At 73.2% G+C, this 57350-nt stretch carries 51 protein-coding genes and 2 tRNA genes (1 of these 53 only partly in view); 26 read left to right on the top strand and 27 right to left on the bottom strand.

Features of this window, described 5'->3' with window-relative positions:
* The 5 genes from ACFXGA_RS01825 to ACFXGA_RS01805 form a co-directional block, all read left to right on the top strand.
* Window positions 1-3833, top strand: partial view of a hypothetical protein gene (locus ACFXGA_RS01825; protein ID WP_378083377.1) — the 3' end only. It extends 8212 nt beyond the left edge of the window; the window shows 3833 of its 12045 coding nt (coding positions 8213-12045); its start codon lies off the left edge, out of view; it ends in the stop codon at window positions 3831-3833.
* Window positions 3834-4066: 233 nt separating this feature from the next.
* Window positions 4067-4492: a succinate dehydrogenase, cytochrome b556 subunit gene (gene sdhC / locus ACFXGA_RS01820; protein WP_378083374.1), complete on the top strand. Its 426-nt coding sequence runs from the start codon at window positions 4067-4069 to the stop codon at window positions 4490-4492.
* 2 nt (window positions 4493-4494) lie between these two features.
* A complete protein-coding gene (locus ACFXGA_RS01815; protein WP_378083371.1) occupies window positions 4495-4908 on the top strand; it encodes a succinate dehydrogenase hydrophobic membrane anchor subunit in 414 nt (137 codons plus the stop codon).
* A 25-nt stretch (window positions 4909-4933) separates the two neighbouring features.
* Entirely contained in the window at window positions 4934-6685 is a 1752-nt protein-coding gene (sdhA, locus tag ACFXGA_RS01810) for a succinate dehydrogenase flavoprotein subunit (protein ID WP_378083370.1), read from the top strand.
* Window positions 6685-7467 (top strand): succinate dehydrogenase iron-sulfur subunit, encoded by a 783-nt coding sequence (locus tag ACFXGA_RS01805; RefSeq protein ID WP_378083368.1) that lies wholly within the window; start codon window positions 6685-6687, stop codon window positions 7465-7467. Before sdhA ends, ACFXGA_RS01805 begins: the two co-directional genes overlap by 1 nt.
* Window positions 7468-7619: 152 nt before the next feature.
* Here ACFXGA_RS01805 and ACFXGA_RS01800 read toward each other — a convergent pair whose 3' ends face one another.
* Complete coding sequence (locus ACFXGA_RS01800) at window positions 7620-8912, bottom strand: D-alanyl-D-alanine carboxypeptidase family protein (RefSeq protein ID WP_378083367.1); 1293 nt, start codon at window positions 8910-8912, stop codon at window positions 7620-7622.
* 60 nt (window positions 8913-8972) lie between these two features.
* Here ACFXGA_RS01800 and ACFXGA_RS01795 point away from each other — a divergent pair, with 60 nt between their 5' ends.
* Together ACFXGA_RS01795 and ACFXGA_RS01790 are read left to right on the top strand one after the other, a co-directional pair.
* The gene (locus ACFXGA_RS01795; protein WP_378083365.1) at window positions 8973-9224 is read left to right on the top strand and encodes an SCO4848 family membrane protein; all 252 of its coding nucleotides are present in this window, start codon (window positions 8973-8975) and stop codon (window positions 9222-9224) included.
* A 24-nt stretch (window positions 9225-9248) separates the two neighbouring features.
* Complete coding sequence (locus ACFXGA_RS01790) at window positions 9249-9593, top strand: hypothetical protein (protein WP_378083363.1); 345 nt, start codon at window positions 9249-9251, stop codon at window positions 9591-9593.
* Between the two features lie 4 nt (window positions 9594-9597).
* Here ACFXGA_RS01790 and yhjD read toward each other — a convergent pair whose 3' ends face one another.
* From yhjD to ACFXGA_RS01740, 10 genes are all read right to left on the bottom strand, one after another.
* On the bottom strand, window positions 9598-10569 hold the full coding sequence (gene yhjD / locus ACFXGA_RS01785) for an inner membrane protein YhjD (protein WP_378083385.1): 972 nt from the start codon (window positions 10567-10569) through the stop codon (window positions 9598-9600).
* Window positions 10570-10633: 64 nt separating this feature from the next.
* Window positions 10634-11632 (bottom strand): tryptophan--tRNA ligase, encoded by a 999-nt coding sequence (gene trpS, locus ACFXGA_RS01780; RefSeq protein ID WP_378083384.1) that lies wholly within the window; start codon window positions 11630-11632, stop codon window positions 10634-10636.
* 93 nt (window positions 11633-11725) lie between these two features.
* Window positions 11726-12013, bottom strand: coding sequence for a hypothetical protein (locus ACFXGA_RS01775; RefSeq protein WP_378083362.1), 288 nt, complete (start codon window positions 12011-12013; stop codon window positions 11726-11728).
* Between the two features lie 162 nt (window positions 12014-12175).
* Window positions 12176-14731 carry a bifunctional FO biosynthesis protein CofGH gene (locus ACFXGA_RS01770; protein WP_378083360.1) on the bottom strand — a complete coding sequence of 852 codons (2556 nt, stop codon included), beginning with the start codon at window positions 14729-14731 and terminating at the stop codon, window positions 12176-12178.
* 49 nt (window positions 14732-14780) lie between these two features.
* Window positions 14781-16466, bottom strand: coding sequence for a TIGR03767 family metallophosphoesterase (locus ACFXGA_RS01765; RefSeq protein WP_378083359.1), 1686 nt, complete (start codon window positions 16464-16466; stop codon window positions 14781-14783).
* A 219-nt stretch (window positions 16467-16685) separates the two neighbouring features.
* Window positions 16686-16994: a nucleotidyltransferase family protein gene (locus tag ACFXGA_RS01760; RefSeq protein ID WP_378083357.1), complete on the bottom strand. Its 309-nt coding sequence runs from the start codon at window positions 16992-16994 to the stop codon at window positions 16686-16688.
* 16 nt (window positions 16995-17010) lie between these two features.
* Entirely contained in the window at window positions 17011-17835 is an 825-nt protein-coding gene (locus ACFXGA_RS01755) for an exodeoxyribonuclease III (protein WP_378083355.1), read from the bottom strand.
* Between the two features lie 9 nt (window positions 17836-17844).
* Window positions 17845-18063 (bottom strand): hypothetical protein, encoded by a 219-nt coding sequence (locus tag ACFXGA_RS01750; RefSeq protein ID WP_378083353.1) that lies wholly within the window; start codon window positions 18061-18063, stop codon window positions 17845-17847.
* 21 nt (window positions 18064-18084) lie between these two features.
* Window positions 18085-18399 (bottom strand): SH3 domain-containing protein, encoded by a 315-nt coding sequence (locus ACFXGA_RS01745; protein ID WP_378083350.1) that lies wholly within the window; start codon window positions 18397-18399, stop codon window positions 18085-18087.
* A gap of 174 nt (window positions 18400-18573) precedes the next feature.
* A complete protein-coding gene (locus tag ACFXGA_RS01740) occupies window positions 18574-19794 on the bottom strand; it encodes an NADP-dependent isocitrate dehydrogenase (RefSeq protein ID WP_378083349.1) in 1221 nt (406 codons plus the stop codon).
* A gap of 295 nt (window positions 19795-20089) precedes the next feature.
* Between ACFXGA_RS01740 and ACFXGA_RS01735 the strand changes: the two genes are divergently transcribed.
* Both ACFXGA_RS01735 and ACFXGA_RS01730 read left to right on the top strand, forming a co-directional pair.
* The gene (locus tag ACFXGA_RS01735) at window positions 20090-20896 is read left to right on the top strand and encodes a metal-dependent hydrolase (protein WP_378083347.1); all 807 of its coding nucleotides are present in this window, start codon (window positions 20090-20092) and stop codon (window positions 20894-20896) included.
* 141 nt (window positions 20897-21037) lie between these two features.
* Window positions 21038-21517, top strand: a complete 480-nt coding sequence (locus ACFXGA_RS01730) for a hypothetical protein (protein WP_378083345.1) — start codon at window positions 21038-21040, stop codon at window positions 21515-21517.
* A gap of 4 nt (window positions 21518-21521) precedes the next feature.
* On the opposite strand, the gene ACFXGA_RS01725 is transcribed toward ACFXGA_RS01730, so the two are convergent.
* From ACFXGA_RS01725 to ACFXGA_RS01715, 3 genes are all read right to left on the bottom strand, one after another.
* A complete protein-coding gene (locus ACFXGA_RS01725; protein ID WP_378083343.1) occupies window positions 21522-21779 on the bottom strand; it encodes a Prokaryotic metallothionein in 258 nt (85 codons plus the stop codon).
* Between the two features lie 63 nt (window positions 21780-21842).
* Window positions 21843-21915, bottom strand: a tRNA-OTHER gene (locus ACFXGA_RS01720).
* Window positions 21916-21989, bottom strand: a tRNA-Ser gene (locus ACFXGA_RS01715).
* Window positions 21990-22045: 56 nt separating this feature from the next.
* Between ACFXGA_RS01715 and ACFXGA_RS01710 the strand changes: the two genes are divergently transcribed.
* The 3 genes from ACFXGA_RS01710 (at window position 22046) to ACFXGA_RS01700 (ending at window position 25116) form a co-directional block, all read left to right on the top strand.
* Complete coding sequence (locus ACFXGA_RS01710; protein ID WP_378083342.1) at window positions 22046-23170, top strand: DnaJ domain-containing protein; 1125 nt, start codon at window positions 22046-22048, stop codon at window positions 23168-23170.
* A 79-nt stretch (window positions 23171-23249) separates the two neighbouring features.
* On the top strand, window positions 23250-24437 hold the full coding sequence (locus ACFXGA_RS01705; RefSeq protein WP_378083341.1) for an LLM class flavin-dependent oxidoreductase: 1188 nt from the start codon (window positions 23250-23252) through the stop codon (window positions 24435-24437).
* 103 nt (window positions 24438-24540) lie between these two features.
* Window positions 24541-25116 (top strand): HhH-GPD-type base excision DNA repair protein, encoded by a 576-nt coding sequence (locus tag ACFXGA_RS01700; RefSeq protein WP_378083338.1) that lies wholly within the window; start codon window positions 24541-24543, stop codon window positions 25114-25116.
* A 36-nt stretch (window positions 25117-25152) separates the two neighbouring features.
* Here the strand turns inward: ACFXGA_RS01700 and ACFXGA_RS01695 are convergent, their stop codons facing one another.
* Complete coding sequence (locus ACFXGA_RS01695; RefSeq protein ID WP_378083336.1) at window positions 25153-26343, bottom strand: MFS transporter; 1191 nt, start codon at window positions 26341-26343, stop codon at window positions 25153-25155.
* 85 nt (window positions 26344-26428) lie between these two features.
* On the opposite strand from ACFXGA_RS01695, the gene ACFXGA_RS01690 reads away from it, so the two are divergent.
* From ACFXGA_RS01690 to ACFXGA_RS01660, 7 genes are all read left to right on the top strand, one after another.
* Window positions 26429-26737 carry an ArsR/SmtB family transcription factor gene (locus ACFXGA_RS01690; RefSeq protein WP_378083334.1) on the top strand — a complete coding sequence of 103 codons (309 nt, stop codon included), beginning with the start codon at window positions 26429-26431 and terminating at the stop codon, window positions 26735-26737.
* A complete protein-coding gene (locus tag ACFXGA_RS01685; RefSeq protein WP_378083332.1) occupies window positions 26734-27111 on the top strand; it encodes a hypothetical protein in 378 nt (125 codons plus the stop codon). The genes ACFXGA_RS01690 and ACFXGA_RS01685 overlap by 4 nt, the downstream gene beginning before the upstream one ends.
* A gap of 121 nt (window positions 27112-27232) precedes the next feature.
* Window positions 27233-27934 carry an ABC transporter permease gene (locus ACFXGA_RS01680; RefSeq protein ID WP_378083331.1) on the top strand — a complete coding sequence of 234 codons (702 nt, stop codon included), beginning with the start codon at window positions 27233-27235 and terminating at the stop codon, window positions 27932-27934.
* The gene (locus tag ACFXGA_RS01675) at window positions 27927-28724 is read left to right on the top strand and encodes an ABC transporter permease (RefSeq protein WP_378083330.1); all 798 of its coding nucleotides are present in this window, start codon (window positions 27927-27929) and stop codon (window positions 28722-28724) included. The genes ACFXGA_RS01680 and ACFXGA_RS01675 overlap by 8 nt, the downstream gene beginning before the upstream one ends.
* Entirely contained in the window at window positions 28721-29674 is a 954-nt protein-coding gene (locus ACFXGA_RS01670) for an ATP-binding cassette domain-containing protein (RefSeq protein WP_378083328.1), read from the top strand. Before ACFXGA_RS01675 ends, ACFXGA_RS01670 begins: the two co-directional genes overlap by 4 nt.
* A 39-nt stretch (window positions 29675-29713) precedes the next feature.
* Window positions 29714-30109, top strand: coding sequence for a bacteriophage spanin2 family protein (locus ACFXGA_RS01665; protein WP_378083325.1), 396 nt, complete (start codon window positions 29714-29716; stop codon window positions 30107-30109).
* Window positions 30110-30176: 67 nt separating this feature from the next.
* The gene (locus ACFXGA_RS01660) at window positions 30177-30401 is read left to right on the top strand and encodes a DUF1918 domain-containing protein (RefSeq protein ID WP_378083323.1); all 225 of its coding nucleotides are present in this window, start codon (window positions 30177-30179) and stop codon (window positions 30399-30401) included.
* Between the two features lie 193 nt (window positions 30402-30594).
* Here ACFXGA_RS01660 and ACFXGA_RS01655 read toward each other — a convergent pair whose 3' ends face one another.
* Together ACFXGA_RS01655 and ACFXGA_RS01650 are read right to left on the bottom strand one after the other, a co-directional pair.
* Window positions 30595-31404, bottom strand: coding sequence for an inositol monophosphatase family protein (locus ACFXGA_RS01655; protein WP_378083321.1), 810 nt, complete (start codon window positions 31402-31404; stop codon window positions 30595-30597).
* 55 nt (window positions 31405-31459) lie between these two features.
* On the bottom strand, window positions 31460-32449 hold the full coding sequence (locus tag ACFXGA_RS01650) for a malate dehydrogenase (RefSeq protein WP_378083320.1): 990 nt from the start codon (window positions 32447-32449) through the stop codon (window positions 31460-31462).
* 155 nt (window positions 32450-32604) lie between these two features.
* Here ACFXGA_RS01650 and ACFXGA_RS01645 point away from each other — a divergent pair, with 155 nt between their 5' ends.
* A complete protein-coding gene (locus tag ACFXGA_RS01645; RefSeq protein WP_378083318.1) occupies window positions 32605-33192 on the top strand; it encodes a pentapeptide repeat-containing protein in 588 nt (195 codons plus the stop codon).
* On the opposite strand, the gene ACFXGA_RS01640 is transcribed toward ACFXGA_RS01645, so the two are convergent.
* The 6 genes from ACFXGA_RS01640 to ACFXGA_RS01615 form a co-directional block, all read right to left on the bottom strand.
* Window positions 33189-35780, bottom strand: a complete 2592-nt coding sequence (locus ACFXGA_RS01640; RefSeq protein ID WP_378083315.1) for a glycohydrolase toxin TNT-related protein — start codon at window positions 35778-35780, stop codon at window positions 33189-33191. The genes ACFXGA_RS01645 and ACFXGA_RS01640 overlap by 4 nt on opposite strands.
* A gap of 97 nt (window positions 35781-35877) precedes the next feature.
* Window positions 35878-37350: a TNT domain-containing protein gene (locus ACFXGA_RS01635; protein ID WP_378083312.1), complete on the bottom strand. Its 1473-nt coding sequence runs from the start codon at window positions 37348-37350 to the stop codon at window positions 35878-35880.
* On the bottom strand, window positions 37347-37838 hold the full coding sequence (locus tag ACFXGA_RS01630) for a hypothetical protein (RefSeq protein WP_378083309.1): 492 nt from the start codon (window positions 37836-37838) through the stop codon (window positions 37347-37349). The genes ACFXGA_RS01635 and ACFXGA_RS01630 overlap by 4 nt, the downstream gene beginning before the upstream one ends.
* Window positions 37801-42756, bottom strand: a complete 4956-nt coding sequence (locus tag ACFXGA_RS01625; protein WP_378083307.1) for a glycohydrolase toxin TNT-related protein — start codon at window positions 42754-42756, stop codon at window positions 37801-37803. The genes ACFXGA_RS01630 and ACFXGA_RS01625 overlap by 38 nt, the downstream gene beginning before the upstream one ends.
* Before the next feature lie 11 nt (window positions 42757-42767).
* Complete coding sequence (locus tag ACFXGA_RS01620) at window positions 42768-43079, bottom strand: WXG100 family type VII secretion target (RefSeq protein WP_378083305.1); 312 nt, start codon at window positions 43077-43079, stop codon at window positions 42768-42770.
* A complete protein-coding gene (locus ACFXGA_RS01615) occupies window positions 43076-43573 on the bottom strand; it encodes a YbaB/EbfC family nucleoid-associated protein (protein WP_378083303.1) in 498 nt (165 codons plus the stop codon). Before ACFXGA_RS01615 ends, ACFXGA_RS01620 begins: the two co-directional genes overlap by 4 nt.
* A gap of 109 nt (window positions 43574-43682) precedes the next feature.
* Here ACFXGA_RS01615 and ACFXGA_RS01610 point away from each other — a divergent pair, with 109 nt between their 5' ends.
* Genes ACFXGA_RS01610 through ACFXGA_RS01595 form a run of 4 tightly spaced genes read left to right on the top strand, consistent with a single transcriptional unit; the run spans window position 43683 to window position 47000 of the window.
* Complete coding sequence (locus ACFXGA_RS01610) at window positions 43683-44891, top strand: MFS transporter (protein WP_378083301.1); 1209 nt, start codon at window positions 43683-43685, stop codon at window positions 44889-44891.
* The gene (locus ACFXGA_RS01605) at window positions 44884-45813 is read left to right on the top strand and encodes a DMT family transporter (protein WP_378083299.1); all 930 of its coding nucleotides are present in this window, start codon (window positions 44884-44886) and stop codon (window positions 45811-45813) included. The genes ACFXGA_RS01610 and ACFXGA_RS01605 overlap by 8 nt, the downstream gene beginning before the upstream one ends.
* A gap of 16 nt (window positions 45814-45829) precedes the next feature.
* A complete protein-coding gene (locus ACFXGA_RS01600) occupies window positions 45830-46687 on the top strand; it encodes a bifunctional methylenetetrahydrofolate dehydrogenase/methenyltetrahydrofolate cyclohydrolase (protein ID WP_378083296.1) in 858 nt (285 codons plus the stop codon).
* A 19-nt stretch (window positions 46688-46706) separates the two neighbouring features.
* The gene (locus tag ACFXGA_RS01595; RefSeq protein ID WP_378083383.1) at window positions 46707-47000 is read left to right on the top strand and encodes a DUF3017 domain-containing protein; all 294 of its coding nucleotides are present in this window, start codon (window positions 46707-46709) and stop codon (window positions 46998-47000) included.
* Window positions 47001-47183: 183 nt separating this feature from the next.
* Here the strand turns inward: ACFXGA_RS01595 and ACFXGA_RS01590 are convergent, their stop codons facing one another.
* Entirely contained in the window at window positions 47184-47747 is a 564-nt protein-coding gene (locus ACFXGA_RS01590) for a TetR/AcrR family transcriptional regulator (RefSeq protein WP_378083295.1), read from the bottom strand.
* Window positions 47748-47826: 79 nt separating this feature from the next.
* Between ACFXGA_RS01590 and ACFXGA_RS01585 the strand changes: the two genes are divergently transcribed.
* A complete protein-coding gene (locus tag ACFXGA_RS01585; protein ID WP_378083293.1) occupies window positions 47827-48393 on the top strand; it encodes a dihydrofolate reductase family protein in 567 nt (188 codons plus the stop codon).
* Window positions 48394-49667: 1274 nt separating this feature from the next.
* On the opposite strand, the gene ACFXGA_RS01580 is transcribed toward ACFXGA_RS01585, so the two are convergent.
* From ACFXGA_RS01580 to ACFXGA_RS01570, 3 genes are all read right to left on the bottom strand, one after another.
* A complete protein-coding gene (locus ACFXGA_RS01580) occupies window positions 49668-52964 on the bottom strand; it encodes an error-prone DNA polymerase (RefSeq protein WP_378083291.1) in 3297 nt (1098 codons plus the stop codon).
* Window positions 52965-53415: 451 nt separating this feature from the next.
* Window positions 53416-54981 (bottom strand): DNA polymerase Y family protein, encoded by a 1566-nt coding sequence (locus ACFXGA_RS01575; protein WP_378083381.1) that lies wholly within the window; start codon window positions 54979-54981, stop codon window positions 53416-53418.
* A 36-nt stretch (window positions 54982-55017) separates the two neighbouring features.
* Window positions 55018-56136, bottom strand: a complete 1119-nt coding sequence (locus tag ACFXGA_RS01570; protein ID WP_378083288.1) for a hypothetical protein — start codon at window positions 56134-56136, stop codon at window positions 55018-55020.
* Between the two features lie 203 nt (window positions 56137-56339).
* On the opposite strand from ACFXGA_RS01570, the gene ACFXGA_RS01565 reads away from it, so the two are divergent.
* Window positions 56340-57218 (top strand): hypothetical protein, encoded by an 879-nt coding sequence (locus ACFXGA_RS01565; RefSeq protein ID WP_378083286.1) that lies wholly within the window; start codon window positions 56340-56342, stop codon window positions 57216-57218.
* Window positions 57219-57350: the final 132 nt, after the last annotated feature.

Below are 57350 nucleotides of genomic sequence, written 5' to 3'. Positions count from 1 at the left end.
AGTCCGACCTCGACCTGGAGTCGCTCAAGACCCGCCTCGACACCGCGACGGGAGACCTGGCCCGCACCGAGGCCGCGATCAAGGACCGCGGGAACGCCTTCGACGCCGCCACCGGCCGGGTCGAGCAGGCCCGGCGCGACCTGGACGACCTCAACGCGCGCATCGACACCCTGACCACGCTCGCCGAGGTCGACCCGGTGGCCGCGCAAGGGCTGGCCGAGGCCCGGCAGCAGGTGCCCGCCGCACGGCAGCGGGTCCAGGACGAGCAGACGGCGGCCGACGCCGTCGAGGCCGAGCTGGACGCGGCCGTTCGCGAAGCGGCACAAGCCCGTGCCGACCTGCTGGCCGCGAGCCGGGAGCAGGTCGGGGCCCTGGAGCAGCGGGCGGACCTCGACCAGCGGGTCTTCGACGCGGAGCGGCGGGTCGCCGCCAGTCGCACCGCCGCCTACGAGGCCGAGCTGGCGTGGTGGCAGGCGAAGCGGGTGGTCGAGGCGCAGGTCGACCGCTTCAACGGCAACCCGCCGGCGCCGGGTTCGGTGCCCGTCGTGACGGTCACGGCGCCGAGCGCGCCGCCCCGGCCGGGCACCGCACCGGAGCCCCTGGCCGTGCCCACGCCGCCGACCGGCCCGGAGACCCGCCCGGAGCGCGGCCCCCGGCCGGAGCGGTCCTACGCCGACCTGACGCCGGAGAACCGGGCCGACCTCGACGCGCTGGCCGCCGAGATCGCCGAGCAGAACGCGATCCGCGACCGCAACGGCTATCGGCACCCAGCCGTCACCGTCACCGGCCCGAACGCCCGGCTCGTCGCCGACGCCCTCGCCGCCCACGGCGTCGACACCACCATCGGCGACACCACCATCGGCGTCACCACCACCGCGACCACCGACGTCCACGTCGACTGGGACCTCAAACGCCCCGAAGGGTGGGTCCCACCCGCCGCACCGGTCGGCACCAAGGTCACCGACACCGTCATCACCTCCACGCAACCGGCCGGACCCCACCCCGTCCTCGACGACCCGTCCTGGCGACACAGCACCGCACCCACCGCAGACTGGTTCACCAACCCCGCACCCGCCACCACCACCGACATCACCAACGCCCGCACCACCGCACCGATCACCAGCCGCGTCCGCGGCGAGGACGGCGGTGTGCTCTCCAGCTCCACGATCACCCCCACGAACGTGGACCTGCGGGCCTGGCGCGGGCCGATCGCCTACGACATCCGCCGGTTCGAGGTCGACGGCGCCCCCGTCGTGGACCTCACCGTGAAGCTGCACGTCGCCCCCGGCGACGCCACGCCGGACCAGGTCGCCGACCTCCGGCGACGGGCCCGGGAGGGCGTGCAGGAGCTGTTCAACCAGGGCCACCGGCTGCCGGGCGGCGAGCAGTTCCACGTCACCGTCGAATTCCCCACCGACCCCGCCGACGCCCACGCCACGATCGAGGTCGCCGCGCCCGGCGCCCGGGCCGACCAGCTCTCCTGGCCGGTGGACACCGACCCCCGCCGCCTCGCCCACGAGGTCGGCCACTTCCTCGGCCTGCACGACGAGTACCTGGAGACCGACGCGGTCAAGCCGATCTTCCAGCACCAGGACGGCAAGGGCCGCGTCGTCGGCGACAACGCCCCCATGACGGCGGGCATCGACGCCGCCGACGCGAGCCTCAAGCCGCGCAACCTGTGGCTGGTCGAGAACCGGATGCGCGCGCTGGAGTCGCCGCACACCCCATCCGCCGCGGGCCCGCACGTCCAGGACCCGGACGTGGCCGCGCCGAACGCGCCGAAGCGCAAGCGCAAGGCCGCGGACGAGGGTCCGGCGCTCCCCGCGCCGCCGACCCGGCTGCTCGCCGGGCTCACGCTGGACGACCCGGACGCCGACTCCGACGCCGATTCCGACGCGGGCTCCGACGTGGAGATGGCCGAGGCCGCGCCGCCGGTCACGCTCGCCAACGACGGCGGCGTGCACAACGCGGCGTTCGCGGCGCTGGCCGGCGGCAAGACCCTCACCCCGGTCGACCGCGGCAACTACCTGACCCTGACCGACGACGGCATCCGGCGGGACGAGCCGCCCGCGTTCGTGGTGAACATGATCGTCCGGGCGAGCGACCTGAACGCGCAGAGCCTCCACGACGTGATGACCAGCGTCATGGCGAACACCCCGCCGGACGTGCAGGGCAGGGTCGCTTTCGTCATCGGCGTCAACGCCGCCGACCAGCCCGCGATCGACCAGGCCCTGCACCGCGCCGCGCCGGTGGTCAACGGCCGCCCGGAGCCCGTCGCCCTGGTCGCGCTGCCGCCGCACGGCGGGTCGTTCAAGTTCGGCGCGACCCGCAACCACGTCCTGGACAGCAACGCGCACCAGTTCGCGGTGACCGCGCTGGCCCACAACGGCGCTCACCCGTACGTGGCGGTGATGGACTTCGACGTGGCCGACCGGCGCGTCCCGGACGGGCGGCACGTGTTCCAGCACGTCGCGGACGGCCTCGCGGTCGTGGACCAGGACGGCGTGAGCGCGCCGCTGCGCCCGCTGGTCGTCGGCGGCGGCTACCGGGTCGGCGACGCGGCCCGGCTGCGCGCCGACCTGCACCGGCGGATCGACGAGGACGCCGACACGTCGCCCCAGCTGAAGCAGCAGCTGCGCGACCGCGCGAACGACGACGAGTTCATCGCCGAGTTCGAGCACCAGATCGCGGCGGACATGCACACCCGGCGCAACCAGGCGGCGATCCACCCGCTGCTGCCGTACACGCCGGAGCCGAACCTGTTCTTCGACGGGCTCGTGCCGCTCGCGTACCCGCACGTGCGGTTCGGCGAGGGCAAGGCCGAGTTCGGCATGCTCGGCCGCCGGCTGAACGGCATCAACGAGGTCGAGCTGACCAGCCTGCACACCCTCGGCGACCCCGACCCGGCGCGGGTGGCGGAGGCGCTGCGGGTGGACGCGGAGAACAACCGCCACCCGCTGCGCGGGCAGTCGTTCGCGGTCGACTTCGTGGACGGCGCGACCGACACCGACCTGTCCCGGCTGGCCTACGAGCTGCTCACGACCGGCGTCCTGGGCCAGTCGCACATGGGCTGGGTGACGATCACCGAGCGGTTCGTGGACGGCAAGCCCGGCAAGAAGGGCACGAAGTTCGCCGACCAGCGCGCCGCGCTGCGCACGAACGCCTACGCCGACGCCGAGCCGCTGCGCCTGCCGCCCACCACGGGCCCCCGCCCGCCGTGGCACCCGGACCCGGCCACCCGCCGGCAGATGGCCGGGTCGAACCCGCTCAACCCGGCCATCTCCACCCCGGCCCGCGGCTTCCCCGGCGTGGACGTGGGCGTGTCGCAGCAGCACAAGCTGGTGGCCGCGCACGGCCTGCTCGCGTCCGACCACGTCAGCGAGGCCGCCAGGCACCTGCGGTTCATCGCCAACGACCTGCTGCCCACCGGCGCGCCGCCCGCGCCCGGCGGGCTGTACGCGGCGGTCGCGCAGGCGCGGGGGCTCCAGCCGGTCGCGCTGCGCCGCGACGTGGTGGCGCGGGCCGCCACCCTGCCCGAGGACGTGGCGCGGTTCACGGTGGACCACGCCATGCGCAAGGGCCACCTCTACAACGCGCTGGTGGAGAGCAACAACTGGGCGCTCAAGAACAGCGACGAGGACGTCATGGCGGCCAACGCCCGCGACCTCGCCGGCCGCCTCCTCGCCACCCAGTTGGGTGAGAACGTCGTCATCCACCGCCCGAACGACCCCCAGCCGCTGCGCCGGCTGACCCCGTTCGGGCCCCCGGTGACCGGCGAGGTGCACGTCGACGTGGTCATCGTGGACGGTGTCGCGACCTACCGGCCGCGCTGACGTCCCAGGTGGACGGTGCCGGTCACGCGATCGTGTGACCGGCGCCGCACAGCGCCGCCGCGCCCGGTGTGAGGCGAATCGATCCAGCGCCCACCGGGTGTCTCGTCGCTCACAGACGGGTCGGGCCGTTGGGTCGGGTGATGTTCACGGGACTAGCATCGGCTGGTCAAGGTCCGCGTACTGGAATCGAGTACCGGAGACCAGTCCACCACCGACGCTGGAGGCCGTAGCTCATGGCCGGCACCACCGCACCCGAGCGGGCGGGCACCTCTAAGGGGGGCGGAACGCTCTACCGCGGCGACCTGGGCATGTGGTCCTGGGTAGCCCACCGCATCACCGGCGTGTTGACGTTCTTCTTCCTGTTCGCGCACGTCCTGGACACCGCGCTGGTGCGGGTGTCGCCGGACGCGTACGACAAGGTCATCGAGACCTACAAGAACCCGGTCGTCAACCTGTTCGAGGTCGGCCTGGTCGGCGCGGTCCTCTACCACGCGCTCAACGGCATCCGCGTGATGCTCGTCGACTTCTGGGAGAAGGGCGCCCGCTTCCAGAAGCAGATGCTGTGGGCGGTGCTCGTCGTCTGGGTGCTGGTGATGATCCCCGGCACCTACTACATGATGGTCCGCACGGTTACCGACCTGTTCGGTGGGGGTCACTGATCATGAGCGAGTCCCTGACCCTCGACAAGCCGCGCTCGCCGCGCCGCCCCGCCGCCCGCCGCAGCAACTTCGAGCTGTACAGCTGGCTGTTCATGCGCATCTCGGGCGTCGCGCTGGTGGTGCTGGTGCTCGGGCACCTGTTCATCATGAACATCCTCGACGGCGGCGTGCACCGCATCAACTTCGGCTTCGTCGCCGGCCGGTGGGCGTCGCCGTTCTGGCAGTTCTGGGACCTGGCGATGCTGTGGCTGGCCCAGATCCACGGCGGCAACGGCCTGCGCACCGTGATCAACGACTACGCCCGCAAGGACGCGACCCGGTTCTGGCTCAAGGTGCTGCTCTACTCGTCGATGGTGCTGATCATCGCCCTCGGCACCTACGTGATCTTCACCTTCGACCCGAACATCACCGACTGACCCGCCGCGGGGAGTGCTCAAAGCCATGCAGTTCCACAAGTACGACGTCGTGATCATCGGCGCGGGTGGCGCCGGGATGCGCGCGGCGATCGAGGCCGGCCAGCGGGCGCGCACGGCCGTGCTCACCAAGCTCTACCCCACGCGTTCCCACACGGGCGCGGCGCAGGGCGGCATGTGCGCCGCGCTCGCGAACGTGGAGGAGGACAACTGGGAGTGGCACACCTTCGACACGATCAAGGGCGGTGACTACCTGGTCGACCAGGACGCCGCCGAGATCATGGCGAAGGAGGCCATCGACGCGGTCCTCGACCTGGAGAAGATGGGCCTGCCGTTCAACCGCACGCCCGAGGGCAAGATCGACCAGCGGCGGTTCGGCGGCCACACCCGCAACCACGGCGAGGCGGCCGTGCGCCGGGCCTGCTACGCGGCCGACCGCACCGGCCACATGATCCTCCAGACGCTGTACCAGAACTGCGTCAAGCACGGGATCGAGTTCTTCAACGAGTTCTACGTGCTCGACATCTGCCTGACCGAGACCGACAACGGCCCGGTCTGCACCGGCGCGGTGGCCTACGAGCTGGCGACCGGCGAGATCCACGTGTTCCAGGCCAAGTCCGTGGTGTTCGCCACCGGCGGCTTCGGCAAGGTCTTCAAGACCACGTCCAACGCGCACACGCTGACCGGCGACGGCATGGGCATCGTGTTCCGCAAGGGCCTGCCGCTGGAGGACATGGAGTTCTACCAGTTCCACCCGACCGGCCTGGCGGGCCTGGGCATCCTGCTCACCGAGGGCGCGCGCGGCGAGGGCGCGATCCTGCGCAACGCGTCCGGCGAGCGGTTCATGGAGCGCTACGCCCCCACCATCAAGGACCTCGCGCCGCGCGACATCGTGGCCCGGTCGATGGCGCTGGAGGTGCTGGAGGGCCGCGGCGCGGGCCCCAACAAGGACTACGTGCTGCTGGACTGCACGCACCTGGGCGCGGAGGTGCTGGAGACCAAGCTGCCCGACATCACCGAGTTCGCCCGCACCTACCTCGCGGTCGACCCGGTGAAGGAGCCGGTGCCGGTCTACCCGACCGCGCACTACGCGATGGGCGGCATCCCGACCAACGTGCACGGCGAGGTGCTGCGGGACAACGACAACGTCGTGCCCGGCCTCTACGCCGCGGGCGAGTGCGCGTGCGTGTCCGTGCACGGCGCGAACCGGCTCGGCACGAACTCGTTGCTGGACATCAACGTGTTCGGCCGGCGCGCGGGCATCGCCGCCGCCGAGTACGCGCTGGCGCACGACCACGTGGACCTGCCGGAGAACCCCGCCGCGGCCGTCGAGGCCCAGGTGGCGCTCGTGCTGTCCGAGCACGGCGAGGAGCGCGTGGCGGACATCCGCACCGAGCTGCAGGCCACGATGGACGCCAACGCGTCGGTGTACCGCACCGAGGACACGCTCAAGCAGGCGCTGCACGACGTGCAGGCGTTGAAGGAGCGGTACCAGCGGATCACCGTGCAGGACAAGGGGAAGCGGTTCAACACCGACCTGCTGGAAGCGGTCGAGCTGGGCTTCCTCCTGGAGCTGGCCGAGGTTCTCGTCGTGGGCGCGTTGGCGCGCAAGGAGTCCCGCGGCGGTCACGCGCGCGAGGACTACCCGAACCGCGACGACACGAACTTCATGCGCCACAGCATGTACTACAAGCAGGGCGAAGGCTTGCTGGCCGACATCCGGCTCGACTACAAGCCCGTGACGTTCACCCGGTACCAGCCGATGGAGCGCAAGTACTGATGACCGCTACCGCTGAAGTGTCCACCGGCTCGCGCGGCAACCAGCCCCCGGTGCCGGACGGCGCGATCACCGTCACCCTGAAGATCCGCCGGTTCAACCCGGAGGTGGACGACGAGCCGCGCTGGGACTCGTTCGAGATCCCGGCCCTGCCGTCGGACCGCGTGCTGAACCTGCTGCACTACGTGAAGTGGTACCTGGACGGGACGCTCACGTTCCGCCGGTCGTGCGCCCACGGCATCTGCGGGTCGGACGCCATGCGCATCAACGGCGTGAACCGGCTGGCGTGCAAGGTGCTGCTGAAGGACCTGCTGGCGGGCGGCGGCAAGCCGACCACGATCACCATCGAGCCCATCAAGGGGCTGCCGGTCCACAAGGACCTGCTGGTCGACATGGAGCCGTTCTTCGAGGCGTTCCGGGCGGTCAAGCCGTACCTCATCACGTACGGCAACGAGCCGACGCGCGAGCGGGTGCAGTCCATCGCCGACCGGGAGCGGTTCGACGACACCACCAAGTGCATCCTGTGCGCGGCGTGCACCACGTCGTGCCCGGTGTACTGGACCGAGGGCTCCTACTTCGGCCCGGCGGCGATCGTGAACGCGCACCGGTTCATCTTCGACAGCCGGGACGAGGGCGCCGAGGAACGGCTGGACATCCTGAACGACGTGGACGGCGTGTGGCGCTGCCGGACGACGTTCAACTGCACCGACGCGTGCCCCCGCGGCATCCAGGTGACCAAGGCGATCCAGGAAGTCAAACGCGCCCTCCTCTTCAAGCGCGTCTAACCCTCGCGCGTGTCCTACGTTCGGAACGCGCGTGTCCTACGTTCAGGTACGCCGAGTTGAACGCTCAGAACAAGATCCTGTTTGTTCTGAGCGTTCAACTCGGCTGTTCTGAAGGTAGGACACGCGTGACGTGAACGTAGGACACGCGGGGGTTAAGGGGTTTGTCGGGTGGCGGCGGCGCGGGCGGCGCGGGCCGCCTTGGCGCGGCGGTTGCGCAGGTACATCACGAACGCCAGGACGAGGCCCAGGCCCGCCGCGGCGGTGATCGGCCCGCCCACGTTGCCGAACGCCGTCTCCATCGCGGACGGTCCGGAGGCGTCCGGGGTCGAGTGAGTCTCGCCCACCCCGGCGCTGGTCGGCGTCGGACGCGGCTCGGTGGTCTTCTTCTTCGCCTGCGGCGCGCCCTCCACCAGCCGGCCGACCGGGTTGCCGGACGCGGCCGGCTCCAGCGCGAACCCATAGTCCAGCAGCCGGGCCGCCTGGTCGGTCATCCGGGTCGGCTGCTGCTGGCCGCGCAGCAGCACGACCACGAGCCGCTTGCCGTTGCGCGCCGCCGCGCCGACGTAGGTGTGCTGCGCGTCGTCGGTGAACCCCGACTTGCCGCCCAACGCGCCCTCGTACGTGGTCAGCAGCCGGTTGTCGTTGACGACCGGCACGGTCCCCGCGCCGTTGGCCGCCGGGAAGTCGATCCGCCGCGTCGTCACCGCCTTGACGAAGTCCGGGTGCTTCATCGCCTCGCGGTAGATCAGCGCCACGTCGTACGCCGACGTGGAGGTGCCCGGCGCGTCCAACCCGGACGGTGTGACCGCCCGCGTGTCCAGCGCGCCCAGCTCGGCCGCGAGGGCGTTCATCTTCCGGATCGCCGACGGCACCCCGCCCAGCCGCCGCGCCAGCGCGTGCGCCACGTCGTTGCCCGACGCCATCACCAGCGCCTGGAGCATCTGCTCGACGGTGTACGTCGCACCGGCGCGCAGCCCCACGCACGTGCACTCCTGCGCGAGGTCGTCGGGCGTCGCCACGACCGTCGCGTCGGGGGCCAGCTCCTTGGCCACCACGGTGGCGAGCAGCACCTTGATCACCGACGCGGGCCGCTGCCGGCCGTGCGGGTTGACCGCGGCCAGCACCGCGCCGGAGTCGAGGTCGGCGAGCAACCAGCTCTCGGCGGTGATGCCGTCCGGCGGCACCGGCGCGTTCGGCGGCAGCACGAGCCCGCATTCACCGAGACGTGGTCCCCCGATCGGGCTCTCCGGTACCTCGATCGGAGGCGGTGGCTTCTCACCCGGGGCCACCTGTTCGGACGTGTCCACCGGCGGGGGCGGTGACACCTTGTTCTCGCAGGGCTGCTGGGCCGCGGCGGTCGGTGCGGCCACGAACGACACGCCGGCCATCAGCGCGCAAGCAGCCAGCACGAGGGCGAAGGGCCGTCGGAACGCGGAGGAACGCACCTGCCCAGGCTAACCACCCCGGATGAGTGACCTGCACCCGCCACGTCCGATACTGCTCCGGTGAAGCTCTCCCGCGGCACGTCCGTCTTCCTGCTTGCCTTCGGGGTGTGGTCCTGGATCATCTGGCCGACCTTCCTGCGCAACATCTGGAAGGACCCCCGCTCGTGGGACGCCGGCCCGACCGCGTTCTTCACCGTCCACTTGCTGCTCGTCGTCGCGTCCCTCACATTCGGCACGGTCATCGGCGTGTTGGGCGTGCGCGGCCTGCGCGCCGCCGGTCGCGCCGGCGGCGGTCGCACCAAGAAGGAATAACCCACCACACCTGGAGGCTCCGCCGTGGAGTTCGTGCGCCTACTGCTGGTGTTCCTGCACCTGCTCGGCATGGGCATGCTGATCGCGATGTTCTTCGTCCAGCGCCGGGCCGGGGCCGACGCCCCGCTGAACAAGGGCTGGCTGCACGGCAGCGCGTTGCAGCTGCTCACCGGCGTGGCGCTGATGGGCCTGGCCCCGCTCACCGACCAGGACTACAACGACATCAAGATCGGCGTGAAGCTGCTGGTGCTGGTCGTCATCGCGGCGCTGGTGGCGGTCAACCTCAAGAAGAAGCCCGCGGCCTGGCTCACGCCCACCCTGGCGGCCCTGGTCGTGGTGAACGTCGGCATCGCCGTCTTCTGGACGTAGCGGCTCACCGCCGCCGGAACAGCGTCCCCAGCAGCAGCCCCGCGCCGACCAGACCGATGGCGGCGCGGGGGCTGGGGCCCGAGCGGACCTCGACCACGGGCCGGATCACGGCGGGCGGCGGCGGGGCGGGCGGGTCGCGCAGCAGGTTCTCCCGCGCCGTGGCCGTCCACGCGGTGATGAACAGCAGCGACTGCGCCACCAGGTTCGCGAAGAACAGCACGCCGATGATCGGCCCGAACGCCGCGCCCGCGGGCGACGACGTGACGGTGCTCAGGTAGAGCGTCCCGCCCTGCTTGAGCACCTCGAACACGATCGCCGCGGCGGCCGCGCCCTTGGCCGCGCTGCGCAGGCTGAACGGCTTGCGCGGCAGCTTGGCCAGCACCCACAGGAACACCAGCCAGTTCGCCACCAGGCCGAGCACGATCGTGCCGACCTTCAGCATCGCCTCGGCCCACCCGACGCCGTCCAGGCCGACCCACCGCAGCACCAGCTCGGCGAGCCCGCTGCCCGCCGCCGTCAGCCCGAACGACACCACCAGCGCCGCGCCGAGCGTGACGAGCGCGAGCAGGTCCTTCAGCGCCGTCTTGAGGAACGGCAGGTCCTGCTTCGGGTGGCCCCACTGCGCGGTCAGCGCGTCGCGCAGGTTGCTCATCCAGCCGAGCCCGGAGTAGGCCGCAGTGAGCAGGCCGAGCACGCCGACCGTGCCCTTGGAGTCGATGGCCTGCTCCACGACGTTGTTGATCGTGTCGCCGAGCGAGCCCGGCACGGCCTCGGCGATGCTCGCCTTCAGCTCCTCGATCAGGGCGGGTTCCGAGGCCAGCACGAAGCCGGCCACCGCGAACCCGATCATGAGCATCGGCACGAGCGACAGCACGCTGAAGTACGTCACCGCCGCCGCGTAGTGCGCCCCGTAGCTCTCCGTGTAGCGCGCGGCGGCGCGGAACAGGTGGTCGAGCCACGGCCGTTCCCGGCGCATCCGGTCGAGCTTCGACCCCGTGCCAGCGTTGTCCGCCACGCGGAAAAGCTAGCGGGTGCGGTGATCACCCGCCACTCGGCAGGAACCCGATCCGGTCGTAGGCCCTGGCCAGCGTCTTCGCCGCGACCGATCGCGCCCGCTCGGCGCCGCGCGCCAGCACCTTGTCCAGCTCGGCGGTGTCGTCGAGGTACTCCGCGACCCGCGCCCGCACGGGCGTGACGAACTCGGTGAACACCTCGCCGAGGTCCTTCTTCAGGTCGCCGTAGCCCTTGCCCTCGTAGTCCGCGACCAGCGACTCGACCGACCGCCCGGTCAACGCGGAGTAGATCACCAGCAGGTTGCTCACGCCGGCCTTGTGCTCCGGGTCGTAGGCGATCTCCCGGCCCGTGTCCGTGACCGCCGAGCGGATCTTCTTGGCCGACCGCTTCGGGTCCTCCAGCAGCTCCACCACGCCCGCGGGCACGGACTTCGACATCTTCGACGTCGGGTCCTGGAGGTCGTAGATCTTGGCGGTGTCCTTGACGATGTACGGCTCGGGCAGCCGGAACGTCTTGCCGTAGCGGGTGTTGAACCGCTGCGCGAGGTCGCGGGTCAGCTCCAGGTGCTGGCGCTGGTCCTCGCCGACCGGCACGTAGTGCGCCTGGTACAGCAGGATGTCCGCGGCCTGCAGGATCGGGTAGGTGAACAGGCCGACGCCGACGCCCGCCTCCTGCCGCGCGGACTTGTCCTTGAACTGGGTCATCCGGCTGGCCTCGCCGAACCCGGTCAGGCACTGCATCACCCAGGCGAGCTGGGCGTGCTCGGGCACGTGCGACTGCACGAACAGCGCGGCGCGGTCGGGGTCGATGCCCAGCGCGAGGAGCTGCGCGGCCGACACCCGCGTGTTGTGCCGCAGCACCTTGGGGTCCTGCTCGACGGTGATCGCGTGCAGGTCCACGACGCAGTAGAACGCGTCGTGGGTCTCCTGGAGCGCCACCCACTGGCGGAGCGCGCCCAGGTAGTTGCCGAGGTGGAAGGAGCCCGCGGTCGGCTGGATGCCGGACAGCACGCGGGGGCGGCTCACCGGAGCCGGGTTCTCGGCGGGGAGGCCCGCGGCCTCGCCGGCGGCGTTCTCAGCGGAGTTGTCGACGACCACGGGAGGATTCTCCCAGGCCGGTCAGGCCCCGGTGGTGGCGGGCCGCACCTCGGCCGTGCCGTCGCCGCCCGCAGCCACCTGCGGGGTGATGCGCTCGTTGGCCGCCGTGGGCGCCACGGCCGACCGGCGGCGGCGGACCAGACCGGCGACCAGGCCGATCACGCCGAACGCCACCGCGGCGATGCCGACCGGCGCCTCGAGGGAGACCGGGGCGACCACCGCGCCGTCGGCCGCCACCGCGACACCCGGGACGAGCAGGGATGACGCCGCGCCCAGGACCAGACCCAGCACCGCACCGCGACCGCGCACTGCCCAGCCTCCTCACCAACACCGCGCCACTCCACGGGGGAGTGAACCTTGTTGACGGCCGGTCGCGAACCTACCCAAGCTGTGGGACCGGCATGCCCGCTTCGGGTAAACACGACCGGCGGCAGACTAACCACAGCCGGTCGCGCTGTCGCCCGCAGGGGTCTACCCGACCACGTCCACTCGGCCATATGTCGTAGTGCGCTGCCGGGCCGGGCGGCCCGCCAACGCCGCCGTGGCGTGCAGCTGCTCGACCGTGCGGGCGGAGCCGTGCTCGGAGCCCGCCATGCGGCTGATGGTCTCCTCCATGAGGGTCCCGCCCAGGTCGTTCGCGCCGCCGCGGAGCACCTCGGCGGTGCCCTCGTCGCCGAGCTTGACCCACGAGCACTGGACGTTGTCGACGCGGCCGTGCAGGGCGAGCCGGGCGAAGGCGTGCACGGCCCGGTTGTCGCGCCGGGTCGGGCCGGGCCGGGCCACGCCCGCCAGGTAGATCGGCGCGTTGCGGTGCACGAACGGCAGGCCGACGAACTCGGTGAGCCCGCCCGTGCGGTCCTGCAGGGCCGCCAGGGTCCGGAAGTGGCCCAGCCAGTGGCCCGGGTGGTCGACGTGGCCGTACATCATCGTGGACGACGAGCGGATGCCCAGCTCGTGCGCGGTCGCGACGACGTCGAGCCAGGTCGCGGCGGGCAGCTTGCCCTTGGTCAGCACCCAGCGCACGTCGTCGTCCAGGATCTCGGCGGCGGTGCCGGGGATGGTGTCCAGGCCCGCGTCGCGCAGCTCGGTCAGCCACTCGCGCACGCTCACGCCCGCCTTGGCCGCCGCCGCGACGACCTCCATCGGGCTGAACGCGTGCACGTGCATGCCCGGCACCCGGGCCTTGATCGCGCGCACGACGTCGGCGTAGTACGTGACCGGCAGCTTCGGGTCGATGCCGCCCTGCATGCACACCTCGGTCGCGCCCGCGTCCCACGCCTCCTGGGCGCGGTCGGCGACCTCGGCCACGGAGAGCCGGAACGCGTCCGCGTCCCGCTCCCGCTGGGCGAACGCGCAGAAGCGGCAGCCGACGTAGCAGACGTTCGAGAAGTTGATGTTGCGGTTGACCACGTAGGTGACGTCGTCGCCGACCACCTCGGCGCGCAGCTCGTCGGCCAGCCTGGTCATGGTCTCCAGGGCCGTGCCGTCCGCGGTGAGCAGCGCCATGGCCGCGTCCGTGTCGTCCAGCAGCCGGGCGGGGTCGTCGGCGGCCAGGCGCAGGGCGCGCGCGGTGTCCTCCGGCAGCCGCTCGACGGCCTTGGGGACGCTCAGCGAGGCCCAGTCGCCGTAGACGCTGTCGAAGTCGCCCCGGCGGTCGTCGGTGCGGCCCTCGGTGTCGATGGCGGTGTTGAGGTCGGCCCGCCCGTAGGTGTCGAGGCCGCCGTCCGGCTCCTGCCACTCGCGGCCGACGACGGGCGCGTCCGGCTCGGCCAGCCCGTCCTCCCGCGCCAACGCGGACACGTGGGCGGTGAGCCGGGTGTCGATCCACTGCCCGGCGGGCGCGGTCACGTACCGCGGGTAGACGGCGAGGCGTTCCCGCAGCTCGAACCCGGCGGCGCGGGTGTGCTCGGCGAGCGCGTCGACCTGCGGCCACGGCCGTTCCGGGTTGACGTGGTCGGGCGTGACCGGCGACACGCCGCCCCAGTCGTCGATGCCCGCGCGCAGCATCAGGCCGAACTCGCCGCCGACCAGGTTCGGCGGGGCCTGCACGCTCGTGGACGAGGGCATGACCAGCCGCGCGACCGCGATCGTGGCGGCCAGCTCGCGCAGGTCGGCGTCGGGCATGCCGCGCATCGCGGTGTCCGGCTTGGCCCGGAAGTTCTGGATGATCACTTCCTGGACGTGCCCGTACTGCCGGGCGATGCCGCGCATGGCCAGCAGCGACTCGGCGCGCTCGGTGACGGTCTCGCCGATGCCGATGAGGATGCCGGTGGTGAAGGGGACGTTGACCCGGCCCGCGTCGGTGAGCACCCGCAGCCGGACCGCGGGCTCCTTGTCCGGGCTGCCGTAGTGCGGGCCGCCCTTCTGCGACCACAGCCGCTCGGCCGTGGTCTCCAGCATCATCCCCATGCTGGCCGCGACCGGCCGCAGCCGCTGCAACTCCTCCCAGCTCAGCACGCCGGGGTTGAGGTGCGGCAGCAGGCCGGTCTCCTCCAGCACCGCGATCGCGCTGGCCCGCACGTAGTCGAGCGTGGACGAGTAGCCGCGCGCCTCCAGCCACTCGCGGGCCTGCGGCCACCGCTCCTCGGGCCGGTCGCCCAGCGTGAAGAGCGCTTCCTTGCAGCCCTGGGCGGCGGCCCGGCGGGCGATCTCCAGCACCTCGTCGCGCTCCAGGAACGCGGCGGGCAGCTTGTGCGGGACGGTCGCGAACGTGCAGTAGTGGCAGCGGTCGCGGCACAGCCGGGTCAGCGGGATGAACGCGTTGCGGCTGTAGGTGACGACCCCCGGCCGGCCCTCGGCCAGCAGGTGGGCGTCCCGAACCCGGCCGGCGGCGTCGAGCAGCGCCTCCAGGTCGTCACCGCGGGCGTGCAGCAGCACGGCCGCCTCCGTGACGTCCAGCGGCGCGCCGTCGGCGGCACGGCGCAACGCGCGTCGCATCGCCGAGGCGTTCGGCTGGGGCTCCGGCGGGGTGATCGAGATGTCCACGGCCACGTCAACGACATTAGGTCTGGGGAAAGTCCTGATCATGCCCAGTGTGATGTCCGACACGGACCGCCACCGGGTGGTCCGCGTCGCGTCACCGCACCGGCGCCCGCCCCGCCACGAGCAGTTCGGTGTTGCGGTCCGTCACCGCGCCGGCGGCGGCCGCGTTGGCGTGCGGGTCGTTGAACGCGAGTTCTCGGGCCAGCGACGCGAGGCCGCGCGGCGAGAAGTCGTCGTAGTCGGCCTGGTAGGGCGCGTCGGCCTCGACCAAGGTCGTGAACAGCGACAACGTGCCGTCGCCGTTGTCCGCGAGTTCGATGATCCGGGCGTGCTGCGGGTGGTCGACGTGGGCGGCGGTGTTGATCTCCCAGAACGCGCGCTCGCCCGTGCCGTGCGGGACGATCCGGTTCTCGTGGGTGTGGCCGTTGACCCAGGCCACCACGTTCGGGAACCGGCCGAGCAGCGCGACGAGCGCGTCGCCGTCCAGCCGGGGGTCCAGCGGGCGGCGGCGGTCCGGCAGGACGTTGCCCATCGTCCAGCTCGTGTGGTGGCTGAAGAGGATGAACAGCTCGTCGGTGACGTCCTGCCGGTGCGCGAAGCCGAACGCGTCGTAGTAGCGGGAGCTGTTGCGCTTGAGCGTCCGCTCCAGCCAGAGGTACTGGTGCAGGCCGATCGAGCCGTCCGCGAAGCCCGCGGTGGTCGTGGTGTCGAGGCTGACGCCCGTGACGCCGGGCGCGATCCGGAACGTGTAGAAGACGTCCACGCCGTCGGCGTTGTCCGGGGTGAAGCCGTGCCCGTGCGGGCCGGGGCCGGTGTGGCGCGGGTCGAGGTGCGCCTGGACGAACTCGGCGGTGGTGAAGGGGCGGCGGCGGTCGTCCGGGGTGACCGTGCGCACCAGGCCGCCCTCGGCCAGCACGGCCGCCGCGTCGAGCACGCGGGTGGGGTCGGTCATGGCCGCGGCGAGCCGCCGCACCTGCGCGTCGGAGAAGCCGACGACCTTGCGGCTGCCGGTGTAGAGGCCGTCGACCGGCGGGAGGCCGTCGGGCAGGGAGCCGACCACGCTGTCGTCGTGGTTGCCGAACGTGCAGTACCAGGGGACGCGCAGGCCGGGGCTGTCGAACGGGCGGATCGCGGCGTCGAGCAAACCGGGGACCTGCGGGAAGCCCTTGGCCTTGTAGTCGTCCCGCAGGGCGGAGTGCGGGTTCCAGTAGGACTTCGCGCCGGAGTCCTGGACGCCCTCGTAGCGGGCGGGGTCGCCGGTGTTGGCGGTGATCCGGCCGCCGTTGAGGACGGTGAGGAACCAGTCCAGCTCGACCAGCTCGTGGTTGTCGGTGTTGTCGCCCGTGGTCATGGTGAAGTCGATCGGGCGGCCGGTGAACGGGCCGGCGCGGAGGGCGTTGACCCGGTTCACCAGGGCGGTGGAGGTGTGCTGCGCCAACGTCTCGTGCGGGCGGAACGCGCCGGAGCCGAGCAGCGGGTGGGTGTACTCGAAACGGGCGGGGCTCTGCGCGTCGAGCACGTGCATGTCGGTGAACTGGACGAAGCAGGCGAGCGGCGTGCGCCGGTCCGCCCGTCCCGGGTCGGGTGCGGCGAGGTCGGGGCGCACCACGAGCGGCCACCCCGGGCCCGCCTGGAGCCGGCGGTACCCCGTGCCGCCGACCGCCGCGGCGGCGGAGTCGAGGGTCGTGCCGGTGGTGGCGGCCCAGGCGGGCCCACCCCACAGCAACACCCCGCCCGCCGCACCCGTCGCCTGCAAGAACCGCCGCCGGCTGATCCCCATCGACCGCTCCCCGTGTCCTCGGTTGGTGAAAAGTTCTCACGAACCGGGGATGGGGTCACGAACTCGACGTGAAGTGCGGCCGAACGAGCGAAGTCGATCGTCGGGTTGATCGTTCCCGTTGGCGGGCAAGGACTCCGGCCGGCCCCGGGGCGTTCAACTCGGTGCACCTGACCGCAGGACACGCGCGTTCCGAACGTAGGACACGCGCGGGCGCGGGGGTCAGGCGGCATACAGCTGTTCCCTGGTCTCCATCACCTGCTGCCGGAAGTACGGGTTGCGGATGCCGGCGACGCTCACGAGGTCGACCGGTCGGCCGAAGATCCGCTCCAGCCCTTCCTTCAACGCGAAGTAGTGGTTGAAGTAGTCAAAACCCGGACCGGCGTCGAACTCCACAAGGACGTCCACGTCGCTGGTCGCCAGGTCGAACGAGTCGCCGACGGCGGACCCGAAGACGTCGAGGCGGCGCACGCCCAGCACGCGGCACAGCTGTTCGACCTCGGGCCGCCTGGCCTCGATGACCTCGTGCACGGACGTCACCTCCCGATCACGATTGTGCCTGATCGGCGTCCCTCGGCCAGTCGAAGGTCACGGTGACGGGCGCGTGGTCGGACCACCGTTCGGCGTACGTGGCGGCCCGCTCGACCACCGCCGACGTGGCCGAGGCCGCCAAGCCCCGCGTCGCGACCTGGTAGTCGATCCGCCAGCCGGAGTCGTTGTCGAACGCCTTGCCGCGGTAGGACCACCAGCTGTACGGGCCGGCCACGTCGGGGTGCAGGGAACGCACCACGTCGACGTACCGCGCCTCCCCGAACACCCGGTCCATCCACGCCCGCTCCTCGGGCAGGAACCCGGACGACTTCAGGTTCGCCTTCCACGCCTTCAGGTCCTCGGCCCGGTGCGCGATGTTCCAGTCGCCGCACACCAGCACCTCGCGCCCGTCGGCGGCGGCCTTGTCGCGCAGTTCCACCAGGTACGGCAGGAACCCCGCCATGAAGCGGTCCTTCTCGTCCTGCCTCGGCGTGCCGACGTCGCCGCTGGGCAGGTACAGCGACGCCACGACCACGTCGGCCAGCTCGACCTCGACGTACCGCCCCGAGTGCTCGAACTCGGCCACCCCGAACCCGATCCGCACGGCCTCCGGCTGTTCCCGGGTCAGCACCGCGACCCCGTTGCGGCCCTTGACCTCCGAGTACGCGTGCGCCACGTGCCAGCCCTCCGGCGACCGCACCTCGTCCGGCAGCTGCCCCGGCTCGGCGCGCACCTCCTGGAGGCACACGACGTCCGCCGACGTCGCGGCCAGCCACTCGAGGTAGCCCTTCTTCGCCGCGGCGCGCAGCCCGTTGACGTTGATCGTGGAGACGGTCAGCACGGCGGCAGCCTAACCGCGACCGGCGACCGCCCAGCCGTGCGGGTATCGCGCGCCGCAGCCCGTGCACACCGCGGTCAGGCCCAGCATCAGCACCAACGGGCTGCTGCCCTCGGGCGAGGGCACACCGGCCACCGGCTGCCCGTCCACCTCCGCGCGCAACCCCGGCCACTCCGGCTCGCACGCGCACGTCACCACGTCACGGCGGCCCCACCGCCACTTGAAGAACACCCGCCCATCACACCACGGGCGTCACGAACAGCTGCTGTCCGAGGTCGGCGTCACGAACTCGTCCTTGACCCAGTGCCCGTCGGCCAGCAGCCGGAACCCGTTCTCGACCCGCGCCTCGGCCCGCACCACCGCGTCCCGCCGCATGGTGGCCACGATCGGCTGCGTGTCGGCGGGCCCGGAGCGCACGTTGAGGATGTCCGCGACCACCGTCACCCGGCACTCCCGGACGGCGACCTCCTCGACCCCCAGCTTCTTGCCGCCGTTGGCGAAGTACATCAACCCGGCCGCCGCGAGCACACCGACGACGACCATGCCGCGCACCGGAATCCCGAACATCACGCCTCCCGACACCTCTGCTGAGGTGCAGATATAGCGCGGCCCGGCGGGTCGTGCGGCGGTCCGCGGCGCAATCCACACCACCGGGGAACCGGACGGGTGAGGTGGTCACGGAAACGGATCAGGGGACCGCCCGGAGGCAGTCCCCTGATCACGCGAACGGGAGGGCGGGCGTCAGCCGGCCATCCGCTTCTGCAGGTTCTCGTCGAGCGTGCCGAGGAACTCCTCGGTGGTCTGCCACTCCTGGTCCTTGCCCACGAGCAGGGCGAGGTCCTTGGTCATCTTGCCGCTCTCGACGGTCTCCACGACGACCTGCTCCAGCGTCTCCGCGAAGCCGGTGACCTCCGGCGTGCTGTCCAGCTTGCCGCGGTGCTTGAGGCCGCCGGTCCACGCGTAGATCGACGCGATCGGGTTGGTGGAGGTCGGCTTGCCCGCCTGGTGCTGGCGGTAGTGCCGGGTGACCGTGCCGTGCGCGGCCTCGGCCTCGACCGTGCTGCCGTCCGGCGTCATCAGGACCGAGGTCATCAGGCCGAGCGACCCGAAGCCCTGCGCGACCGTGTCGGACTGCACGTCGCCGTCGTAGTTCTTGCACGCCCAGACGTAGCCGCCCTCCCACTTCAGGGCCGCCGCGACCATGTCGTCGATCAGGCGGTGCTCGTAGGTCAGGCCCGCCGCGTCGAACTGCGCCTTGAACTCCTCCTCGAACACCTTCTGGAAGATGTCCTTGAACGCGCCGTCGTACGCCTTGAGGATGGTGTTCTTGGTGGACATGTACACCGGGTAGTTGCGCTGCAACCCGTACGAGAACGAGGCGCGCGCGAAGTCCTCGATGGACTTGTTGAAGTTGTACATGCCCATGGCCACGCCGCCGTCGGGGCCGTAGTTGGCCACCACGTGCTTGATCGGCTCGGAGCCGTCCTCGGGCGTGAACGTGATGGTCAGCTCGCCCGCGCCGGGGACCTTGAAGTTGGTCGCCTTGTACTGGTCGCCGTGGGCGTGGCGGCCGATGATGATCGGCTTCGTCCAGCCCGGCACCAGCCGCGGGATGTTGGAGATGATGATCGGCTCGCGGAACACCACGCCGCCGAGGATGTTGCGGATCGTGCCGTTCGGCGAGAGCCACATCTTCTTCAGGCCGAACTCCTCGACCCGCGCCTCGTCCGGCGTGATGGTGGCGCACTTGACGCCGACGCCGTGCTTCTTGATGGCGTGCGCGGAGTCGACGGTGACCTGGTCGTCGGTGGCGTCCCGGTGCTCGATGCCCAGGTCGTAGTACTCGAGGTTGACGTCCAGGTACGGGTGGATCAGCTTGTCCTTGATGAACTGCCAGATGATCCGCGTCATCTCGTCGCCGTCGAGTTCGACGACGGTCCCCTGAACCTTGATCTTGCCCATACTCAGGGCGCTCCTCTCGCGACAATGCAAGCAAGACAAGCGTACTGCTATGTCGGGTTGCTTGCGTCCACCCGGGCGGAAAAAGGGAACGGCGTCACACTGGGGCCGACGCCGCGACCGCCGGTGGCACGGGCGTGCTCCGGGCCAATACAACCAGCCGGACCGGCGGGCCGCCGCACGGGGACGGCCTGCGACCCCCGCCGGTCGCCACTCGAACACGCGTTCGCGGATTGCCGCCGCGGGCCGCGTCCGCCCCGCTAACCTCTCCCCCGTAGGAGTGATCAAGGGGGCAGCGTTGTCGACGGGTCCGACCCACGCCATGAGCGGCCTGCTGGCCTGGGCCGCGGTGACCGCCCTGGCGGAGAACCACCCCATCGGCCAGCTGAGCCCGCAGAGCTGGGCGGTGGGCGCGGTGCTCGCCACCGGCGCGGCCCTGCTGCCCGACCTCGACCACCCGTCCTCGACCATCTCGCGCACGTTCGGGCCGGTCAGCGCGGGCGCGTCGGCGCTGATCAACACGGTCAGCTCGTTCGTCTACCGCACCACGCGCACCCGCAAGGACTCCAACCGCGACGGCGGGCACCGCGGGCTGACCCACACGCTGGCGTTCGCGCTGGCCGCCGCCATCGGCACGACGGCGGTCGTGCAGCAGTCGCAGAAGTGGGCGCTGCCCGCGCTGATGTTCGTGTTCGCGGGCCTGGCCGTGCGCGGCATCATGAACGACTGGTGCCCGCAGAAGGACGCGCTGCTGATCACCGGCGCCTCGGCCGCGATCACGGTCGCCTGCGTGGCGTGGACCGCGCAGACGCCGGCCAGCGCGGCCGCGTGCGGGGTGGCCGTGGGCATCGGCTGCGTGGCGCACTACCTCGGCGACGCGATCACCGAGCAGGGCTGCCCGATCCTGTGGCCGATCCCGCTCATGGGCAAGACGTGGTTCCCGGTCGCGCCGCCCAAGGTCCTGCGGATGAAGACCGGCGGCCGGGTGGAGATGGCGATCGTCGGGCCGCTGATCACGATCCTGAGCGTCTGGCTGTCCGCCGCCGCGCTCCAGCGGGCGGGCGCGCTGCCGTTCCTCGAGACCTTCGACCTGCTCCCCATCTAGTTTTCGGATAGGGGCCATTCGGCGGCTACCACGGGATCACCCGATCGGACTAGCCTCCCACGAGATCCTGACCCGCGCCGATCGCGCCGAGGAGGACTTCGTGCCGAATCCGCTGCACGACAACGTTGTCGAGGCGTCCGGATGACGACCTGGCTCGGCCTGAACGCCGGTCACGAGGACCAGGCGACCGCGGACGCCGTGGCGGTGTCGCTGTACGAGACGTTGCTGTTCCACGCCCAGCTGGTGTGCGTGCACCGGGTGGAGGAGCGGTACGCGGTGTCGTTCCGGCTCCCCGACCGGCCGTCGGAGAACACCCTGTCGACGCTGATCGAGCGCGGCTACGGCGTGGCGGTGCACGACGGGGCCCTGCAACGGCTCGCCGGGCCGGAGCCGCTGGCGCGGGGCGCGTTGCGGGCGGTGCTGGCGCACCGGGACCGGCGGGAGGGGCGGGCGCTGCGGTTCCCCGGCCAACGCGCGCTGCGCGGCCGTTACGGCGTCTCGGACATCATCGCGTTCAGCGCGATCGAGGAGGTCCTGCCGCACGGCACGAAGAGCGTGGACGCGCGCGGCGACCTGCAGCCCACGTTCCTCAACGGCCGGCTCGTGCTGCACTGCGGGTGAGCGGTCAGCCCGGGTGCGCGCCGACGGTGTCCTTGATCTCGGCGCCGAGGCTCTCCGCGCTGCGCGCGCAGTGGGCGCAGCAGAAGAACCGGCCCCGCACCTCGACGCCGTGCCCGATGATGCGGCAGTCGCAGTGCTCGCAGCGCGGGGCCAGGCGCTGGATCGCGCACTCGAAGCTGTCGAACGTGTACGTGCCGCCGCCGACCGTGCGGACCTCGAAGGCCATCCAGTAGTCGTTGCCGCAAACGTCGCATGTCGCCATGGCCGAAGGGTGCGCCGGTGGGCGCACCCCGGCAACTCGGCCTACCCCGGTCACCAGGACCCGCGGACCAGGCCGGACTCGAACCGGCGTCCTCCCTCCCGGGGGAGGGCGCGTCAACCACTGCGCTACATGGTCCCGAGCCGGGCCGGATTCGAACCGGCGTCCTCCCTCCGAGCAGGAGGGCGCGACAACCACTGCGCTACCGGGCTCCCGCACAACACTAACCAGACCGCGGCCGGGGAGACAGGGCCGCTAAGGTCTGCCGCGTGCGCGGGGTCGACTACTACGAACTCCTCGGGGTCGGTCGCTACGCGTCCGAGGCGGAGATCAAATCCGCTTACCGCTCCCTGGCCAAGGTCATGCACCCGGACGCGGGCGGGTCCTCCGGCACCTTCCGCATGCTGCAAGAGGCATATGACACCCTCCGGGATCCCGCGCGGCGGCGTGATTACGACCGGGGGTGGACGTTCACCCGTCCGGGCGCACGACCGGCGTCGCCGACCCGGCCCCGGCGCACGGGCCGCACCGGCCGGCTGCGCGATTTCGGCGACGATCCCCACTTCGTACCCCCGAAGCCCGCGGTGGACCTCGGGGGCCTCGCCTGGTGGCACCTGGTCGACGCGGCGCAGCGGGTGCGGTACGTGCCGGCCGCCGGACCGGGGCACGCGCCCGCGCTCGCGGCCGTGTGCGGGTGGTTCTTCCTGCTGCTGCCCGTGGTGGCGCTCGACTTCTCGCCGCTGGCGCTGGGCGTGTGGCTGGTGCTGGTCGCCGCGGCGGCCGCGGCCGCGTTCCGGCTCGTCCGGCGGTACCTGGCCGCGATCCGGGCCGACCGCGCGTTCACGCTGGACCACGACACCGGCGTGGTCCACGGCACCACGGACGACCGGGTCTGCGAGCGGCTCACCGCCGACCTGCTCGGCGAGTACCTGACCCGGCTGCCGGGCGTGCGGATCTTCCACGGCCTGGCCTGGCCGGGCTCGGTGTTCGCGGACGTCGACCACGCCGTGCTGTGCGGGCGGAGGCTCGTGCTGATCGAGTCGAAGTCGTGGCTGCCGGGGCACTACGAGGCCGAGGACGACGGCACGGTCTGGCGCAACGGCCACCCGTTCCGGGGCGGCGGCACGCGGATGCCGCGCAGCCTCGCGGTGTACCGGAAGCTGTTGCCCTGGCTGGACATCCGGACCGCGCTGCTGGTGTACCCGAGCCGGGAGGGCGTGGTGACCGCGGCGGAGCCGGCGGACGCCGTCGTGCCGCCGATGACGCCCGCGCAGTTCGTCGCGGAGGTCGGCGAGTGGCTCGCCGAGGACCCGGCCACGGTGGACCGGGAGGCGCTGCGGCTGCTGATCGGCCAGGTCGTGCCGGTCACGGGCGCCGATCAGCACCTGGCATAGCCGGCGGTCAACCGAATGGCGCATGTCGCGCCGCCCGGCCGCGGGCTACGTTTCGGCGAGCCCACGGGAGGAGCCCGGCGTGAAGATCGACGTGTTCAACGAGATCCAGGACCCGCGCCCGTGGCAGGACGGCCACCAGCACGCCCGCATCACCGAGGCGCTGGCGCAGGCCCGGTTGGCCGACGAGCTGGGTTACGGGTGCTGGTGGCAGGTCGAGCACCACGGCGCCGACGAGTTCAGCCTGTCGTCCGCGCCGGAGCTGCTGCTGGCGGCGATCTCGCAGCAGACGTCCCGGATCAGGCTCGGCCACTCCGCGGTGCTCGCGCCGGCGCGGTTCAACCACCCGATCAGGGCAGCCGAGCGGGCCGCGACGCTCGACCACCTCAGCGGCGGCCGGGTGGAGTTCGGCCTGACCCGGTCCACCGCGCCGGAGTGGCGCCTGTTCGGGGTCGACCCGGCGGACGTGCGGCGGCAGACGCAGCAGGCGTTCGAGATGATCCCGCGGATGTGGACGTCGGAGCGCTTCTCGCACTCCAGCGAGGACTTCGAGATCCACGACGTGCCGGTCGTGCCCAAGCCGCTCCAGCAGCCGCACCCGCCGCTGTGGCAGGCGGCGGCGAGCCCGGCGTCGTTCGAGGAGGCGGGCCGCCGGGGCGTGGGGGTGCTCGGGACGACCATGTGGGAGTCCGTCGAGCGGGTGCGGCGGATGGTGGAGCTGTACCGGGCGGCCGCCGCCGCGTGCACGTCGCCGGTCGGCGCGTTCGTCAACAACCAGGTCGCGTTCTTCACGTTCGTGCACTGCGCGGAGACCGACGAGCAGGCGGTCCGCAACGGCGCGGTGGCCGCGGCGGCCTGGTACACGGTCAAGGCGCTGACGTTCTTCGAGGCGGCGGACTACTTCGTCGAGACGGTGCGGCACCAGGAGGAGCTGGTGCGCGGCCCGTCGGGCGGCGGCCTGACCGGGGAGTTCCTGCGGGCGGAGGCGTCGGCGGCCGGCGGGCCGACCCGCGCCCAGGTCGTGATCGGCCGGGTCCTGCAGGGCGAGGACGTGCCGCCGGAGGAGATCTTCGAGGCGTTGAACGAGCAGGACTCGCTGATCGTCGGCAGCCCGGAGACGTGCCGGCGGAAGCTGCGCGTGTACGCGGACCTGGGCATCGACCGCCTGATGGCCTTCCACCAGGTGGGCGGGCTGAAGCACGAGGACGTCATGCGGAGCCTGCGCCTGGTCGGCGAGCTGATCCCGGAATTCGACCGGCACGCCGAATAGTCGCCCCGCGGCCCGGCGCGACCGGGGCGCCGCCGGGCAGGGCGCGCGACTCGCGCCCGAGTTGGGCGGGTGGGGTGGTGGAGCGGGTGCGAGGATGGCCGGCATGCCGAAGAAGCTGCGCCTGACCGGTGACCCGGCCGCCGACGAGCTGCTCAGCAAGGATCCCTTCGCGTTGCTCACCGGGCTGCTGCTGGACCAGCAGTTCCCCATGGAGCACGCGTTCGCGGGCCCCCGGAAGATCGCCGACCGGATGGGCGGGTTCAGCATCACCAGGATCGCCGAGGCGGACGTGGACGAGTTCGTGGAACTGTGCGTCCAGCCGCCCGCGATCCACCGGTACGGCGGCTCGATGGCACGGCGGGTGCACGCGCTCGCGCAGCACGTGATCGAGCACTACGACGGCAAGGCGGCGAACATCTGGAAGTCCGGCAAGCCCGACGGCCGGGAGGTGCTGCGCCGGGTCAAGGCGCTGCCCGGTTTCGGCGACCAGAAGGCGCGGATCTTCGTCGCGCTGCTGGGCAAGCAGCTCGGCGTCCGGCCGGACGGCTGGCGGGAGGCCGCCGGGGCCTACGGCGAGGAGGGGTCGCGGCGGTCCATCGCGGACGTGACCAGCGCCGAGACGCTGGCCGAGGTCCGGGCGTTCAAGAAGGCGGCCAAGGCGGCGGCGAAGGAAGGCTGAGGCGGGCCGCCGGCCGGGGGTCGGCGGCCCGGGCCGTCAGCGCTGGGCCAGGTCCTCCACGGGCGGCGCGACCACGGGCGCGTCCTGGGGCTTCAGCGAGAAGACCAGCATCACCAGCGCCACGACGGCGAGCAGCGAGGCGATCGGCGCCAGCGGCAGCAGGCCGGCCCAGCTGATCACCAGGCCGCCGACCACGCCGGACAGCCCGATGCCCAGGTAGATGGCGGACGCGTTGAGCGACAGCAGCAGGCCGCTGTTGGCCGGCGCCAGCTCGATCAGCCAGCTCTGGATCGGCGGGTTCGCCGACCACGTCAGCGCGCCCCAGGCGAACAGCGCGACCGCGGCCGACACCGGCGTGGTCGTGGTCAGCGGCAGCGTGGCCAGCACGACCGTGAAGCAGCTGAACAGCACGACGAGCAGCTTGCGGGTGTCGAAGCGATCGGTCAGGCGGCCCGCGCCCCAGTTGCCGAGCACCGAGCCGAGCCCGTACGCGACGAGCAGCACGCCGATCGCGGCCCCGCCCAGGCCCGTGGTCTCGGCCAGCAGCGGCGCGATGTAGTTGAAGACGCTGAACACCGCCAGGCACGCGAGCACGGTCAGGCCCAGGACCATCAGCACGCGCCGGTCGGCGGCGGGCGCGAACCGCTGCCGCAGGCCGACGGCCGGGGGCGCGTCCACGCGCGGCAGCCAGCACCGGACGGCCACGGCGGCCAGCGCGGACACGGCCGCGATCAGCGCGAAGACGCCCTGGTAGCCGAGGGGGCCGCCGAGCAGGTTGCCCGCGGGCACGCCGAGGACCAGCGAGAACGTCAACCCGCCGAACACCAGCGCGACGGCCCGGCCGCGGTGTTCGGGCGGGCTGAGGACGGTGGCGACGAGCGTCGCGGCCGGCGTGTAGGCGGCCGCGCCGAGGGCGCTGACCACGCGTGCCACCAGCAGCAACGGGTAGTTGGTCGCGAGCGCGGCGAGCAGGTTGCCGACCGCGGCCACGCCGAGCGCCGTGACCAGGAGCGTGCGGCGCTCCCACCGGCCCGTGACGGCGGCCAGGAGCGGTGAGGAGACGGCGTAGGCGATGGCGAACGCGGTGAGCAACTGGCCTGCCGTGGCGTGCGAGACGTGCAGCTCCTCGCTCACGGCGGGCAGGACGCCGGAGACGATGTACCCGCTCGTGCCGATGGCGAAGCCGCCGGCGGCCAGGAGGTACGTGCGAGCGGTGCGGGCGGGCATGGCGCTCCCCGGATCGAGTGATGTTTCGACGGTCACCGTACTACGACGCCCATCAAAGTACGACTGATATCGTAGTATTGCCGCCATGACCACCGCGCTCGCTCACCCGGAACTGGACGAAATACGGATAACGTCGGTGCTGCACGCGCTCGCCGACCCGGTCCGGCTCCGGATCGTGCGCGCGCTGGCCGAGCACGAGGAGGGCATCTCGTGCGGCGCGCTGCCCCTGGGCGTGACGGCGTCGACGCTGACCCACCACGTGCGGACCCTGCGCGAGGCGGGGGTGGTCCGGGTCCGCCCGCAGGGCACGTCCCGGATCAGCTCCCTGCGCCGGGCCGACCTGGACGCGTTGTTCCCGGGCCTGCTCGACGGCGTGCTGGCGGCCCGGCGGTGAGCGACCCGAACGACTGGGAGTGGGTCCGGGTGCTCGCGCAGGGGCGCGTGTACGACGACGGCCGGCCCGCGGCGAACCGGCTGGCGTGGGCGGCGGTGGCGCTGGCCGCCTCACGCGGCGGCGAGCGGTGCGGCGTGCGGCGGGAACGGGCCGTGGCGGACCGGTTCGCGCTGCGGGCGCGGCTCGTGCGGTCGCTCGGGCCGTGGGCCGCCGACCCGGACGCGCTGGTCGCCGACGTGCTGGCCGAGGACGGGCTGCCCGGCCGGCACCGGAAGGTCGTGGCGCGGGCGCTGGAACCCGTGGTGCCGCACGTGGTGGACGCGGGCCTGCGGGAGCGCGCCGGGCGGTGGGTGGCGGAGGGCGGCGCGGGCTGAGCGCCCCGCGGTAAATCGGTTGCCGCCGTTCCTAGGGTGAACAGACGTGCGTGCCTACGCCCGTCTAGCGCTGGCCGGATTCCGAAGACATTCCACCTACCGACAGGCGATGGTCGCCGGGATGGCGACGAACGTCGTCTTCGGCCTGCTCAGGATGGCCGTGCTGGTCGCGGCCGTCGGGCAGGCGCCCATCGCCGGCTACGACGTCGCCGCCACCGCCACCTACGTCTGGCTGGGGCAGGGGCTCCTGGCCGTCGTCGTCCTCTGGGGCGACAAGACCCTGTCCGACCGCGTGCGCAGCGGCGACGTCGTGGTCGACCTCCACCGCCCCTGGCACCTGCAATCGGCGTTGTTCGCCGAGGACGTCGGCCGGGCCGGGTACGCCGTGCTGATCCGGTTCGCGCCGCCCGTCGCGTTCGGCGCGCTGCTGTTCCCGTTCCGCTGGCCCTCGCCGGGCACGTGGGCGGTGTTCGCGGTCAGCGTCGCGCTGGCCACGACCGTCAGCTTCGGGTTGCGGTTCCTGGTGAACACGACGACGTTCTGGCTCCTGGACCACCGGGGCGTGCTGGCGCTCTACACGTCCGCCACCTGGCTGTTGTGCGGGTTGGCGGTGCCGTTGGCGTTCTTCCCCGACTGGGCGATCCCGATCGTGTGGTCCACGCCGTTCGCCGCGATGCTCCAGGCGCCGGTGGAGGTGTTCCTGGAACGCGGCTCGCCGTGGCCGCTCCTGGCGGGCCAGGCGGCCTGGGCGGTCGCGGTCCTGACCGCGGGCCACCTGGTGCTGCACCGCGCCGTGCGCAAGGTGGTGGTCCAGGGTGGCTGACCACGTTTACGCGAAGCTGGTCCGCGCGCGCCTGCGCGGGCAGACGACCTACCGGACCTCGTTCGCGCTCCAGTGCCTCGCGCAGGCGGTGAACCAGTCCGCGGAGCTGGCGATCATCCTGGTGCTGTTCCACCGGATCGGCGCGCTCGGCGGGTTCTCGGTGGACGAGGTCGTGCTGATGTACGCCATCGCCGGCATCTCCTTCGGGATCGCCGACCTGGTCGCCGGCCAGCTGGACGAGCTGCCGTCCTACATCCGGACCGGCGCGTTCGACGTCCTGCTGCTGCGGCCGCTGGGCACCCTGGCGCAGATGATGGCGTCGGACCTGCACCTGCGGAAGGTCGGCCGGATCGCGGCCGGGGCGGCGACCCTGGCGTACGCGTTGGCGCGCAACGACATCGCGTGGTCGCCGTGGGCGGTGGCGCTGGTCGTGGTGGCGCCGATCAGCGGCGCGGTGATCTTCGCGTCGATCTGGGTCGCGGCCAACGCCGTGTGCTTCTGGGTGGTCGACGGCCAGGAGGTCGCCAACGCGGTCACGTACGGCGGCAACGCGTTCACCTCGTACCCCATCACGGTCTACGGGCCGTGGTTGCGACGGTTCTTCGCGTTCGTCGTCCCCGGCGCGTTCGTCGCCTACTACCCCAGCCTGGCCCTGCTGGACCGCCCGGACCCGTTGGGCGGACCGGCGCTGCTGGGCTGGGCCTCACCGCTGGTCGCCGCCGCCGCGGCCGTCGTCGCCGGTCTCGTGTGGCGCACGGCCGTCCGGCACTACCGAGGGACTGGGTCATGATCGAGGTGCGCGACCTGCGCCGCGAGTTCGTCGTCACGGCCAAGGCCGGCCGGTTCCGCAGGCACCGGCACGTCGTCCGGGCCGTGGACTCCGTCTCGTTCGACGTCGAGGCGGGCGAGGCGGTCGGCTACGTCGGGCCCAACGGCGCCGGCAAGTCGACCACCATCAAGGTGCTGACCGGCGTCCTCGTGCCCACGTCCGGGCACGTGCGGGTGTGCGGGGTGGACCCCTCGCGGGCACGGCGCGAGCTGGCGCGGCGGATCGGCGTCGTGTTCGGGCAGCGCAGCCAGCTGTGGTGGGACCTGCCGCTGCGGGACAGCTTCGAGCTGCTGCGCGCCATCTACCGGGTGCCCGCGGCCGACCACCGGCGCCGGTTGCGGGAGTGCGCGGAGTTGCTGGAGCTGGACCCCTTCCTGGGCACGCCGGTCCGCCAGCTCTCGCTGGGGCAGCGGATGCGCGGCGAGGTCACCGCGGCCCTGCTGCACGGGCCGGAGCTGCTGGTGCTGGACGAGCCGACGATCGGGCTCGACCTGGAGTCCAAGGAGCGGCTGCGGGAGTTCCTGGCGGAGCTGAACGCGCGACGCGGCACGACGCTCCTGCTGACCACGCACGACCTGGACGACATCGAGCGGCTGTGCCCGCGCCTGGTGGTCATCGACCGGGGGACGGTGCTGGCCGACGGACCGCTGGCCGACCTGCGCGCCGAGGTGGCGCCGGAACGCGTGCTCGTGGTGGACCTGGAGGAACCGGCGGAGCTGGACGGGTTCCCCGGCGTCACGGCGGTGCGGACCGAGGCGGGCGGGTTGCGACACCACCTCACGTTCCGCCGCGAGGACACCACCGCGGCCGCGTTGATCTCCGCCGTGGCCGCGCGGGCGGCGGTGCACGACCTGGTCGTCGTCGCGCCGGAAATCGACGACGTGGTGCGGCGCTTGTACGCGCGTCGGTAGAGTCGGACGAAACGGTCAACGGAGAACGGGAGCACCCCCATGCGCGCAGGTCGTCCGCTAGCCACCCTCCTGCTGGCGGTGGGGCTCGCCGCCGCGGTGTCCGGCTGTGAGGCCGTGCAGCAGGCATCCGACACGGCCAACCAGGTCGGCCAGGCCGCGGACAAGGCGCAGCTGTGCATCGAAGCGCTCAAGCTCGCGGGCTTCACCCCCGACGCCGCCGACCCGCAGAAGGCGGTGGAGGAAACCCAGCAGAAGGCCAAGGAGCTGGAGGACCTGGCCGCGAAGGCGGGCGACACCACGCTCAAGGACGCCATCACCGGCGTCTCCGACACCATGGGCAACGTGACGCTGGACGACCTCAACCCGTCCAACATCGCGGCGTGGTCGCAGGAGAAGCTGGACCGGGTGGCGAAGCTGTCCAACGCCTGCGCCTGAGCGGAAATGCCAGGCTGTCGGTACCTTCGGAACAGTCCTACGCTGTGACGCACCGGAGGTGTTGCAGATGCACGCGACAGTAGGCGACCGGTTGCACATCCACAGCCGCGCGGTGGGTCTCGACGAGACGATCGGCGAGATCCTGGAAGTCCGCGGCTCGGGAGGTGCGCCCCCGTACCTGGTCCGCTTCTCCGACGGCCACGAAGGGCTGGTCTACCCCGGCCCCGACAGCCTGGTCGAGCCGCGGACCCCGGAATCACCCAGGATCAAGGACTCGACCCCGGCGCGGTAGGGCGGCGCCGGGTCGTCCCTCCGAACCGGCCGGTGCGCGCGGCCTCGTGGGCGCACGCCGGCCGGCGCGGGCACGTCCCGCCGGCCGTCCGGTGTGGACGGTCGGAGCCGTCACACGTTCAGGTGGACTTCCCGACGACGCCCGCGCCGCCCGGTGAGCCGCGCCCGAGCGGAACGGCCACCTGGGAGCGGTCTCAGCCGAGGATCGTGGTGATCAGGTCGTCGGCCAGGGCCGGCGTGGCGGCGGCGATGCCCGACCAGCGGCGCGACAGGTCCAGGTCGAACGTCAGCGGCCGGCCGCGCAGGTCCAGCAGCGCGCCCCCGGCCGCCGGCACGGTGACCAGCGCCGCGATCAGGTCCATCAGGCGGTGGGTGTCCGAGCCGGGGTCGGCGAACGCGTCCACCGCGCCCTCGGCCACCAGGACGGCCTCCAGGCACGTGGTGGACAGGATCCGCACGCGCTCGACCTGGTTCGCCACGCGCATCCACGCGTCCTCGGCGCCGCGCTTGGGCCGCATCAGGCAGATCGACGCGCCCTTCAGCTCGGTGCGCCCCGTCGTGCGGTAGGGCGTCGGCCGGCCGGCGTGCGCCGACCACGCGCGCCCGGTGTCGAACCAGACGGTGAGGGCCTCGACGGGCTCGTCGTCGAGCACCAGCGCGCCCGCGAAGCAGGACAGCGGCACGCCCATGGCGGCGTTCGCGGAACCGTCCACCGGGTCGATCACCAGCGTGGCGGCGGACCCGTGGTCCAGGAAGCCGGCCTCCTCGGACAGCAGGTTCGCGCCCGCCGCCGCGGCGGCCTCGGCGATCGCCGCCTCCACGATCGCGTCCACCCGCATGGTGGGCGTGCCGTCCGCGCCGTCGGCGATCTCCTCGCGCAGCTGCGCGCGGCTGAACTCGCGCCGGGCGCGGTCGTAGGCGGCCGACGCGGCGAGCGCGGTGGCGGCGAGCGCCGGGTGCACGTCGGAGGGCAGGTTCGGGGTCGGCACGGGCCACTGGGTCATGCGCCCAACATGCCACGGGAGGGCCACCGGCGGCGGCCCTCCCGTGGGGTACGACTCAGATCAGGCCCAGGGCCTTGACCGCGTCGCGCTCCTCGGCCAGCTCGGCCACGGAGGCGTCGATGCGGGCGCGGGAGAAGTCGTCGATCTCCAGGCCCTGCACGATCGAGTACCGGCCGTCGGTCACGGTGACCGGGAACGACGAGATCAGGCCCTCCGGCACGCCGTACGAGCCGTCCGACGGGACCGCCATCGACACCCAGTCGCCCTCGGGCGTGCCGTTGACCCAGTCGTGCACGTGGTCGATGGCCGCGTTCGCCGCCGACGCCGCCGAGGACGCGCCGCGCGCCTCGATGATCGCCGCGCCGCGCTTGGCGACGGTCGGGATGAAGTCGTTCTCCAGCCACGCCTGGTCGTTCACGGCCTCGGCCGCGTTCCGGCCCTTGACCTCGGCGTGGAACAGGTCGGGGTACTGGGTGGCCGAGTGGTTGCCCCAGATGGTGAGCTTCTTGATGTCGGTCACCGACACCCCGAGCTTCTTGGCGAGCTGCGACAGCGCCCGGTTGTGGTCGAGGCGCGTCATCGCGGTGAACCGCTCGGCGGGCACGTCGGGCGCGTGCCGCTGGGCGATCAGGGCGTTGGTGTTGGCCGGGTTGCCGACGACCAGCACGCGCACGTCGTCCGCCGCGCCCGCGTTGATCGCCTCGCCCTGCGGCTTGAAGATGCCGCCGTTGGCCTCCAGGAGGTCGCCGCGCTCCATGCCCTTCGTGCGCGGCCGGGCGCCCACCAGCAGCGCCACGTTGACGCCGTCGAACGCGGTCTTGGCGTCGTCGGTGATGTCGATGCCGGACAGCAGCGGGAACGCGCAGTCGTCCAGCTCCATCGCGGTGCCCTCGGCGGCCTTCACGGCCTGCGGGATCTCCAGCAGGCGCAGGCGCACCGGGACGTCGGGGCCCAGGAGGTGGCCGGAGGCGATGCGGAACAGCAGTGCGTAGCCGATCTGGCCGGCCGCACCGGTGACGGTGACGTTCACGGGCGTGCGGGTCATGTGCCTTCCCGAATGTTGTGGCTTCAGTCCTCGGGCACGACCACTAGGCAGGCTGACGACCTGTCAGCGGCGGTCTCTACTCCGGGACCGCGCACCGGGCGGGTTGCCCGGCAGGTCGGAGGTTACCAACTGGCGAACGATGACAAGGTGTGACAGTGGACATCATCGGCGAGGACTACACCGACGCGGTCTTGTACGGGCAGAGCTGGGAGGGACGGTCGTTCGTCCGGTGCGACTTCACCGAGGCGGACCTGCGGGGGCTCACCACGTCCGGGTGCACGTTCACCGAGTGCCGGTTCGACCGCACCGACCTGGGCGAGTCGGCGCACAAGGCGAGCGCGTTCCGCTCCTGCCGGTTCGAGCGGGCGGTGCTCGCGTCCGCCGCGTTCACGTCGTGCTCGTGGCTCGGGTCGGTGTTCGCGGACTGCGCGCTGCGGCCGATCACCCTGGAGGAGACCGATCTCACGCTCGCCGGGCTGTCCGGCGCCGTGCTGCGGAAGGCGTCGCTGCGCGGCCTGCGGCTGCGCGAGGCCAACCTGGAGAACGCCGACCTGCGCGAGGCGGACCTGCGCGACGCCGACCTGACCGGCGCCCGGCTGTCCGGGTGCCGGTTCGACGGCGCGGACCTGCGCGGCGCGCGGCTGGACGCCGACGGCCTCGCCCAGGCCACCCTGCGCGGCGCGCGGGTGGACCTGGACACGGCCGTCGCGTTCGCCGCCGCGCACGGGCTGCGCGTGTCCTAGTGCGCCGGGGGCTCCTGGCCCGCGACCTCCACCAGCACGCCGTCGGCGACCATGTCGTCGATCGTCTTCGGCATCAGGTAGGCGGTGCCGCCGCCGGGCTGCTCGAACCACGGCACCGCGACGCCGGTCAGCACCTCGACCGGGCGGCGCAGCCGGTACACGTGGTACGGGCGGTTGATCCACGACGGCACCAGCGAGCGCTGCGAGAACGGCGTGCCCGCCGCGTAGACCAGGTTGCCCTCGCCCTCGCCGAAGCGGTCCACCTCCATGCCGGCGGGCAGCTCCACCATCTTCTTGTGCCGGAAGAGGGTGAGCGGCGGCTCGCCGTTCATCGGGTTGATCGGCCAGGTCCGCTGCGGCTTGGCCTCCTGGGTGGAGGTCGCCGCGGCCGCGGGCTGCGGCGCGACCTGCGTGGGCGGCTCGACCGGCGGGCGCTGCGGCGGCGCGGGGCGGCGCGGCGGCTCCTCGCGGAACCCGTTGTTCATCGGCGGGCGCGGGCGTTGCGGCGGCGGGGGCGGCGGCAGCGGGGCCGGGCGCGGCACCCGCCGGTTGGTCAGCACGAGCTTGCCGACCAGGTACGCGGCCGCGTCCTCCAGCCGGTCGAAGCGGACCGGGTTGGTGGGGCCGTGGTCGAACCACGACACCTCCCAGTCCGGGCCCTCGGTGCGCAGCAGCCAGGTCCGGTCGGCGGGCTCGCCGAACCGGTAGGCGGCGGGCGGCACGTCCAGCTCGTCCAGGGCGCGGCGGAGGCCGGACAGCTCCCGCTCCTCCTCCGGCGTGACGTGGCGCGGCTCGACCGGCTTCGGCGGCTGGACCGGGGGTGGCGGCGTCAGGGGCGGCGCGGGCGGCGCGGCCGGGCTGACGTCGTCGAACGGCTGCACCGCCTCGGCGAACTGGGTCGCCTGGTCCGCGAACGGCGGCGGCACCTGCTCGAACTGCTGCCGATCGTCGTGCCGGTCGTCGTCGTGCCGGTCGTCGTCGTGGTCCCGGTGGTCGTCGTGGTGGTCGTGGTCCCGGTGGTCGTGATCGTGGTCGTCGTGCGGCTCGTGCTCGGCGCGCGTCCCGTCGTCGTGGCGCTCGTCGGGCTCGGCGTGGTCGTCGAAGCGGGACTCGTCCGACTCCTCGAAGCGCGCGTCGGCGTGGTCCTCGAACCGGCCGCCCTCGCGCTCGTCGTCGTGCCCGGGGGTGTAGAGCCGGGCCTGGTCGACCCCGAACTCCGCCGTGACCTCGACCTCGTCCGCCTCGGCCCGCGGCTCCTCGGCCGGCGCGGGCTCGTGCTCGACCCGCGGTTCGCGCACCGGATCGCGGTCGTCGTGCCGCGGCTCGTCGGCGGCGGCCTCGCCGGTCGGCCCGGCCTGCTCCGCCTCGGCTTCCTCGTCCGTGAACGGGTTCCAGGTCTGGGTGTCGTTCAGCTCGCGGTCGTACGCGGCGGGCGCGAACAGGTCCATGCCGTCCGCGTAGGACTCGCGGCGGTACCGGTCGTCGATCACCGGGCCGTCCTCTTCGAACCGCACCCGGTACGGCGGGCCCTCCTGGGCGTACTCGATGACGTCCGGCTTCAGCTCGGTGAGGTTCGCGGTCTCCTCGACGTCGGTGTTCGCGGCCGGTTCGACGGCCTGCCGCGGCTCGTCGGCGAGCGGCTCGGGCAGCGGCGCGGCCACCGTCGCGCCCACCTCGACCGGCGGCTCGACCGGCGCGGGCGGCGCCTCGGCCACGGGCAGCTCGGTGCCCTGCGGCGCGGCCGGCGCGCCCAGGTTCGCCGCGGCGGCGACCCGCGCCTCCTCCGTCACCTCGGGCAGCACGAAGTCCTGCGCCCGGGCCCGCTCCACCAGCTCGGGCTCCGGCGGCACGCCGTAGGCCCGCAGGTAGTAGCCGACCGCGGCGGGCCAGATCCAGTGCCCGTCGGTCTGGAACGCCACCGGCACCACCGACGGCGCGTCCGGGTTCAGCACGTCCGCGTCGAACCCGCGCCCGATCACCGCGACCGGGGCCCGGTCCAGGTAGCTCAGCAGCAGGTCGCGGTCGGCGTCCGCGACCGGCGGCCGGTTCACCGACGGCCGCCCGCCGGGGCCCGCGCCGTCGAACACCCGGGCCGTGCGGAACGCGCGCGGCGGCTGCGGCTGGTCGGCGGGCGGCGGCGGTGGCGGCGGGGGCGTCGCCTGCTGGAGGCGGCGGCGCAGCCAGTCCGGCACGTTCTCGTCGGTGCGGGGGAAGAACCGCATCTCGTCCAGGTACGCCTGCGGCGGCGGTGGCGTCGTCCAGGTCGGCTCGGCCCGGTCGAAGTCGAGGTTGTAGCTGGACGGGTGGTCGAGCTGGTAGCGGGCGTTGGACCAGCTGCCGCGACCGTCCCGGTACATGCCCGCGCGCAGCCGCGAGAACAGCCCGGCCACCTCCTGCGGCGGCGACCAGGCGCGCACCGCGCCGTCGGCGGTGCGGACCTCGGCGGCCAGCTCGAAGTACCGGCCGGTCGCGCGGTACTCCGCGGTCACGTGCCGCCACTCCTCGGGCGCGGCCCTCATCAGCGTCAGGCCGATCTGCTTGACCAGCGCATCCTGCTCGGTCGGGTTCAGCGGCTTCAGCTCGGACACGTGCACATCTTCCCCCGCGACTCCCCGTGCCCGCACGTGACCCCGCTGAGCCGAACGGAGCAATGCCGTCGAGCGGGGTCCGCGGGGCGTCCGGGGGCTACGGCCGGACCGGCGGCGGGGGCACCTCGACCAGGCTCCCGTCGGCCAGCAGGTCGCGCACCGAGGTCGCCAGGAAGTAGCCCGTGCCGCCGCCCGCCTGCCCGAACCACGGCACCGCGACGCCCTTCAGCGCGGGCACCGGCTTCTGCACCCGGTAGACGTGGTAGCGGCGGTTCAGCCAGTCCGGCGGCAGCGAGCGCTGCCCGAACGCGGTGCCGGCCGCGTAGACCAGGTTGCCGGTGTCCGCGCCGAACCGGTCCAGCTCGACGCCGACCGGCACGACCACGTCCTCGCGGTCGCGGAACAGCGACAGCGGCGGCTCGTCGGGCAGCGGCCGGATGTCCACGACGGGCGCCACGAGCGCGCCCGTGTCGGCCGCGGCCGGGGTCCGGTCCACGTCCGCCCGCCACAGCAGCTCGGCCAGCAGCACCTTGGCCGCGTCCACGGCGTGCTCGTACACCCGCGGCCTGCCGTGCGGCCCCCGGCTGCCGTCCCAGAACTGGACCTGCCAGCCGGACGGGCCGGGCGCGGGTTCGAGGACCAGCGCGTCGGGCTTCGGCTCGACGATGCCGTACTCGGACTCGGCCACCCCGAAGTGGTCCAGCCGGGCCTTGAGGTGGTCCAGCGCGCGCCGGTCGGCGTCGGTGATCACGCGCGGCCGGTGCTCGGGCAGCGGCGCGCCCTGCGCCTGCCCGGTCGCCACGGCGGCGGCCGCCCGCTCCGCCTCCGGCCCGACCGGCGGCACGGCGTAGCCGTTGTCGCGGATGTGCTGCACGAGCTGCGGCACCGGGGGCACGTGGTGGCGGCGCAGGTAGTAGGCCACGCCGCCGGGCCACACCCAGACGCCGTCGGTGTGGAACGACAGCGGCACGGACGGCGTCGAGCCGGGGTCGAGCACGTCCGGGCCGTAGGAGCGCGCGGCCAGCACGACCGGCGCGTTCTCCAGGTAGGCCAGCACGTCGTCCAGCTCCTGCGGGTGCACGGCGGGCCGGTCGCGCACGACCGGGTCGGGCCCGTCGAACAGCGGCGCGGCGATCACCGCGGGGCCGACGCCCGCCCGCAGCCAGTCCGGGACCGCGTCGTCGTCGCGCGGGTACAGCTCCAGGTCCTCGGCCAGGTGCTCCGGGCCGGGCGGCTGCGTCCAGTCCGGCTCGCCGTCCCGGTCGAACTCGGCCGAGTACGTGTCGGGGTGCACCAGGCGGAACTTCATCGTGAACCACGTGCCGCGGCCCGGCCGCGCCATGCCGTCGCGCAGCCGCACGAAGAACGGCAGCGCCTCCGGCGGCAGCTCCCAGTCGAACGACGAGCCCCACATCGTCAGCCCGGAGACCTCCGTCTCCAGGTAGCGGCCCACCATCCGGAAGTCGACGGACAACTGCTCCCAGTCGCCGGGCAGGCGCTGCACCAGCAGGGTGGTGACGGAGCCGAGGATCGCGTTCTGGTCCTCGACGTCCAGCTGCGGCGCGGTCATGCGTTCTGCTCCTCGGTGCTCGGGCCCTTCGCGCCCTCGGCCGCCTCGACCAGCTTGGCGCGCAGCCAGTCGGGGACGAAGACCTCGTCGCGGGGGAAGACCTCCAGGTCGCGGGCGAAGTCCGCGGCCGGCACGGGCGGGTCGAACCGCGGGTCGTGGTCGAAGTTGTACGTGATGTCGATGCTCACCGGCGCGTTCACCACGCACCGGGCGGAGAACCACGTGCCGCGGCCGGGCTGGTAGAGCACCTGCCGCATCTCCTGGAACGCGGCGTTGAGCCCCTCGGGCGGCAGCACCTCGGGGGTGGAGCGGTCGGGCATGTAGACCTTCAGCACCGCGTCCTGCACCGCCACGGTCATCCGCACGAGCAGGTCGATCCGCCGGAAACCCCCCGGAGCAGCGTCCAGCAGCATGCCGCCGATGTGCTGGAGCAGCTCGTCGTGGCGCTGCTCAGAAGTCGGCCGGCCAGAGGGCTGCGTTGTGCTCATTCGGGTAGCTCCTGACGTAGATCTCGGTGGTGCCGTCGGCGAGCGTCACACGCCACCGCGTCTGGTGCGTGTGCGGGTGGCGTTGCAGGGGGTCGCGCAGGGCGAACGTGTCGATCAGCTCGACCGTACCGCCGGATCCCGCGAAGCCCGCGCGGTCCCGCTCCACCCGGTGCCAGGTCTCGGCCGTGACGAACGCGGGCCGCCCGTTGCCCTGGTTCTGGTCGCGCTGCCGGCTCGACCGGTTCGCCGCCTCCCCCGGACCACCGGTCTCGTTGCCCTGGTGGTGGCCGCCGTCGGACAGCTTGCGGCCGTCGGCGTCCACCTCCCCGTGGCTGCCGACGTCGGCCTGGGCGCCGTCGCGGCGGATCGCGCCACCGGACCTCAGGTCCGGCCGCCCCGGGCGGGGGGGCGGGGGGCCCGCGCCCGGTGGGGGCGCCCCCCCCCCCCACGCGCGCCGCCCCCCGCCCCCCCCCCCGCCCCCCCGCCCCCCCCGGCCGGTCGTGGCGACGGTCTCGCCGTCGCCGTTGGCGCGCCCCCGCCACGCGTCGTCGTCGGCGACCAGCACCGCGTTGGGCAGCGGGTTGTTCAGGTCGGGGCTGAAGGGCCGGAAGGTGTGCACGTGCGAGGTCGAGCCGTCCGGGCCGGTCTGGAACGTGCCGTAGCCCTGCCCGCGGTGGTCGTCCAGCACGAACCGGGTGTCCGGCGGCAGGCCGGCGCGGGCGGCGAACGGGTCGGCGTTGCCGAACGGCCGCGTGACGGCCGCGCGCTGCTCCGGCGTCCAGCCGCCGGTGTCGCCGCCGACGACCTGCACCGAGTGCGCGTACCCGTCGTCGGTCCTAGTGCGCCGCGCGGCCAGTTCCACCACGCCGTTGGCGGGCGTCGGCCAGGTGGCGGTCGGGCGCTGGGCCGGGCCGAGGCCGTAGAAGCCGTCGGACGTGACCTGCGCGTGCGCCGGGGCCTGGCCGATCTCGGCGTTGACCCGGCTGACGCTGGTGTCCCTCGGCAACTCCTGGCCGGTGCGGAAGTACGACTCGTGGTCGGCCAGTCGGACGTGCTGCTCGTGCGCGGTCCCGGGGGCGGACCAGGGCTGCTGGACCTGCGGCTTGATGTCGAGCCGGCCGCGGTGCGCCTGGTCGTCGGCGGTGGCGAGGTCGCCCCGGGGCTCGTGGCCGGGCGGCATCCCGCGCTCGCCGACCGGCGCGTGCGTGCCGTCGGGCTCGAACGCGTGCCAGCCGCCGTCCGGCGGGAGCTTCGGCCCGGCCCCGTCCGGGGAACTGGCGTAGACGTTGCCGTCCCGGTCGGACCAGGCGAGGGTGTCCGGCGCGACGACCCGCTGCCCGGTCTCGCGGGCGACGTGCGCGGCCAGGCTGTCCCCGCCGCCCGCGGCCGCGTCGCAGCCGACGAGCAGCAGCGGCCGGCCGGCGAGGTCCGGGTGGTGGGCGATGAGCTGGACGAGTTCCGCGCGGGTGTAGTGCGTGCCGCCGATGCGGACGCCGTCGCCGTCGGTGTGCACGTCGAGGACGGCGTGGCCGTCGGTGGCCGGGACGCGGGAGGCCAGGTCGCGGAGCCGGTCCTCCGCGTGCAGGGCGACGCCCGCGTCGGTGACCTGGCTGTTGCGGATCGCCTGGTCGACGCGCTGGGACACCTCGCCGAGCGGGATCGGGCCCTGGTGGGCGACCGGGCCGAGGTCGGGGTTCGGGGCGGTCGGCCCGTCACCGGGCACGTAGCCGTCGAACGCGCCGTTCCGGGCGTCGGCCACGCTGACCGGGTCGGGCGTGCGGACGTTGCCGTCCGCGTCGAACGTGCCGAAGTCGGGCGGCAGCACCCGGCCGTCCGCGGGTGGCGCGGCGACCTCGTGCAGCAGGCCGAGGTCGACCAGCCGCTGGACGCTCATCTTGCCCGTGGACGGGTCCACGAGGTCGGCGTCGAAGACCGGCTGGAGCTGCCGCGCGCCGCCGTTCTGGTCGAACGCGGGGGCGACCCGGGCGAGTTCGACGGTGAGCGGGGCGTCCAGGACGTAGACGTGGTAGCCCTTGCCGAGGCTGTCCGGCATGATCGCGCGCTCGCCGAAGCCGTATGCCTCGCCGTCGGGGCGCAGGGGCGAGAGGAAGTCGCCGTTGGGGCTGCCGAAGCGGTCGAGGACGGTGCCGGCGGGCAGTTCCACGACCACCCGCGCGCCGTCCGCGCCCTGGTTCGGCGGCCAGTCGATGCTGCCGTCGGGCTTGGAGTGGGCGTCGCGGAAGGACTGGTAGTCGCCGTACGGGCCGTAGGGCTGGTAGGTCGGCTCGATCAGGGCCGCGACGCGGTGGTCGTACGTGCCGACGGCCTGGTCGGTGGGGCCCGTGCTCTCGTGGACGGGGATGTAGTCACCGTCGGCGGAGAAGCCGGGGACGACGCCGGCCGGTTGCCCCCAGACGTTCTTGTGGGGGAAGGGATCCGTTCCGGTGCCGGTGTCCGTTCCGGCGTCGGCCTCGGCCGGCCATTCGTGGCTGGAGGCCGGGGTGTGCTCGTCACCGGGTTCGCCGACGAGGTCCGCCGGCGCTTCCACTGCGTCGGTGCCGGGGTCCGCACCGGTCGTGTCGGCGCTGGTCGTGTCGGCGCTGGTCGTGTCGGCGAGATCCGACTTGGGCGAGTCCGCCGCGGGGCCGTCAGTGCTCGGCGTGGGTCCGTCCGCGCCGCGCGCGGCCGGCGCGGGACCGTCCGCGCGGATCGGGGCCGCGGACGTGGGTCGGGACGAGGACTCCGGAGCGCGTGCGGGAGCCGCCGAGGCGTCCGGTCGGACGGGTGCGGCCGATGCGCCGGGCTGCGGTCCGAACCCGCCGGGCTGCGCCGGGATGGCGGGTGCCGGCGCGTGCGGCGGCGGAGCCGTCGGAGCCGGGCCGCGCTGCTCGGGCATCGACGCGGGACCGGTGGCCGGCAACGGCTCGGTCGGCAACCCGGTCAACGAACCGGCGGCCACCGCGTCGTTCCCCCGGGCGTGCTGATCGCCGGCGTTCTGATCGCGTTTGACCTGATCACGCTGAGGTTGATCGCGGTGGGTCGGCGCGGCGGACTCGGGTGTGAAGGCGTTGCCCGCCGCCGACGGCCCACGCGACCCACCGGCCGTGGTCGACGCACCGCCACCGGTCCCGGCGGCCATCGGCATGCCACCCAGAGGCGCGGAACCGACAGGCCCTGAACCCGCCACTCCCGAACCAACCGGCCCCGCACTTGCCGGCGCAGAACCGGCCGGGGCGGACCCACCGGGGATTCCGCCCGCCGGCATCCCACCCCCGACAGAACCACCGACAGGCACGGCCCCCGGCACACCACCACCCGGCCGGACACCGGACCCGACCGACCCACCGTGCGGCGTCGCCGCCGGAGTCGCGCCCGACCCACCCGGCGCAGCACCGCCCACCCCGGGCGTGAACGCCGAACCACCCGGCACCGACCCACCGGCCGGCATCCCACCGGGCATCCGCGCCGCGGCACCGCCGGGAGCCGAACCGGGAACCGAGCCCGCCGCCGAGCCGCCGGGTGTCGGACCGCCGGGTGTCGAACCACCGGGAACCGCGCTGCCCGGAACCGCACCGCCCGGGATCGCACGCCCCTGAACCGCACCGCCCGGCACCGCGCCACCCGGCACCGCACCGCCTGGAACCGCACCGCCCGGAACCCCCGGCGTGGCCGGACCGGGCACCGATCCCAACCGGCTCCCGATCGACGGTCCGGCGGCGGCGACCGGCGCGGTCGGCACCGACGCCCCGCTCCGCCCACCGGGCGCACCGGCCGGAGCCCCGCCGACCACCGGAGGCGTCGAAGAACCGCCGGTCAGGGAACCGCCCGGGGAACCACCGGCCGGGGAATCCACACCGACCGAGGGCACCGCGCCCACCCTGGGACCGGGCGCGGGCGGCGCGGCCACCGACGACGCCGCGGTCGCCCCGGCGGGCCGGTTCAGCCCGTCACGGCTCACCGGCGGACCACCGGGGGAGCCGCCCGGCGAACCACCTGGCACCCCGCCGGGAACGGCACCCGGCACCGGTCCCACGTGCGGCGGCGCGCCGACCGGCGCACCGGGGTCGATCCGCGGCGCCTCGACGGAGATCCCGTCCTTCGCCCCGCCGACCCCGCCGGACACCGCGCCGGCCGACGCGCCCATCAGCACGTCCCGCGCCGAGATGTCCTGCCCGAGCGCCGCCGCCGTGCCGACCGTCGACACCGCGCCCTCGACCGCGCCACGCGTCGCGCCTGCGGCCACCCGCCCGGCCAGCCCGCCGCCCTCGAACTTCAGCCCGCCCGACACACCGCCGACCACACCGGACACCACGCCCGACACGGCCGCCTCGGTCGTCTTGCCCCAGTCCCACGACTCCCGGTCGCCGCGCGCCACCTGCACCGCCTGGATGGCCGCGTCGATGCCCACGGAGACGGCGACCTCGCGGAGGATCGCGATGACCAACTGCCGGAACGTGAACTGCACGACCAGCCGCGTCGCCTGCTGCGCGATCGGGATGCCCGCGGTGGACGCGCCGAACGTGCCGAACGCCGCGGCGACCAGCGCGGCGATCTCGATCGCCAGCGCGACCAGCGACGCGATGATCGACAGCTTGGTGTACTCCACCTCCAGCGCGGTGTTGTCGCAGCTGTCCGCCAACTGCTCGCAGATCTCCCGCAGCTTCGGCAGGTACGAGCCGTCGCCCTCGGTGAACTTGTGCCAGTACTCCTCGAACCGCTGCGCCGCCTCGCCGGTCTGGCTCGCGAGCACCGTGGACGCCGCGCCGTTGCCCTCGTCGATGACGGCCTGCACGCCCTGCGCGGCCGTGCGGTAGGCGTCGGCCATCCGCCGCAGCGCCGTCTCGTCCCCCTCCGGCCAGCTCTGCCCGACCACGATCGGGAACAGCCAGGTGACCTCGCCCGGGATCTCGATGCCCACCGCGTCGCCCCTCAGTAAGTCCGGGAGATCCCGGTCGCGTTGCCCTCGTCGGACCCCTCGTAGGCGTCGGCGGTCTGCTCCACGCCGGTGCGGATGTCGGCCAGGGCGCGGGCGAGGTTGCCGAACGCCTCCAGCGTGGCCTGCGAGTTGGGCACGTACTGCCGGGCGAACGCCTGCCCCGACTCGTCACCGCCCCAGCACTGCCCCTCCGCCCGCAACGCCGAGTCCAACGCCCGCAGCACGCCGTCGAGCGAGTCGCCCGCCGCCCCGAACCGGCCCGCGCCGCTGCGCAGCCCGGACACGCTGACCTCGAACCCGCTCACCAGCCACTCCTGTCCATGACGCTGTCGCCGTCGTCGTCGCGGGGGGGCGCCGCGGGCCGACGTGGCGACGGCTCGGGCACGACAGGTGGTCGGGGGATGAGGTCGGTCAGCGACGGCACGCCGGGCAGCATCTCCGACAGGTCGATGCTCGGCCCCTGCCGCGCCGGTGCGAGCACCTCGTTCAGCTCCGTGCGGGCCTGGGCGACGGCCCGTCGCACGGTCTCGGTGGCGAGCCTGGCCAGCTTGTCGGGCGTGGTGCGCTCGAAGGCGTTGGCGGAGAACTCCAGGGACGTCAGCGCGCCGGCGGAGTCGACCGTGGCGCGGACCGCGCCGTCGTCGGACACCGCGGTCGCCGTGATCGCCATGGCCTTGGCCTGCGTCTCCCGCAGCTCGGCGGTCTTCTCCCGCAGTTCGCCCAGGAGGGAGTCGACCTGCTCGCGCATGGCCGCGTTCCGCGCCTCCAGCTCGGCCCGGCGTCCGGTCGGATCGGTCACAGCTGTCCCCTCTGCGCGCCACCCACCGGTGCTGACGCTCACCGGGGCGCGCGGGTTCCCACGGATATTCGACACCGGTTTGTCGGTCGACGGGGGCAGAGTGTCACCCGTGCTGCGTCCGTACCGAGAACTCGCCGCGATACCCCACCTGCCGCGGCTGCTGTTGTGGTCCATGGTGGGCCGCATCCACCTGCCCGGGACGCCGCTGGCGGTGTCGTTCCTGATAGCCGGGTGGACGGGCTCGTACGCCGTGGCGGGCGTGGTCGGCGGCGCGTTGACGCTCGGCATGGGCGTCGCGGGGCCGCTGCGCGGTCGGGCGGCGGACCGGAGCCCCGCCGGGCGGTTGTTGCTGGTCACTTCGGCCGGCTACGGGGTGGGCATCGCGGTGCTGGGCGTGCTGCCCGCCGTCCTGCCCGGCTCGGCGTGGCCGGTGGCCGTGGTGGTGGGGTTCGTGACCGGGTCGTTCACGCCGCCGGTGACCGCGATGAGCCGGGCGAGCTTCCCCCGGTTGGCGGCGGGGCCGGCGCAGTCCGCGGTGTACACCGTCGAGGCGTCCATGCAGGAGGTCATGTACATCGTCAGCCCGGCGCTGGCGGCGACCGTCGTGGCGGTGTGGAACGCGCAGGCGGCGCTGTGGCTGAGCGGTGCGCTGGCGGTGTTCGGCGCGCTCGGGTTCGGTGTCGCGTTGCGGCGGGCGGGGCTGGACCAGCCGGTGGCGCGCGAGGCGAAACCCGGTGGGCGGACGTTGCTGCGCGACGGGTCGCTGGTGCTGGCGCTGGTGACGGCGTTGTTCATGGTGGCGTCGCTGGTGTCGATCGACATGGTGATCATCGCGTGGGCGCGTGACCTGGGCAGTCCGGGGATGGCGGGTGTGCTGACGGCGGTGTGGGGCATCGGGTCGGTGGTCGGCGGGTTGATCGCGGGCGGGTTCGCCGGACCGGCGCGGTTCACCCGGCGGATGCTGGTCATGGCGCTGGGCATCGCGCCGCTGGTGCTGGTCCTGCCGCCGGTGCGGGAACCGTCGTCGGCGTGGTTGATCGGGCTCGTGCTGGGGGTGGGCGGGCTGGCGATCGCCCCCGCCATCGCGGCCAACAACCAGCGGATCAGCGGGCTCGCGCCGGACGACCGCAAGGCGGAGGCGTTCGGCTGGATGGGCACGTTCACCACGGCGGGGTCGGCGTTGGCGCTGCCCGTGGCCGGGTCGCTGCTGGACCACTTCGGGCCGGCCGCGGCGGCCGGGGCGAGCGCGGCGGCGGCGTTGCTGGGCGCGCTGCTGGCGAGCCGGGTGCGGAACCGGAGGGCGGCCTCGGTTGGGTGACAAAGTGCGCCTGATCGGCGGACTCCTCGCGTTCGTCGGCGGGGTGTTCCTGGCCGTGCAGGGGCGGTTGAACGGCGAGTTGGGGCACGTGTTCGGCGACGGGTTCCTGGCCGCGCTGGTGTCGTTCGGCGGCGGGTTCGCGTTGTTGCTGCTGGGCGTGCCGACGACGGCGGCCGGGCGGGCCGGTCTGGCCCGGCTGCGGGCGTCCCTGCGAACCGGGCGGATCCGCTGGTGGCAGTGCGTCGGCGGGGCGTGCGGGGCGTTCTTCGTGTCCGCGCAGGGGTTGACGGTCGCGGCGCTGGGCGTGGCGGTGTTCACCGTGGCGGCGGTGGGCGCGCAGGCGGTGAGCAGCCTGGCGGTGGACCGGGCGGGGATCGGGCCGGCCGGCCGCGTGCCGCTGACCTGGCCGCGGGTGGCCGGTGCGGCGTTGGCCGTGGTGGCGGTCGCCGTGGCGGTGTCGGACGAGGTGGGCGGGGTGGGCGCGTTGTGGCTCGCGCTGCTGCCCGCGGCGGCCGGGATCGGCCTGGGCTGGCAGCAGGCGGTGAACGGGCTGGTGCGCGAGGCGGCGCGGAGCACGCGGGTGACCACGCTGGTCAACTTCGGCACCGGGACCGCCGTGCTGCTGGTCGTGTGCGCGGTGGACGTGGCGGTGCGCGGGCTGCCCTCGGTCGCGCCGGCCGAGCCGTGGTTCTACGCGGGCGGCGCGCTCGGGATCTGCACCATCGGCTCGGCCGTGCTGGCGGTGCGGTGGCTCGGGGTCCTGCTGGTCGGGCTGTGCCAGGTCGCCGGGCAGCTCGTCGGCGCGCTCGCGGTGGACGTCGTCGCTCCCGCCGCAGGTGGGCACGTGTCCGTGACCGCCTTGGTCGGCACGGCGTTGACGCTGATCGCGGTGGTGGTCGCCGCGTTGCCCGGCCGGCGGTGATGAGAGGATGAGGCACGTGACTGCGACGATCCTCAACGGCAGGGCCACCCGGGACGCGATCTTCGAAGACCTGCGCGCGCGGGTCGCCGCGTTGCGCGAGCGGGGGGTGACGCCGGGGCTGGCCACCGTGCTGGTCGGTGACGACCCGGGTTCGCACTCGTACGTGCGGGGCAAGCACCTGGCCTGCGAGAAGGTCGGCATCACGTCGATCCGCCGCGACCTGCCCGCGGACACCACGCAGGAGCAGCTCGAAGCGGTCATCGACGAGCTGAACGCCGACCCGGCGTGCACCGCGTACATCGTGCAGCTGCCGCTGCCCAAGCACCTCGACCCCAACCCGGTCCTGGAGCGCATCGACCCGCGCAAGGACGGCGACGGGCTGCACCCCGTCAACCTGGGCAAGCTGGTGCTCGGCGACGAGGCGCCGCTGCCCGCCACGCCGCGCGGCGTGGTGGAGCTGCTGCGCCGCTACGACGTGCCGCTGTCCGGGGCGAACGTGACCGTGGTCGGGCGCGGGGTGACGGTCGGTCGGCCCATCGGGCTGCTGCTGACCCGCCGGTCGGAGAACGCCACCGTGACGTTGTGCCACACCGGCACCAAGGATCTCGCCGCCGAGGTGCGACGGGCGGACATCGTGGTCGCGGGGGCGGGCAGCCCCGGGCTGATCACGGCGGACATGGTGAAGCCCGGCGCGGCCGTGGTCGACGTCGGCATCACCCGCACCGAGGCCGGCCTGGTGGGCGACGTGCACCCGGCCGTGGCCGAGGTGGCCGGGTTCCTCGCGCCGATCCCGGGTGGCGCGGGTCCGATGACCATTGCGATGCTGCTGACCAACACGGTCGAGGCAGCCGAGCGCGCGGTCGCGACGGCCTGAGGCGGGAGCGGTGGAGCTGTTGCCGGAGCAGCGCTGGCGGTCGGCGGCGGGCAAGCACCTGCCGTTCGCGCTGGTGCTGGGCGTCGTCGGGTTGGGTCTCGTGCGGATCGTGCAGTACCACTGGCGTCAGGGCGCGGTGCTGATCGGCGTCGCGCTGCTGATCGCGGCGCTGCTGCGGGTGCTGGTGACCGACGAGCAGGCAGGGCTGATCGCGATCCGGAGCCGCAGCGTGGACGCGCTGCTGTACAGCGGGTTGGGGTTCGCCGTGATCTTCGTGGCGATGACGATCATCGGCGGCCCGTTCGACCGCTGACCCGCACCTGATCGCTCCCGCACCTGATCGCTCCCGCACCCGATCGCTCCCGCACCCGATCGCTCCCGTGCCGGGTGTCGCCCACGTCCACCGGTGCCCGGTCGCGCATTCGCCCGGTCGCCTGCCTGCGCCTGCGCCCGAGTCGGGAGCCTTCGCCCGGTCGCGCCTGTCGCCCGATGACGCCTACGTCCGGTCGACCAACGCCGAGATCAGCTTGTTCATCTCCTCCTCGGGCAGCACGTCGGGCAGGGTCAGCCGCTCCACCATCAGCCCGCTCATCGCCAGGTAGAGCGACACGACCGTGGTGCGGTCGCCGGGCAGGCCGGCGTCCAGGTGGAACTGGATGTTCTGCTCCAGGTTGTCGCTGATCGTCTTGGTCAGCGCGGCCTGGAGTTCGGGCCGCCTGGTCGCCTCCAGCCGCAGCTCCAGCAGCGCCAGGTAGCCCGTGCGGTCGACCTGGAGCCGTTCCAGCAGCTCCTGCAACAGCCGCACCACGAGGCTCTTGTCCGGCGGCCGGGACATCGTCTCCGCCAGCCGCTGCGCGTCCGGCGTGAGCCGCACGTGGATGTGCTCGCCGACCTGCCGGAGCAGGTCGTCACGACTGGCGAAGTAGTTCGACGCGGTGCCGTTGGGCACCCGGGCCTCCTGGTCCACCGCGCGGAACGTGAGGCCCCGCGCACCGTCCCTGGCCAGCACTTCGATGGCCGCGTCGACGAGCGCGGTACGCCTGGTCGGGTTACGCACCATGATCCCTCCTTGACAACCACTGCGGCCATAGTACTACAGTCGCAGTGGTTCCACCCGACTCGACCAAACGGAGGACACGATGCGAAACCTCACCTACTTCGTCGCCACCTCGCTCGACGGCTTCATCGCCGACCCGAAGGGCGGTTTCGGCGACTTCCTGTTCGAGGGCGACCACATGACGGCCCTGTTCGAGGAGTACCCCGACACGTTGCCCGCGCAGTTGCGGGAGGCGATGGGCATCGACGCGCCGAACAAGAACTTCGACACGGTGGTGATGGGCCGCGCCACCTACCAGGTGCCGGGCGGCCTGCCGAGCCCGTACCCACACCTGCGGCAGTACGTGGTGTCGACCAGGCTCAGCACCGCGCCACCGGACGTCGAGGTCGTCGGCGACCCACTGACCAAGGTCCGCGAACTGAAGGAGGAGGCGGGCCTGGGCATCTGGCTGTGCGGCGGCGGCAGGCTGGCGGCCACCCTCCTGCCGGAGATCGACGAACTGGTCCTCAAAGTCCACCCGATCGTGTTGGGCAAGGGCATCCCCCTGTTCGCCGGCGAGTTCCCGACGACCCGCTTCGCCAAGGCCTCGACCAGAACCTTCGACACCGGCGTCGTCTTCACCAGCTACACCAAGGCAGACGCCTCCTAACCCCAACAACCCGCCCCTACCTCCGTCTCCACCCCAACCGCCGCCCTACCGGCCGCTCGAACCCCCTGCGCCCAGCCGAACCGAGCGCACGTCGCCCTTCCCCCCTGCCACCAACCCGCCCCCTCCAGCCCGGCCCTGCTCTGCTCGCCCTACCTACGAACCCTCAGGCCAGTCACCCGAGGCGCACCCCCATCGGAACGGGCTGGCAGAGCAGGTCGGTCGCCGGTAGGCGGGTTGGCGACCAAGCGAACCTGCAGTACCGGAGACCTCGTGACCAGCGGGGCGGTTCGATCTGACCGACGCGCAGTGGGCGCTGTTGCGACCTCTGCCACCTGTCGGCGTGAAGCCGGGCCGTCCGCCGAAGTGGAGCAAGCAGCAGTCGATCGACGGCATTCGGTGGTGGGGTGCAGGTCGGTGTCCCGTGGCGCGACATCCCGCCCGTCTACGGGTCTTGGCAGACCGACCGTCTGCGGGTTGTTCCGCCGCCGGCAGCGGGCCTGGGTCTGGCAACGGGTGCTGATCGCATTGCAGGCCCGTGCCGAGACCGACGGGGCTGATCGTGTGGGACGTGTCGGTGGATTCGACGATCATGCGGGCACCGGCACGCCGCCGGTGCCCGCAAAAGGGAACCCGCGGGTCGAACCGCCCGACACCCCGCCCAGCGGGACCGAGCCCGACGATCACGGGTTGGGCCGGTCGCGGGGTGGGTGGACCAGCACGCTGCACCTGGCCTGCGGGGAGGGCCGCCGTCCGTTGCCGCTGCTGCTTACCACCGGTCAGCGGGGTGGCAGCCCGCAGTTCACCCCTGTGATCGAGGCGATCCGGGTGCCCCCGACCGGGTGGCGGCCGGGCTCGCACCCGCCCGGATCGGGTGCCGGCGGACGCGGCCTACAGCTCGGAGGCCAACCGCGCCTCACCTGTGCCGCCGCGGGTATCGCCCAACCCCGGGGCCAGACCGCCCACCGCAAGGCCAAGGCTCCATCGGTGGGCGACCACCGACGTTCGGCAAGGAGATCTACAAGCAGCGTCACGCTGTCGAGTGCGGCATCGACCTGTTCAAGCAGCACCGGGCGTGGCCACGCGATACGACAAGTTCGCCGTTCGCTACCAGGCCACCGTCCACATTGCCGCCATCGACATCTGGCTGCGCCACGTGCAGGACACGACCCAGGCGCGTCCGGCCGTGGCGGGTCGGGCAGGGCACGGCGGCTCGGGCAGGGCTGCGGCAGGTGGTTGGAGCTGTAAGAGAGGTGGTGTGAAGGAGGTGGTGTGGTTCATCGGAAGTCGCGAGAGCGGGAGGGGATGCGCAGGTCCAGGTGTTGCAGGCGTTCGGCGCGGATGCTGATCACGCCTTCCGCCGACTCGACCACGCCCCTGACGAGCAGGGCGGGGCTGGTTCGGGCCACTTTGCGGTAGCGGGCCCACAGGCCCGTGGTGCAGACGACGTTGACCATGCCCGTCTCGTCCTCGATGTTGAGGAACGTGACACCGCCCGCCGTCCCGGGGCGTTGCCGGTGGGTCACCGCGCCACCGATCAACACCCTGGTGCCGTTCGGCACCTTGGCCAGCTCGGCCGTGGGCAGGGCACCGAGGCTGGTCAGCCGCTCCCGCACGAACTCGGTCGGGAAGCTGTCCGGTGACAGGCCCATCGCCCACACGTCCGCGACGGCCAGCTCGACCTCGTCCATGCCGGGCAGGGCCGGGGCGTCGGTGCCGACCACGGTGCCGGGCAGGCGGTCGGGGCGGATCTTCGCCACGGCACCCGCCGACCACAGCGCGGCACGCCGGTCGAGGCCGAAGCAGCCGAACGCGCCCGCGGTGGCCATGGCCTCCACCTGCGCGGTGGTCAGGCGGACCCGCGCACCGAAGTCCGCCATGTCCCGGAACGGGCCCGCCTCCCGTTGCGCGACCACGCTTTCGGCGACCTCCTGACCAATGGTCCGGATGCCGCCCAGGCCGATGCGCACGGCCTGCTCGCCGTCCACCGACTCGAGGGTGGCGTGGGCGAGGCTGGCGTTCACGTCCGGCCCCAGCACGCGCACGCCGTGGCGGCGGGCGTCGGCGACCAACGACTGAGGGGAGTAGAAGCCCATGGGCTGAGCACGCAACAACGCCGCGCAGAACGCGGCCGGGTGGTAGAGCTTGAACCAGGCGCTGACGAACACGAGGTGCGCGAAGCTGAGCGCGTGGCTCTCCGGGAAGCCGAAGTTGGCGAACGCCAACAGCTTCGCGTAGATCTTCTCGGCCGGCTCGTGACCGATGCCGTTGGCCAGGGCACCTTCGTAGAAGCGCTCGCGGAGGCGTTCCATGCGGTGCGTGGAGCGTTTCGCGCCCATGGCGCGCCGCAGCTCGTCGGCCTCGGCGGGGCTGAAGTCGGCCACGTCGACGGCGATCTGCATCAGCTGTTCCTGGAACAGCGGCACGCCGAGCGTCTTCTTGAGCGCGCCCTCCAGCAGGGGGTGGTCGTAGTCCCACTTCTCCTTGCCGTTGCGCCTGCGGATGTAGGGGTGCACCGAACCGCCCTGGATGGGCCCGGGGCGGATCAGCGCCACCTCCACCACCAGGTCGTAGAACGTCCGCGGCTTGAGCCGGGGCAGGGTGGCCATCTGGGCGCGGCTCTCCACCTGGAAGACACCGACCGAGTCGGCGCGTTGCAGCATCTCGTAGACGCGCTGGTCGTCCAGGTCGAGGTTGCCGATGTCGACCTCGACGCCCTCGTGCTCGCGCACCAGGTCGATGGCGTAGTGCAACGCCGAGAGCATGCCCAGCCCGAGCAGGTCGAACTTGACCAACCCGATGGAGGCGCAATCGTCCTTGTCCCACTGCAACACCGTGCGGTCGGTCATCCGGGCCTTCTCCACCGGGCACACCTCGCTGACCGGACGGTCGCAGATGACCATGCCGCCGGAGTGGATGCCGAGGTGGCGCGGGAAGTTCTCCAGCTCTGCGGCCAGCTCCAGGACCGGGCGCGGTATCCCACCTTCGTCCACTGTGGACCTCAGCGGCCCCCAGCGGTCGATCTGCTTGCTCCACGCGTCCTGCTGGCCGACCGAGTAGCCGAGCGCCCGCGCCACGTCCCGGATCGCCGACCGGCCGCGGTAGCTGATGACGTTGGCGACCTGGGCGGCGTGGCGTCGGCCGTACTTGCGGTAGACGTACTGGATGACCTCCTCGCGGCGGTCGGACTCGATGTCGAGGTCGATGTCGGGCGGGCCGTCGCGGGCCGGGGCCAGGAAGCGCTCGAAGAGGAGGTCGAAGCGGACCGCGTCGACGTTGGTGATGCCAAGGGCGTAGCAGACGGCGGAGTTCGCGGCCGACCCGCGGCCTTGGCAGAGGATGTCGTTGCGCCGGCAGAACGACACGATGTCGTGCACGACGAGGAAGTAGCCGGGGAAGTTCAACTCCTCGATGATCTTCAGCTCGTGCTCGACCTGTCGGTACGCCCTGGGGTTCTCGCCGATCGAGCGGTAGCGGCGGGCCGCGCCCTCGTAGGTCAGCTCACGCAGGTAGCTGTTCTCGTCGTGGCCGGGCGGCACGTCGAACGGCGGCAGTTGCGGCGCGATCAGCTTGAGGTCGAACTGGCACTGCATGCCGAGCACGGCCGACCGGTGGACCGCGCCGGGGAACCGGGCGAACCGGCGGGCCATCTCCTCCCCCGACCGCAGGCACGCCGTGCGGCCGGGCGGCAGCCAGCCCGCCATCTCGTCCAGGCTGCGCCGCGCCCGCACCGCCGCCATCGCCGCCGCCAACCGGCCGCGCGCGGGCACCGCGTAGTGCACGGCGTTCGTCGCCACGGTCGGCAGCCCCAGCTCGTGGGCCATGCCCCAGAACAGGTCGTTGCGCGGGCCGTCCTCGGGGTAGCCGTGGTCGGTCAGCTCCACGAACACCCGGTCCGCCCCGTACAGGTCGACCAGCTCGCGCAACCGGGCGAACGCCGCCTCCGGCCCTTCCCGCGCCAACGCCCGCCGCACCGCGCCCTTGCGGCAGCCGGTGAGCACGACGCAGTCGTCCCGGGTGTCCGCGACGACCTCCTCCAGCCGGTAGACCGGCCGCCCCTTCTCGCTGCCGTCCGCCAACTGACCGGTGGTGATGGTGCGGCACAACGCGTGGTAGCCGTCGCTGTTGGTGGCCAGCAGGAGCAGGTGCTCGCCCTCCGGGTCGGGCTCCCCGGTCCGCGGCGTGGACAACCCGAGGCTCAGCTCGGTGCCGAACACCGTCCGCACGCCCAGCTCCTTGGCGGCCTCGGCGAACCGCACCACCCCGTACATGCCGTCGTGGTCGGTCAGCGCCACCCCGTCCAGCCCGAGCTGCTGCGCCGCCTCCACCAGCTCCTCCGGGTGGCTCGCGCCGTCGAGGAAGCTGAAGTTGGAGTGGCAGTGCAGCTCGACGTACGGCACGCGGGCGCGCGTGGCCCCGAGGTCGTCCACCTTGACCGCGAAGTCGGGCGGCGCTTCGTAGCGCTCGCGGCGGTGCGTCCACGCCGGGCTGTCGCCGCCGTCCGGTGCCGGTGGCTTCCCGGACAACGCGCGCTCCAGCTCCGACCAGCGGACCGGGGGGTTGTTCCAGCCCATCAGCGCGGCTCGTCCCCACGCGGCTCGTGCCGGCGCGGATCATCCCGATGGGGCTCGTGCCGGGACGGGTTCCGGCGCGACTCGTCCCGATGAGGCTCGTGCCGGGACGGGTTCCGGCGCGACTCGTCCCGAGGGGCCTTGTGGCGGGACGGGTTCCGGCGCGACTCGTCCCGAGGGGCCTTGTGGCGGGACGGGTTCCGGGGCGACTCGTCCCGGGAGGCCGCGTGGCGGGGCGGGTTCCGGCGTGGTTCGTCCCGGGGCGGCGAGTCGTCGAGGGCTCGCCGGGGTGTCGGGATCGTCGGCTCCGCCGGGGGCAGTCGCGCCGGGAGCCAGCCGAAGCTCACCACGTAGGCCGGTCCGCCGCGCTGCTCCGGCACGTCGGGAGATCCGGCGCAGCCGTCCAGCCACTCGGCCAGACCACGACGGTCCGGCTCGGGAACGTCACCGCTCATCAGTCGTACACCCCTTCCACCGCCCACTTGCCTCCCGCGCGGATCAGCAGGAACGCCTGTTCCTCGCCGTCCGCCGCGGCTCCCAGCACCTGCAGTCGGGCACCGCGCATCGCGGTCTCCGCGTCCCACCAGCGCTCGTCCACCGGCCACGGCCCCGACCACGCCACGACCTGCCGCGCCCGACCGCCGTGCACGATCCGGTGCGGCCGCACGACCAGTTCGGCGTAGCCGGTGACCACCACGTCCGCGCCCGACTCGTCCAGCAGCGCGACCGGTTCGGGCTCGGCGAACACCGTCGCGGGCGACGGCGCGGGCAACTGCCCCGGCCACGGTTCGCCCGGGTCGGCCGCCGGGGTGCGCTCGTCGCCCCACGGCACCAGCCGCACCCGCTCGACCGGCCCGCGACCGCCGCCGAGCACGGGTGTGAGCACAGCGTCCGGCCCGAGCAGGCCCTGGACGTGCACCATCGCGCGGGCCGCGCGTTCTGCCGCCTCGCCCTGGTCCCGGCCCGCGCCCGGCCACAGGCCCAGTTGCAGGGCGGTGGCGTCGACCACCTCCTCCGGGTCGAGGCGGAGCAGGTGGATGCCGGACGTGAGCCGGGTCCGGGTGAGCCAGCCGTCGAGCTGCCAGCGGACCCGGTCCGCGATGCCCTGCGGGGTGAGCGGTTCGGCGCAGCGCCACACCCGGTGCAGCTCCTCGCCGTTCTCGGTGGTGGCCCGGATGCCGAGGCGGGTGCAGGCCAGGCCCCGGTCGGCGAGGCCCGCGTGCAGGCGTTCGGCGAGGCCCCTGGCCGCGAACGCCGCCGCGTCGACCCGGTCGATCGGCGGGTCGAGGTCCCGGGTGACGGACAGCTCGGGTGGCGGGCGGCGTCGGGACCGGGGACGTTCCTCCAGGCCGGAGGCCAGCCGGTGGGCGAGCGCGGCGGCGCGGCCGAAGCGGGTCGCGACGTCCCGCTCGGGCACGGCGGCGAACGCGCCCAGGGTGCGCAGGCCGAGGCGGCGCAGCAGGTCGACCAGCTCGGCCCGGTCCGCGCGGTGCTCGGCGGGCTGGTCCAGCTCGGTGATGCCCAGCGGCGCGAGGAACTCCCTCGTCGCGCCGGGCGGCACGATCAGCCCGCGGTGCGCGGCCAGGGTCGCCGCGAACAGCCCGTCGGCGAACCCCACCTGCGCCTCGACCCCGGCCCGCACCGCGACGTGGTCGACCAGGCGCTCGGCGGCCAGCTCGGCGGACGAGTAGTAGCCGACCGGCCCCTTCGCCGCGACCACCACCAGCCCCGGCCGGACCACCTCGATGCCGGGCGCGAGTTCCTCCACCGCCGCCGCGACCGGTTCGAAGCGGCGGGCGTCGCGGACCTCGTCGTACTCGAAGACGACCAGCTCGGGGCACTGCCCCTGGGCCGCGCGCCGCCGCATCCCGCGCCGCACCCCTTCGGCACGCGCGACCGCCGAGCAGGCCACGATTTCACCCGATCTGACGACGGCGGCAGGCAGGTGGGGCGGGTGCGACGCCTCGGCGGAGGCCGCCACCACCGGCCAGTCGGGACACCAAACGGCAAGCGTGTACAGGAGTTCACCTCTTCGGGGAGTCGGGTTGGCGGAGGGTCACGCCGCCTCGGCGACGGGGAACGCGGGCGGGACGACGGCTAACAGCGATCGGCCAACGGTTCGCCACGGCAAGGGATCCGCAGGCGGCAGCGAACCCTCCACGGCCGCCGGCGGCGACGGATCCGCGGTCGGCGAGAGATCCGCCGGCGGCGCAAGCGGGAGAGCGGCAGGCGGTGGTCGCAAGGGAGCTGCGGTCGGCGGGGCCGATGGGCCGGCGGACCGCGGCGCGGGTTCGCCGCTCAGCGCGGGTCCGCCGGCCAACGCGGACTCGCCGCTCAACGGAGGAGCGCCGTTCAGCGCAGGAGCACTGGCCAACGGAGGAGCGCCGGTCAAGGCAGGAGCGCCGGTCAACGGAGAAGCGCCGGCCAACGCGGGAGCACCGGCCAACGCGGGAGCACCGGCCGGCGCAGGAGCGCCCGCCGACGGAGGAGCGGTGGTCGGCGGAGGAGCGGTGGTGGGGACCGGGACCAGGGAGGGCTTCGGTGGGGTCGGGGCGGTGGTGCCGGGTAGCAGGAAGGTGGTCTGCCGGGGGCGCGCGGCGGCTCCGCGGCCGGTTGCCCGGACGGTGATGGTGCGGGTGGTCAGCAGGCCGTGACCGGCCTCCAGGCCGGACCACCGGGCGGAGGTCGCGGTCAGTTCCACGTCCGCGCCCGGCCACGGGATGGTGAAGGGCAGCAGGACCGACTTGCGGTTGCGGGCCCTCGCGGCGAGCTTGCGGGCGGTCGCCGGGGTGACCGGTGTGGCCACCGCGACCAGGTCGAACCCGTCCAGCAGCGCGGCCACGGTCTTCTCGACCTCGCCCTGGTCCCGACCCGGGCGGGGAACCAGGGCCAGCCGGTGGACGGCCACGCCCAACTCGGCCGCCGCGAGCGCCCCGCACCCCGGCAGGCCGACCACGGCCGCCCAGCAGCCTTCCGCCGTCGCCTCGGCCACCAGCGCGAGCAGCAACGATGTCGCCCCGCGCACCGACACCGTGCTGCCCCGCCTCAGGCCGCCCCACGGGAGGAGCCCTGCCAGTTCCCCGCGAACCGGCAGGGTCCGAGCCGGTGCCGCGGTCAGCTCGCCGGCCGCGCCTACCCCGAGCGCGGTCAACGTCGCCGTTGCCGACCTGGACACCCGCCCTCCTCCCAACCGATCCGCGCGCACCCCTGTGCGCGGATCGCCGTGGGAAGTTCGGCGACCTTTGCCTCTCGAACACCTGTTCGAACGACGGGTCGATCTTATCGCGAAGGAACCACCCGCTGTCAATGCCGGCGAGGTCCCCGATCGGGTGGCCGGCAGACTGCTCCGCGCGCACCGACCGCACCACGGGGGGAACCGTGAACGCACCTCAGGACCCGCAGAACCCGCAGTACCCGCCCCAGCCCCGGCCGAATCCCGGTTACGCGCCCCAACCCGGCTACGGCCCGCCGGATCCCCGGCAGCACGCCGGGTACGGCCCGCCACCGGAGTTCCGGCAGCCGGGGTTCGAGCAGACCGCGGTCCAGCAGCCCGGGGCTCAGCAGCCGGCGTTCCAGCAGCCCGGCTTCCAGCAGCCGGGGCAGCCCGGGTTCCCGCACCAGCCGGGCGCGTACGGTCCGCCCGGGAAGAACCGCACCGGCCTGGTCGTCGGCATCGCGATCGGCGTCGTCGCGCTCGTCGTGGCCGGCGTCTTCGGCTCGATGTACCTGGAGTACGTCGAGGAGCCCGGCGGCGGACCGGGCACCGAGCCGATCGCCGGCTGCGAGCTGAGCGCCGACCTCAGGTCACAGGCCCGCGTCAGCAGCTTCCGCCTCATCCAGGCCCCGACCGACGCCAGGAAGGGCATGAAGCAGAGCCACTGCGCGTGGGAGCAGACCGCGGGCAGGGACGGTCGCGACCCGCGCCGCCTCAGCTTCCTCGTCTACGACTTCACCACGTTCTCCGACAAGCCCGACCGCAACGTCGAGCAGGCCCACGGCAACTACACGAGCTTCATGTCCTACGCCAACGGCGAGCAGGCCAAGGTCATCGACGACCTCGGCGACGAAGCGATGATCATCATCCCGGCCTCGCCGACCGACCTGACCGAGGTGAACCTCGTCGTCCGCAAGGGCACGGTCGTGTGGAACATCCGGTACCAGGGCCGCGACAAGGGCTTCTTCTCCGACTCGGCGTTCCCCGTCGCCGACGCCGAGGCGGTCGCCCGCCGCACGGCCGAGGAGCTGACCTCCCGCTGACGCGGAACGGCCCGGGGGGGCCCCCCCCCGCGGGGGGCCCCCCGGCCCCCCGGACAAAATGGCGCAGTGGGGCGGGGCGGGGCCGGGCAACCACCCCCCCGCCCCCCCCCCCCCCCCCCGCCCCCCCGCCGC

The sequence above is a fragment of the Actinosynnema sp. NPDC059335 genome, from assembly GCF_042752395.1.
Taxonomy (GTDB): Bacteria; Actinomycetota; Actinomycetes; order Mycobacteriales; family Pseudonocardiaceae; genus Actinosynnema.
The sequence above is the reverse complement of the archived record's forward strand: the minus strand, read 5'-3'. Positions and strand labels throughout refer to the sequence as shown.

Bases quoted from the DNA above. Each gene is read 5' to 3' on its own strand.
- ACFXGA_RS01655 (WP_378083321.1), bottom strand. From the start codon at position 31,404: ATGACCCAGTGGCCCGTGCCGACCCCGAACCTGCCCTCCGACGTGCAC.
- sdhA (WP_378083370.1), top strand. From the start codon at position 4,934: ATGCAGTTCCACAAGTACGACGTCGTGATCATCGGCGCGGGTGGCGCC.
- ACFXGA_RS01680 (WP_378083331.1), top strand. From the start codon at position 27,233: ATGGCGACGAACGTCGTCTTCGGCCTGCTCAGGATGGCCGTGCTGGTC.
- ACFXGA_RS01765 (WP_378083359.1), bottom strand. From the start codon at position 16,466: ATGGGGATCAGCCGGCGGCGGTTCTTGCAGGCGACGGGTGCGGCGGGC.
- ACFXGA_RS01585 (WP_378083293.1), top strand. From the start codon at position 47,827: ATGCGAAACCTCACCTACTTCGTCGCCACCTCGCTCGACGGCTTCATC.
- ACFXGA_RS01580 (WP_378083291.1), bottom strand. From the start codon at position 52,964: ATGGGCTGGAACAACCCCCCGGTCCGCTGGTCGGAGCTGGAGCGCGCG.
- ACFXGA_RS01740 (WP_378083349.1), bottom strand. From the start codon at position 19,794: ATGGGCAAGATCAAGGTTCAGGGGACCGTCGTCGAACTCGACGGCGAC.
- ACFXGA_RS01660 (WP_378083323.1), top strand. From the start codon at position 30,177: ATGCACGCGACAGTAGGCGACCGGTTGCACATCCACAGCCGCGCGGTG.
- ACFXGA_RS01690 (WP_378083334.1), top strand. From the start codon at position 26,429: ATGACCACCGCGCTCGCTCACCCGGAACTGGACGAAATACGGATAACG.
- ACFXGA_RS01770 (WP_378083360.1), bottom strand. From the start codon at position 14,731: ATGATCAGGACTTTCCCCAGACCTAATGTCGTTGACGTGGCCGTGGAC.
- ACFXGA_RS01650 (WP_378083320.1), bottom strand. From the start codon at position 32,449: ATGACCCGCACGCCCGTGAACGTCACCGTCACCGGTGCGGCCGGCCAG.
- ACFXGA_RS01745 (WP_378083350.1), bottom strand. From the start codon at position 18,399: ATGTTCGGGATTCCGGTGCGCGGCATGGTCGTCGTCGGTGTGCTCGCG.
- ACFXGA_RS01630 (WP_378083309.1), bottom strand. From the start codon at position 37,838: ATGAGCACAACGCAGCCCTCTGGCCGGCCGACTTCTGAGCAGCGCCAC.
- ACFXGA_RS01590 (WP_378083295.1), bottom strand. From the start codon at position 47,747: ATGGTGCGTAACCCGACCAGGCGTACCGCGCTCGTCGACGCGGCCATC.
- ACFXGA_RS01695 (WP_378083336.1), bottom strand. From the start codon at position 26,343: ATGCCCGCCCGCACCGCTCGCACGTACCTCCTGGCCGCCGGCGGCTTC.
- ACFXGA_RS01635 (WP_378083312.1), bottom strand. From the start codon at position 37,350: ATGACCGCGCCGCAGCTGGACGTCGAGGACCAGAACGCGATCCTCGGC.
- ACFXGA_RS01730 (WP_378083345.1), top strand. From the start codon at position 21,038: ATGACGACCTGGCTCGGCCTGAACGCCGGTCACGAGGACCAGGCGACC.
- sdhC (WP_378083374.1), top strand. From the start codon at position 4,067: ATGGCCGGCACCACCGCACCCGAGCGGGCGGGCACCTCTAAGGGGGGC.
- ACFXGA_RS01700 (WP_378083338.1), top strand. From the start codon at position 24,541: ATGCCGAAGAAGCTGCGCCTGACCGGTGACCCGGCCGCCGACGAGCTG.
- yhjD (WP_378083385.1), bottom strand. From the start codon at position 10,569: ATGCGCCGGGAACGGCCGTGGCTCGACCACCTGTTCCGCGCCGCCGCG.
- ACFXGA_RS01665 (WP_378083325.1), top strand. From the start codon at position 29,714: ATGCGCGCAGGTCGTCCGCTAGCCACCCTCCTGCTGGCGGTGGGGCTC.
- ACFXGA_RS01725 (WP_378083343.1), bottom strand. From the start codon at position 21,779: ATGGCGACATGCGACGTTTGCGGCAACGACTACTGGATGGCCTTCGAG.
- ACFXGA_RS01670 (WP_378083328.1), top strand. From the start codon at position 28,721: ATGATCGAGGTGCGCGACCTGCGCCGCGAGTTCGTCGTCACGGCCAAG.
- ACFXGA_RS01815 (WP_378083371.1), top strand. From the start codon at position 4,495: ATGAGCGAGTCCCTGACCCTCGACAAGCCGCGCTCGCCGCGCCGCCCC.
- ACFXGA_RS01805 (WP_378083368.1), top strand. From the start codon at position 6,685: ATGACCGCTACCGCTGAAGTGTCCACCGGCTCGCGCGGCAACCAGCCC.